Source organism: Kitasatospora sp. LaBMicrA B282, from assembly GCF_050325825.1.
Taxonomy (GTDB): Bacteria; Actinomycetota; Actinomycetes; order Streptomycetales; family Streptomycetaceae; genus Kitasatospora.
In genome coordinates this window covers 1-49,138 of sequence record NZ_JBNQTI010000048.1, presented here as the reverse complement: position 1 = coordinate 49,138, position 49,138 = coordinate 1, and the positions used below count along the sequence as shown (strand labels likewise).

Annotated in this window: 44 protein-coding genes and 1 pseudogene; 24 read left to right on the top strand and 21 right to left on the bottom strand. The window is 74.8% G+C overall.

Going from position 1 to position 49,138, the window contains the following annotated elements; translation table 11 throughout:
- Positions 1-42: 42 nt before the first annotated feature.
- From ACQRUO_RS16165 to ACQRUO_RS16145, 5 genes are all read right to left on the bottom strand, one after another.
- A complete protein-coding gene (locus tag ACQRUO_RS16165) occupies positions 43-981 on the bottom strand; it encodes a peptidase (protein WP_428316605.1) in 939 nt (312 codons plus the stop codon).
- Positions 982-983: 2 nt separating this feature from the next.
- Positions 984-2,309 carry a VWA domain-containing protein gene (locus tag ACQRUO_RS16160; protein WP_428316604.1) on the bottom strand — a complete coding sequence of 442 codons (1,326 nt, stop codon included), beginning with the start codon at positions 2,307-2,309 and terminating at the stop codon, positions 984-986.
- 197 nt (positions 2,310-2,506) lie between these two features.
- Positions 2,507-2,884 carry a WhiB family transcriptional regulator gene (locus ACQRUO_RS16155; RefSeq protein ID WP_428316603.1) on the bottom strand — a complete coding sequence of 126 codons (378 nt, stop codon included), beginning with the start codon at positions 2,882-2,884 and terminating at the stop codon, positions 2,507-2,509.
- A 149-nt stretch (positions 2,885-3,033) separates the two neighbouring features.
- Positions 3,034-3,666, bottom strand: coding sequence for a Rieske (2Fe-2S) protein (locus tag ACQRUO_RS16150; RefSeq protein ID WP_428316602.1), 633 nt, complete (start codon positions 3,664-3,666; stop codon positions 3,034-3,036).
- Between the two features lie 250 nt (positions 3,667-3,916).
- Positions 3,917-5,479, bottom strand: coding sequence for a hypothetical protein (locus ACQRUO_RS16145; protein WP_428316601.1), 1,563 nt, complete (start codon positions 5,477-5,479; stop codon positions 3,917-3,919).
- A gap of 388 nt (positions 5,480-5,867) precedes the next feature.
- Here ACQRUO_RS16145 and ACQRUO_RS16140 point away from each other — a divergent pair, with 388 nt between their 5' ends.
- The 7 genes from ACQRUO_RS16140 (at position 5,868) to ACQRUO_RS16110 (ending at position 14,014) form a co-directional block, all read left to right on the top strand.
- Positions 5,868-6,656 carry a ferric reductase-like transmembrane domain-containing protein gene (locus tag ACQRUO_RS16140; protein ID WP_428316600.1) on the top strand — a complete coding sequence of 263 codons (789 nt, stop codon included), beginning with the start codon at positions 5,868-5,870 and terminating at the stop codon, positions 6,654-6,656.
- Entirely contained in the window at positions 6,653-8,629 is a 1,977-nt protein-coding gene (locus ACQRUO_RS16135) for an FAD-dependent oxidoreductase (RefSeq protein ID WP_428316599.1), read from the top strand. Before ACQRUO_RS16140 ends, ACQRUO_RS16135 begins: the two co-directional genes overlap by 4 nt.
- On the top strand, positions 8,626-8,988 hold the full coding sequence (locus tag ACQRUO_RS16130) for a hypothetical protein (protein ID WP_428316598.1): 363 nt from the start codon (positions 8,626-8,628) through the stop codon (positions 8,986-8,988). Before ACQRUO_RS16135 ends, ACQRUO_RS16130 begins: the two co-directional genes overlap by 4 nt.
- The gene (locus ACQRUO_RS16125; RefSeq protein ID WP_428316606.1) at positions 8,985-9,650 is read left to right on the top strand and encodes an ATP-binding protein; all 666 of its coding nucleotides are present in this window, start codon (positions 8,985-8,987) and stop codon (positions 9,648-9,650) included. Before ACQRUO_RS16130 ends, ACQRUO_RS16125 begins: the two co-directional genes overlap by 4 nt.
- Before the next feature lie 187 nt (positions 9,651-9,837).
- The gene (locus ACQRUO_RS16120; RefSeq protein ID WP_428316597.1) at positions 9,838-10,566 is read left to right on the top strand and encodes a response regulator transcription factor; all 729 of its coding nucleotides are present in this window, start codon (positions 9,838-9,840) and stop codon (positions 10,564-10,566) included.
- Positions 10,563-12,062: a sensor histidine kinase gene (locus ACQRUO_RS16115; RefSeq protein WP_428316596.1), complete on the top strand. Its 1,500-nt coding sequence runs from the start codon at positions 10,563-10,565 to the stop codon at positions 12,060-12,062. The genes ACQRUO_RS16120 and ACQRUO_RS16115 overlap by 4 nt, the downstream gene beginning before the upstream one ends.
- A gap of 419 nt (positions 12,063-12,481) precedes the next feature.
- Complete coding sequence (locus ACQRUO_RS16110; protein ID WP_428316595.1) at positions 12,482-14,014, top strand: RNA polymerase sigma factor; 1,533 nt, start codon at positions 12,482-12,484, stop codon at positions 14,012-14,014.
- Here ACQRUO_RS16110 and ACQRUO_RS16105 read toward each other — a convergent pair.
- Positions 14,007-15,194 (bottom strand): CobW family GTP-binding protein, encoded by a 1,188-nt coding sequence (locus tag ACQRUO_RS16105; RefSeq protein WP_428316594.1) that lies wholly within the window; start codon positions 15,192-15,194, stop codon positions 14,007-14,009. The genes ACQRUO_RS16110 and ACQRUO_RS16105 overlap by 8 nt on opposite strands.
- Before the next feature lie 207 nt (positions 15,195-15,401).
- On the opposite strand from ACQRUO_RS16105, the gene ACQRUO_RS16100 reads away from it, so the two are divergent.
- The 6 genes from ACQRUO_RS16100 (at position 15,402) to ACQRUO_RS16075 (ending at position 20,196) form a co-directional block, all read left to right on the top strand.
- Positions 15,402-16,178, top strand: coding sequence for a hypothetical protein (locus tag ACQRUO_RS16100; RefSeq protein WP_428316593.1), 777 nt, complete (start codon positions 15,402-15,404; stop codon positions 16,176-16,178).
- 135 nt (positions 16,179-16,313) lie between these two features.
- Complete coding sequence (locus tag ACQRUO_RS16095) at positions 16,314-17,222, top strand: SPFH domain-containing protein (protein WP_428316592.1); 909 nt, start codon at positions 16,314-16,316, stop codon at positions 17,220-17,222.
- A gap of 8 nt (positions 17,223-17,230) precedes the next feature.
- Positions 17,231-17,536 carry a hypothetical protein gene (locus ACQRUO_RS16090; RefSeq protein ID WP_428316591.1) on the top strand — a complete coding sequence of 102 codons (306 nt, stop codon included), beginning with the start codon at positions 17,231-17,233 and terminating at the stop codon, positions 17,534-17,536.
- A 56-nt stretch (positions 17,537-17,592) separates the two neighbouring features.
- The gene (locus tag ACQRUO_RS16085) at positions 17,593-18,558 is read left to right on the top strand and encodes an ABC transporter ATP-binding protein (RefSeq protein WP_428316590.1); all 966 of its coding nucleotides are present in this window, start codon (positions 17,593-17,595) and stop codon (positions 18,556-18,558) included.
- Entirely contained in the window at positions 18,555-19,319 is a 765-nt protein-coding gene (locus tag ACQRUO_RS16080) for an ABC transporter permease (protein WP_428316589.1), read from the top strand. The genes ACQRUO_RS16085 and ACQRUO_RS16080 overlap by 4 nt, the downstream gene beginning before the upstream one ends.
- A 58-nt stretch (positions 19,320-19,377) precedes the next feature.
- Positions 19,378-20,196, top strand: coding sequence for a class I SAM-dependent methyltransferase (locus ACQRUO_RS16075; RefSeq protein WP_428316588.1), 819 nt, complete (start codon positions 19,378-19,380; stop codon positions 20,194-20,196).
- A gap of 22 nt (positions 20,197-20,218) precedes the next feature.
- Here ACQRUO_RS16075 and ACQRUO_RS16070 read toward each other — a convergent pair whose 3' ends face one another.
- The gene (locus ACQRUO_RS16070) at positions 20,219-21,139 is read right to left on the bottom strand and encodes a helix-turn-helix domain-containing protein (RefSeq protein WP_428316587.1); all 921 of its coding nucleotides are present in this window, start codon (positions 21,137-21,139) and stop codon (positions 20,219-20,221) included.
- A gap of 238 nt (positions 21,140-21,377) precedes the next feature.
- Here ACQRUO_RS16070 and ACQRUO_RS16065 point away from each other — a divergent pair, with 238 nt between their 5' ends.
- A complete protein-coding gene (locus ACQRUO_RS16065; RefSeq protein WP_428316586.1) occupies positions 21,378-22,370 on the top strand; it encodes an aldo/keto reductase in 993 nt (330 codons plus the stop codon).
- 17 nt (positions 22,371-22,387) lie between these two features.
- Here the strand turns inward: ACQRUO_RS16065 and ACQRUO_RS16060 are convergent, their stop codons facing one another.
- Entirely contained in the window at positions 22,388-23,260 is an 873-nt protein-coding gene (locus ACQRUO_RS16060) for a helix-turn-helix transcriptional regulator (RefSeq protein ID WP_428316585.1), read from the bottom strand.
- Between the two features lie 168 nt (positions 23,261-23,428).
- On the opposite strand from ACQRUO_RS16060, the gene ACQRUO_RS16055 reads away from it, so the two are divergent.
- The 3 genes from ACQRUO_RS16055 (at position 23,429) to ACQRUO_RS16045 (ending at position 27,427) form a co-directional block, all read left to right on the top strand.
- On the top strand, positions 23,429-24,052 hold the full coding sequence (locus ACQRUO_RS16055) for a YbhB/YbcL family Raf kinase inhibitor-like protein (RefSeq protein ID WP_428316584.1): 624 nt from the start codon (positions 23,429-23,431) through the stop codon (positions 24,050-24,052).
- 125 nt (positions 24,053-24,177) lie between these two features.
- Positions 24,178-24,381, top strand: a complete 204-nt coding sequence (locus ACQRUO_RS16050; protein ID WP_428316583.1) for a DUF6229 family protein — start codon at positions 24,178-24,180, stop codon at positions 24,379-24,381.
- 160 nt (positions 24,382-24,541) lie between these two features.
- Positions 24,542-27,427 carry a type 2 lanthipeptide synthetase LanM family protein gene (locus ACQRUO_RS16045; protein WP_428316582.1) on the top strand — a complete coding sequence of 962 codons (2,886 nt, stop codon included), beginning with the start codon at positions 24,542-24,544 and terminating at the stop codon, positions 27,425-27,427.
- Between the two features lie 65 nt (positions 27,428-27,492).
- On the opposite strand, the gene ACQRUO_RS16040 is transcribed toward ACQRUO_RS16045, so the two are convergent.
- Together ACQRUO_RS16040 and ACQRUO_RS16035 are read right to left on the bottom strand one after the other, a co-directional pair.
- Positions 27,493-28,176, bottom strand: coding sequence for a cyclase family protein (locus ACQRUO_RS16040; protein ID WP_428316581.1), 684 nt, complete (start codon positions 28,174-28,176; stop codon positions 27,493-27,495).
- 181 nt (positions 28,177-28,357) lie between these two features.
- Complete coding sequence (locus ACQRUO_RS16035; RefSeq protein ID WP_428316580.1) at positions 28,358-29,701, bottom strand: bifunctional folylpolyglutamate synthase/dihydrofolate synthase; 1,344 nt, start codon at positions 29,699-29,701, stop codon at positions 28,358-28,360.
- 187 nt (positions 29,702-29,888) lie between these two features.
- Between ACQRUO_RS16035 and ACQRUO_RS16030 the strand changes: the two genes are divergently transcribed.
- Positions 29,889-30,635 carry a tyrosine-protein phosphatase gene (locus tag ACQRUO_RS16030; RefSeq protein ID WP_428316579.1) on the top strand — a complete coding sequence of 249 codons (747 nt, stop codon included), beginning with the start codon at positions 29,889-29,891 and terminating at the stop codon, positions 30,633-30,635.
- Between the two features lie 46 nt (positions 30,636-30,681).
- On the opposite strand, the gene ACQRUO_RS16025 is transcribed toward ACQRUO_RS16030, so the two are convergent.
- Together ACQRUO_RS16025 and ACQRUO_RS16020 are read right to left on the bottom strand one after the other, a co-directional pair.
- A complete protein-coding gene (locus ACQRUO_RS16025) occupies positions 30,682-31,371 on the bottom strand; it encodes an LppU/SCO3897 family protein (protein ID WP_428316578.1) in 690 nt (229 codons plus the stop codon).
- Between the two features lie 92 nt (positions 31,372-31,463).
- Positions 31,464-32,789 carry a SulP family inorganic anion transporter gene (locus ACQRUO_RS16020; RefSeq protein ID WP_428316577.1) on the bottom strand — a complete coding sequence of 442 codons (1,326 nt, stop codon included), beginning with the start codon at positions 32,787-32,789 and terminating at the stop codon, positions 31,464-31,466.
- A gap of 230 nt (positions 32,790-33,019) precedes the next feature.
- Here ACQRUO_RS16020 and ACQRUO_RS16015 point away from each other — a divergent pair, with 230 nt between their 5' ends.
- From ACQRUO_RS16015 to ACQRUO_RS16005, 3 genes are all read left to right on the top strand, one after another.
- Positions 33,020-34,090: a chitinase gene (locus tag ACQRUO_RS16015; RefSeq protein ID WP_428316576.1), complete on the top strand. Its 1,071-nt coding sequence runs from the start codon at positions 33,020-33,022 to the stop codon at positions 34,088-34,090.
- 105 nt (positions 34,091-34,195) lie between these two features.
- A complete protein-coding gene (locus ACQRUO_RS16010; RefSeq protein ID WP_428316575.1) occupies positions 34,196-36,034 on the top strand; it encodes an N-acetylmuramoyl-L-alanine amidase in 1,839 nt (612 codons plus the stop codon).
- Between the two features lie 88 nt (positions 36,035-36,122).
- A complete protein-coding gene (locus ACQRUO_RS16005) occupies positions 36,123-36,446 on the top strand; it encodes a putative quinol monooxygenase (RefSeq protein ID WP_428316574.1) in 324 nt (107 codons plus the stop codon).
- 23 nt (positions 36,447-36,469) lie between these two features.
- Here the strand turns inward: ACQRUO_RS16005 and melC2 are convergent, their stop codons facing one another.
- Together melC2 and melC1 are read right to left on the bottom strand one after the other, a co-directional pair.
- The gene (gene melC2, locus ACQRUO_RS16000; protein ID WP_428316573.1) at positions 36,470-37,297 is read right to left on the bottom strand and encodes a tyrosinase MelC2; all 828 of its coding nucleotides are present in this window, start codon (positions 37,295-37,297) and stop codon (positions 36,470-36,472) included.
- Positions 37,298-37,335: 38 nt separating this feature from the next.
- A complete protein-coding gene (melC1, locus tag ACQRUO_RS15995) occupies positions 37,336-37,734 on the bottom strand; it encodes an apotyrosinase chaperone MelC1 (RefSeq protein ID WP_428316572.1) in 399 nt (132 codons plus the stop codon).
- Between the two features lie 513 nt (positions 37,735-38,247).
- Between melC1 and pth the strand changes: the two genes are divergently transcribed.
- The gene (pth, locus tag ACQRUO_RS15990) at positions 38,248-38,838 is read left to right on the top strand and encodes an aminoacyl-tRNA hydrolase (RefSeq protein WP_428316571.1); all 591 of its coding nucleotides are present in this window, start codon (positions 38,248-38,250) and stop codon (positions 38,836-38,838) included.
- Positions 38,839-38,885: 47 nt separating this feature from the next.
- On the opposite strand, the gene ACQRUO_RS15985 is transcribed toward pth, so the two are convergent.
- The 5 genes from ACQRUO_RS15985 to ACQRUO_RS15965 form a co-directional block, all read right to left on the bottom strand.
- Positions 38,886-39,968 (bottom strand): chitinase, encoded by a 1,083-nt coding sequence (locus ACQRUO_RS15985; protein WP_428316570.1) that lies wholly within the window; start codon positions 39,966-39,968, stop codon positions 38,886-38,888.
- Between the two features lie 99 nt (positions 39,969-40,067).
- Positions 40,068-41,225 carry a PP2C family protein-serine/threonine phosphatase gene (locus ACQRUO_RS15980; RefSeq protein ID WP_428316569.1) on the bottom strand — a complete coding sequence of 386 codons (1,158 nt, stop codon included), beginning with the start codon at positions 41,223-41,225 and terminating at the stop codon, positions 40,068-40,070.
- A 163-nt stretch (positions 41,226-41,388) separates the two neighbouring features.
- On the bottom strand, positions 41,389-41,862 hold the full coding sequence (locus ACQRUO_RS15975) for a HEAT repeat domain-containing protein (RefSeq protein WP_428316568.1): 474 nt from the start codon (positions 41,860-41,862) through the stop codon (positions 41,389-41,391).
- A 124-nt stretch (positions 41,863-41,986) separates the two neighbouring features.
- Complete coding sequence (fusA, locus tag ACQRUO_RS15970; RefSeq protein ID WP_428316567.1) at positions 41,987-44,083, bottom strand: elongation factor G; 2,097 nt, start codon at positions 44,081-44,083, stop codon at positions 41,987-41,989.
- 511 nt (positions 44,084-44,594) lie between these two features.
- A complete protein-coding gene (locus tag ACQRUO_RS15965; RefSeq protein ID WP_428316566.1) occupies positions 44,595-45,467 on the bottom strand; it encodes a helix-turn-helix transcriptional regulator in 873 nt (290 codons plus the stop codon).
- Positions 45,468-45,615: 148 nt separating this feature from the next.
- Between ACQRUO_RS15965 and ACQRUO_RS15960 the strand changes: the two genes are divergently transcribed.
- Complete coding sequence (locus ACQRUO_RS15960) at positions 45,616-46,395, top strand: NAD(P)H-dependent oxidoreductase (RefSeq protein WP_428316565.1); 780 nt, start codon at positions 45,616-45,618, stop codon at positions 46,393-46,395.
- A gap of 172 nt (positions 46,396-46,567) precedes the next feature.
- Here the strand turns inward: ACQRUO_RS15960 and ACQRUO_RS15955 are convergent, their stop codons facing one another.
- On the bottom strand, positions 46,568-47,782 hold the full coding sequence (locus tag ACQRUO_RS15955) for an RNA-guided endonuclease InsQ/TnpB family protein (protein ID WP_428316564.1): 1,215 nt from the start codon (positions 47,780-47,782) through the stop codon (positions 46,568-46,570).
- Positions 47,783-47,935: 153 nt separating this feature from the next.
- On the opposite strand from ACQRUO_RS15955, the gene ACQRUO_RS15950 reads away from it, so the two are divergent.
- Positions 47,936-48,694 carry a DUF4239 domain-containing protein gene (locus ACQRUO_RS15950; RefSeq protein ID WP_428316563.1) on the top strand — a complete coding sequence of 253 codons (759 nt, stop codon included), beginning with the start codon at positions 47,936-47,938 and terminating at the stop codon, positions 48,692-48,694.
- A gap of 31 nt (positions 48,695-48,725) precedes the next feature.
- Here ACQRUO_RS15950 and ACQRUO_RS15945 read toward each other — a convergent pair.
- Positions 48,726-49,138 (bottom strand): annotated as a pseudogene (locus ACQRUO_RS15945) (hypothetical protein); the annotation flags it as partial.

Genomic DNA, 49,138 nt, shown 5'->3' with positions numbered 1-49,138 from the left:
CGAGGGTCGGGGGCGGCGCCGGGCGCGGGAGGTGGCGGGGCGTCAGGAGCGGTAGGTCTCCTGCCGCGCTGCCGGGGCCGGGCCCTGGTGCGGGACCGGGGCCGGGCGGAAGAACCGCGCACCGCGCGGGTGGCGGGTGAAGCGGTAGCCGACCACCCCGGCCAGGGCGGCCAGGCCGCCGCCGCACAGGGTCCAGTACCAACGGGTGTTCCAGCCGGAGAACATCGTCGAGTACCAGTGGGTCACCGCCTTGACCGGCGCGGCCGCACGCAGCGTGCCCGGTTGCGGGGTGGCGCTGGGCGAGGCGGCGGGGGTCGGCACCGCGGCGCCGCCGGGGGCGGCGACGGCGCCCGCGTTCACCGGGGGCACCAGCGGCTCCCGCAGGCTGCCGCCCTCCGGCTGCGCGTCGTCCGCGCCGCCCTTGGTGGCGACGTGCACGGACACCTGGGTGGCGAGTCCGAGGTCCTGCTGCTGGACGTCGGGGGTCGACACCCGTGCGTAGTAGGTGCCGGGCAGCGGGTCGTCGGACCACGGCTCGGCCCAGCTGCGCACCTGCCGCAGGGTGCAGCTCATGGTGAGCGAGCCGGTGGTCTGGTCGCCGGTGGCGTCCTGCGGGCCGGCCGTGCAGGCCTGGAGGCGGCGCAGGCCGTCGTACAGGTCCAGCGACCAGGTCTGCGACCCGTGCCGGTCGGCGGCCGGCGGCAGCGCCACGGTCACCTGCACGGTGGCGGTCTGCCCCTCGGAGGCGGCGAAGGACCAGTAGAGGTAATCGCCGGTGGCGGCGGTGACGGCCGCGTCCTGGCCCGGTGCCAGGGTGGTGGCGGTCAGGAACGAGGTGCCGAAGTCGGTGGTCGTCGGCGCCGCGGCGCCCGCCGATGCGGACGCCGTCGGGGACGGGGCGTCGGCCGCGGCGGCGGGGGCGAGCAGCGTGGCCAGGCCCAGGGCGAGCGGGGCCGCGGTGAGGATCCGGATCAGTCGCATCGTCAGTTCTCCCGCCACACGGCGATCCGCCAGCGCGCCACCCAGCCGGACACCAGGCCGGTGACCAGACCCGCGCCGGTCAGCACCAGCAGCAGGATCCAGCCGCGGCCCAGGCCCATCGCCGGGCCGTCGGGGGCGGGCGAGGCCTTGGTCACGTCCACGGTCAGCTCCAGCGGCAGGCCGGGGTCGACCTGCACGGTCCCCTGCGGCGCGAAGGAGTTGCTGACGATCAGGCAGACGGCCTGGTCGGCGCCGGCGCCGCCGGTGCCCGTCGGGGAGGCGGAGGCGGAGGCGGGCGCCGACCAGCGCAGGCCGGTGGAGGCGACGTCGGTCCGGCCGCTGCCGGCGTCCGTGCCGCGCACCAGTTCCTGGCCGCTGGTGTCGGTGGCCTGCAGCAGCACGCCGTAGTCCCGGGCCACCGCCCGGTCGGGGGTGACGCTGACCGCGGCCCGCAGCTCCTGCCCGGACTTCACCGGGACCCGGTAGACGCGGTGCTCGGCGAACTTCTCCCGGTCGCTGTAGACGCCGGGCGTCAGCAGCGGGGCGTTGGCGCAGGTGTCGGTGCCGGTGACCTGTGCGGGGGTCTGACGGTAGGTCTGGTCCGACCGGTTGACCGACTGTTGCAGCCGCTGGGTGAGCTGCTCCTGGGAGCGGACGTCGGTGTAGGTGCCGCCGGTCGCGTTCGCGATGCACAGCAGCTGCTGGCGGACCTGGTCGTCGTGCGCCAGGCCGAGCGTGTCGACCACCAGGTGGGTGCCCTGGGCGGCCAGTTGGCGGGCCACGTCGCACGGGTCGGGCGGCGAGCAGTCGTCCTCGCCGTCGGTGACCAGCACCACCCGGTGGGTGGCCTGGTCGTTGCCCAGGTCCTGCGCGGCGCTCTGCAGCGCCAGGCCGATCGGCGTCCAGCCGAGCGGGCGCAGGGTGGCGACCGCCGTCTTGGCCTCCACCTTGTCGGTCTTGCCGACCGGGAAGAGCACCTCGGTGTCCTTGCAGCCGTCGGTCTTGTCGCTCACCGGGTACTTGGCGCCCAGCGTGCGGATGCCGAACTCGGCCTCCGGCGGCAGCGCGTCGATGACGTCGTCGATGGACTTCTGGGCGACCGAGATGCGGCTCTGCCCGTTGATGTCCGGGGTGCTCATCGAGCCGCTGACGTCGAGGATGAGGTCGACCTTCGGCGCAGGCGTGGTGGTGCTGCTGCCGGGGGTGGGCGTCCCGCCGGTCGGTTCGTCGGCCTGGGCCGGCAGGCCGCCCAGCAGGGTGGCGGCGGTGAGGGCCAGGACGGCCAGCAGGCCCGCTGCCCTGGTCGGTTGTCGTCGGATGATCTTCACGGCACTGCATCCTACGGACCCCGGGCGACCTGCGTCGCACGCCGCCTCCCGGGCGCCCGGGGCCGGCCGGTGGTTGCTGCGTGAACCGGCGCGGCGGCCCGGGGCGGGAGGCGGTGCGAGGGCGCGGGACAGCCGTCGGACGCAGGTCCACGGGGACCGTCGGGGTCGGTGCGCGGGCCCTCGCGATTCGCGTAGGATCAGCGGGCGGCTCCCCGTGGGGAGGTCCGCCGACTCTTCTGGTGCTCGGCGCCGCGCCGGAGTTCGGCGCGGCGCTCGTCCTCGGTCAGGCCCGCCCAGATCGCCTCCCCGGCCAGCGCCGGGTTGGCGAGCGCCCACCGCAGGCACTCGGCACGGGTGACGGGCCGACAGCCCCAACACAGGCGCTTGGCGGTGGCGGTCCGGGCCCGGGCGTCCGGGCCCTTGGGCCAGAAGACCTCCGGATTGACGTTGCCGCGGCGGCACGGTTCGTCGCCCCGCAGCTGCGGGTAGGCGACGTCGGGGTCGGCGGCGAGGACCCTGGGCAGGTTGGCGCTGAGCACCCGCGCGGCGGGCCGGCTGGGGCGAGGGATCGTCATGGGGCTGCCTTCCGGGGGAACGTGGGACGCGGTGCGGGGACTTGGGCCTGTCTTCACCCCGCAGGCGGGAGTTCGAAGACAGGTCCATGGGCCTGGGAGACGGCCCGACCGGCGCCGTGGGGGTAGCGCCGGTCGGGAGCGATGGGTGGTCAGGCGCCGGTGACCAGCGTGCCGTTCTGCACCTTGACCGGGACGGAGGCCAGCGCGGCGGTCGCCGGGCCCTTGGCCACCGAACCGTCCTCGATCTTGAACTCGCTGCCGTGGCAGGGGCACATGATCTTCCCGCCGGCCACCTGCGAGACGGTGCAGCCGCGGTGCGTGCAGACCGCGCTGAAGGCCTTGTACTGGCCGGCCGCCGCCTGCGTGACGACCACCTTGGCGTCGGCGAAGACGGTGCCGCCGCCGACCGGGACGTCGGCGGCCTTGCCGAGCACGGTGCCCGAGGCCGTCGAGCCGGCGGAGGCGGCACCGGAGGGGGTCATGCTCGCGCCGGGCGTGCCCATGCCGGTGCTGGGGGCGCCCATGCCCGCACTGGGCGTGCCCATGCCCGCGCCGGAGCCGGTCGGTGCGCCGGCCGCCGACGCGTCGGAGCCCATCGACCCGGAGGAGGAGCAGCCCGCCAGCACCAGGGCCGCCGCGCCGCCCGCGCCGCAGAGCACCACCCGCCGCGTGGTGGCGAGGGGCTGGGCGCCCGCGGACTGCGGGGCGGTGGCGCCGTCTTCGGTGGCGGCGGCGGTCTCGGTCGTTTCGGTGACTTCGGTGGCTTCGGTGGCTTCGGTCATGAGTGGCGACTCTCCATCGGAGGTTGGGGAACAGGGAGGCCACGGTGGGGACGCGGCGCGAGGAGCGCGGCACCTGCGGCGCCGGCGGACGGGTCGGGGCCGACCGGGCGCGGGAGGTGGCGGGGCCCGGGTGCGGCGCAGTGCCGACCGGGTGGGAACGAGCGTAGGCGGGAGCGGGCGGCCGGACCACCGGGAGCCGAGAACTTTCGCTTCCGCTAAGGATCGGCTCATGGTCCGTTGACCGGCCCGGCTACTGGGTGCAGCAGGGCGGCGGCGGGCTGCAGGTGGCGGGGGCGCTGGGGGTGGGCACGGGGCTGCCCGGCGCTGCGGTGGGGCTCGGGGTCGGCGCACCGGAGGGCGCGGGCGGCGCGGTGGCGGTGGGCGCGGCCGACGCGGTGGGCGCGTCGGAGGGGGTGGGCGACCCGCTCCCGCTGGGCACGGCGGACGGGCTCGGCGCGCCGGACGGGCCGGCCGACACGGTGTCGGTCGGCGCGGCGGTCGCGGTCGGCACGGCGGTCGCCGTCGGCGCGGCCGTCACCGTCGGCCCGGCCGAGGGAGTCGGCGACGGCGTCGGCAGCGAACCCGCCTGCGGGCAGCCCAGGTTGGTGAGCGAGGCGGCCAGGCGCTGGGTGAGGAAGTCGAACAGGTTCTGCCCGGCCTGCGGGGACGGAGCGGCGGCGGTGAGCGGCTGGTCCAGGGCGATCCGCCTGGCCCCCAGGGTGGCGAGGCCGGCGCAGTAGGCCTTCGGGTCCCCGTCGGCGGCCGCGCCGAGCCGGGGCTGGTCGACCCCGACCCGGTAGAGGTTGGTCTTGGTGCGGCTCTGCTTGCCGTTCTCCAGCACCATCGGGTCGCTCAGCGGCACCACCGCGACCGGTGCCGCCTGGTCCTTGGCCGCCTGCAGTTCGTTGAGGGCCAGCGCGGTGGCCTTGCTGCCGGGGTCGGCCAGGTCGGGGGCGGTCCACGGGGTGCAACCGAGCGCCGGGTCCTCGAAGTTGTCCAGCAGCAGGTTGTCGCTGCCGTTCAGCAGCGCGGTGGCGCCACGCGTGGTCCGGCTGCGGCCGAGCCGCCCGGCGTTCCGCCTGGTCTTCTGCGCGGTGCGCCCGTGGGCGTCGGCCAGGTACTCGGCGGTGACGTTGTCGCTCTGGTCCTGGTCGACCAGGCCGAAGTCCCGGGTGGTCAGGCAGGGTTGGCCGTCCTTGCCGGTGCCGAGCGGCGGCACGACGAGCTTCCCGGCCTGCTCGGCGGTGTTGGCGGCGGTGAAGAAGGCCGGCGCGTTGCAGTAGGCGAACTGGCCGAACGGCTGGCCGCCCTGGGTGCCGCCCACGCACTGCCCGGCCGCGGTGCGTCCTTTCAGGGCGAGCACGTTGCCGTTGAAACCGAACCAGATGCCGACCACCGCGCCCTGCGGCAGTGCGGGGAGGACGGGTGCGATCGCCGGCGCGGTGCCGTGGTCGACCACCAGCGGGTCGTAGACGGAGACCGTGCCGGTGGCCGGGTCGAGCACCGTGGCCTGGACGAAGGCCGACTGGTTGGCGTCCGCCTCGTGGCAGGGCCCCTGGGCCGGGTCGGTGGCGGTCAACTGGTAGGGGGTGGCCAGCCCTTGGGCGGTGAGCGGGTTGGCCGGCACGGTCAGCGTGCAGTTCGGGTTCGGCTGGGCCGGCGGGGCGGGTGGGGTGGTCGCGGCGAACGAGACCCCCAGCACGGCCGCGCCCGCGCTGAGCACGGCACCGAAACCGAGGCTGAGCGCGAGCACCCGGCGGCCACGACCGCGGGCCCGGCGCTGACGTGAACTCTGCTGCCTGTGAGACTGCATGCGAACTCTCCTGGAAGCGGGCGACGCCGACCTGGGCGGCCCTGGCGGAGCGACGGGGACGCCAGTGATCGTAGGAGCGCGCAGGGGCCGGAACGGGCGTCCGCGTGACGCCCTAAAGAGCGCATAAGGTTCCGCTCACCTGGCCCGATCGCGGGCCGCCCGACGGTAGGTCAGCGCAACCTTATGGATTGCTTAGCGGCTCTTGCGCACCCCGAACGCGACCCCGGGGCGACCCTACGATCGGCGCTGTCGGCCCTCCTCCGCCTGGGAGGGCCGACACTTCCCAGGCCCCGCCGCCCCACCCCGCGCAGCCGGACCGCGGCCGCGCACGTGGCCACGGTCCCGCGGGAGTCCACAGCCTCGCAAGACGTCACGGAGTCAGGAGCCCATGACCCTGCTTTCCGACGCAGTGCCCCCCGTCGTCGCCGGCACTCCGTCAGACCGCGTCCGGATCCGCCTGCGCCCGTCCGCCTTGGTGGCGGGTGTCGCAGCAGCAGCGGCGGCGGTCCTCGCCCTGGCGCTGGTCCTGCTCCTGGCCCGTCCGGCCGTGGCCGCGGCGCCGATCCCGGGCTCCCCGTTGGACGCCTACGACAAGGGGATCCCGTACGACATGGGCACGCACAAGATCGCCCGGCTCGCCGCGATGGTCGCCTACGTGCTGATGGTCGCCACGGTGGTGCTGGGCGTGGTGCTCCGCATGCGGTACTTCCAACGCTACGTCAACCGCCGGACGGTGTACGGCGCCCACATGACGCTCGCCCTCTCCGCACTGATCTTCGGAGCGGTGCACGGCCTCACCTTCTGCTACCAGCCGGTCTGGGACCTCAGGATCGCCAACCTGCTGCTCCCCTTCACCGGCGGACTGCAACGGCTGCCGGTCGGCTTCGGTATCCTCGGCACCGAACTCGCCGTCGCGGTGGGCTGCTCGGTGTGGCTGCAACAACGGATCGGCTACCGGCGCTGGTTGAAGTTCCACCAGTACGGCTACGCGGCCTTCGGGTTGATCTGGCTGCACATCTTCACCGTGCACCCGGAGCCGCGGCACGCCAACCTCGTCGCGGTCGGGATCGCGGGCGGCGCCCTGGGCTGCCTGCTCGCCTTCCTGATCCGCGCCCTCCCCTCCCCCTCGCGGTTGCGCCAGGGGACCTTCACGAACTCCGTGGACGGCATGCGATGACGACGATTCCGGGCGCCCGCTCGAACCAGGCGTGGTGGCCGCAGCAGGAGCTCCCGCCACAGTGGTGGACGCCGCCGGAGCTCCCGGCGGCTGCGCCGCAGCCCTCCTACCAGCCGCCCGCGCTGCTGCCGCTACCGCTGTGGGAGCAGCACGCCGCGCTCGCCGAGCCGCTGCTGCTCGCCCCGGCGCCCACCGGGTACGTGGCGCCCGCGCCGTACGTCGAGCCGGGGTACCAGTTCCCGGCTCTCCCGGAGGCCTGGAGCCAGCCCGCCACCACCGGTGCGTGGGTCGAACCCGCCCCGGTGGCGTGGGCGGAGCCGGCCCCGGTGGCGTGGGTCGAGCCCGCTCCCGAGGCGTCGACCCAGGCGTGGCCCGAGGTGTGGACCGACCCCGCCCCCGCCGAGCCCTGGGCCCCGCCGGAGGCCGCCGAGCCCCCGCCCGCCGCCGACGGACTGCCGCTGCCGGCCGACCGGCTGGTCCCCGAGGCGCAGCCGGTCAAGGTCAGCGTCGACAACAACCGCTGCCACATCTACGGCATCTGCCAGCAGGAGGCCCCCGAGGTCTTCCGCATCTCCGAGGGCGGCTCGCTGCACTACACCGGCGCCGTCCCGGCCCGGCTGGCCGCCCGGGCCCGCCAGGCGGTGCGCTGCTGCCCGATGCAGGCCATCGCGATCAGCGGCGGGGCCCCGCCCAGCGCCCGCCGCCACCGCCCGGCGGCGGTGCGGCCCGCGGACTACCGGCGGATCGTGGTGGCCGGCGGCGGACTGGCCGGCCTGAGCGCCGCCAGCCGGCTGCGCGAGCGCGGCTACGACGGCGAACTCGTGCTGATCGGCGAGGAGTTGCGCCGCCCGTACAGCCGGCCACCGCTGTCCAAGCAGTTCCTGGCCGGCGAGCTCGGCGCGGAGGACCTCACCTTCCGGGCCGACGACACGCTCGATGCCCACTGGCTGCTGGGCACCCAACTGCTCGGCCTGGACACCGAGCAGCGGACCGTGGAACTGCGCGGCGGCGAACGACTCCCCTACGACGGCCTGGTGATCGCCACCGGGGTCGACGCCCGGCGGCTGCCGAGCACGCCGGTGCTCAGCGACCGGGTCCGCACGGTCCGCACCCTGGCGGACGCCACGGCGATCCAGCAGGCCCTGCAGCAGGCCCGGGCTCACCACGTGGTGATCCTCGGCGGCGGCTTCGTCGGCTGCGAACTGGCCTGCACCGCGCGTGACCTCGGGATGGAGGTCACCCTGGTGGTGCACAGCGCGCCGCTGCTGCGCCGGGTGCTGGGCAGCCAGCTGGGCGAGGTGGTCGGCCGGCTCCAGGCCCGGGCCGGGGTGGACGTCCGGCTCAGCACCCGGATCGACGACTGGAGCGACACCGGCACCGGGCTGCGACTGCGGCTGGACGACGGCGAGGTGCTGGACGCGGACTTCGTGGTGCTGGGGCTGGGCAGCGTGCCGCGCACCGAGTGGCTGCGCGGCAGCGCGCTGGACGTCACCGACGGGGTGCTGTGCGACGCCGGCTGTCACGTCCTGGACCTGGCCGGCCGGCCGGTGCCGGGCGTCGTGGCCGCGGGCGACGTGGCCCGCTGGCCCAACGCCCGGTTCGACGCCACGCCGCGGCGGGTGGAGCACCTGATCCACGCGGTCGAGATGGGCCAGCACGCCGCCGACGCGCTGCTCGCGGGCCCCGAACGGGCCGAACCCTTCACCCCCGTCCCGCGGTTCTGGTCGGAGCAGCACGGCACCCGGCTGCAGGCCGTCGGGCTGCCGGCGCTGGGCGAGCGGATGGAGGTGGTCGAGGGTTCGCTGCGCACGGAGAGCTTCGTGGCCACCTACCACCGGGACACCGCGCAGGGCAGCCAACTGGTGGCCGCCGTGGCCTTCGACATGCCGAGCCAACTGCTGGACTACCGCGACGCCATCGGCCGCACCGGCCCGATGCCGCGCACCCTGACCTCGAGGAGGAGGCGCCGATGACCCGCCGCGCCGCACCCCGTCGCCGCCGGGCGGCCGCTCGACCCGGCGGCAGCGAACTGCACCGCCTGCTGAGCCTGCCGGCCCGCCGCAACCTGCGCTGGCCGGTGATCGCCGGCCTGGTGCTGGCCTCCGGCGGCCTGTACGCCCAGGTGCTGCTGACCGCGGCGCCGATGCCGCCCAGCCAGGCCCCGCTGCCCGCCGCCGGTAGCGGTACGGGCACCGCCGACGGCACGGCCGCCGGTACCACCTCCGGTGCGGCCGACAGCGCCGCCGGTACGACTTCCGGTACGGCCAACAGCGCCGCCGGGACCACCGACGGCACGGTCGACGGCGCCACCACCGGCGCAGGCCAGCCCTGACGTCCACCCGGTGCGGTCCCCGACCGCCACTTCCGCCGAAGGAGCTGATCATCCTGAGCGGTCCGTCACCGCGCCCCGCGCCGCGCCGCACCCAGCCGCCGGCGCGGGGCGCGACCCCCGCCACCGTCCCCGCCCGGACGACCTCGCCACCCACCCCGCCGCGGCCCGGCCGACTGCACCGCACCCTGCACAGCTGGACGGCGGCCGCGCCCAACCCCACCGCGCCGGCCCGGCACCGGTTACGCGCGCTGCTCACCGCACTGCAGGTGCCCGCGGACACGGCCGACGACGCCGTGGTGATGGCCGGCGAGCTGGTCGCCAACGCGCACCGGCACGCCCCGGGCGCCGGGCGGCTGCTCCTGCTGGTGACCGCGACCACGCTCCGGGTGGAGGTCCACGACGGCGACCCCCGGTTACCCGAGCCCGCCGAGGCCGACCACCCCGACCGCCTCGACACCTTCGACACCCTTGACGGCCTTGGCGGCCTCGACGACCTGCTGCTCACGCTGGCCGAGAACGGCCGGGGACTGCGGATCGTGCACGCACTCTCCGGCGGCCGCTGGGGCTCGCACCGGACGCCGCACGGAAAACAGGTCTGGTTCGCACTGCCGCGCCCGCCTTCACCGGGCCGCCGCAGGCCGCCGGAACACCCGGGCGGATGACGCCGTCGTGAGCATGCCGAATGGCGCGATCGTAGCAGCGTTTCCGGGCCGGAATCGCCACTCCCAGGTGGCGCACATGAATCCCTAAGATTCCGCTTAACTTCCCGCCCAGGTGGGCGGAGTGAAACGGAAACAGCAGGCCGGGAGCGCTCTCGACCCGCTCCGGAATTCGGCTACGGTGTGCGCCATGACGTCCGTCCTCGTCGTCGAAGACGACCCCATGATCCGCGCCTCGCTGATCCACGTGCTGACGAGCCACCAGCTCGTGGTGCGCAGCACGTCCGACGGCTTCGGCGCGCTGCGCGAGATCACCCGGTGGCAGCCGGACGCGGTCGTGCTCGACCTGGGACTGCCCGACATCGACGGCGCCGACGCGCTGCGGATGATCCGCGGCCTCTCCCAGGTTCCGGTCCTGGTGGCCACCGCCCGCGACGACGACGCGGAGATCATCAAGCTGCTCAACGCGGGCGCCGACGACTACTTGGTGAAACCTTTCTCCGGCGGCCAGCTGGTGGCCCGGCTCAGCGCCGTGCTGCGGCGCTGCGCGGCGCCCGGCGGCGCACCGGACGCGGGCGACCCCACGCGCGTCGGCGATCCGACCGGGGCCGGTCAGGGCCCGCTGGTGGTCGGCGAGTTGCGAATAGACGCGCTCGCCCGCACGGTCCACCTGGCCGGACGGGAGGTGGGCCTGACCCGCCGCGAGTTCGACCTGCTGACCTACCTGGCCCGCAACTGCGGCCGGGTCGTCTCCCGCCGCAAGATCCTGGCCGATGTGTGGCGCCAACCCTACGTGGACGAGCAGACCGTCGACGTGCACCTGTCCTGCCTGCGCCGCAAGCTGGGCGAACGCGCCTCGCGGCCGCGGTACCTGCACACCGTCCGGGGCGTGGGCGTGAAACTGGTGTCCCCCCAGTGAGGGCCACGCTCGCCACCGTCACCCTGGTGGTGACCTCGGTGGTCGCCGTCTCCTTCCTGGTCCCGCTCGCCCTGCTGCTGCGCACCCAGGTGCACACCCAGGCCACGCTGGCCGCCGAGCAGCGGGCGGTGACGGTGGTGCCGGCCCTGGCGGTCTCGAGCCAACCGGCCGACCTGGCCCGCGTGGTGGCCGGGGCGGGCGACGCGGGCCGGCTCTGCGTGCACCTGCCGGACGGACCGGCGGTGGGCACCGGGCACGCCTCGGCGCAGTTGCTCGCCCAGGTCGTGCAGGGCCGGACCGCGGTGGCCCGGAGCGTGCCGGGCGGCTGGGACTTCCTGCAACCCGTCCTGCTGGCGGCCGGTCAGGGGACGAGCAGCCAGGGGACGAGCGGCCAGGGGACGGCCGGTCAGGGGGTAGCCGCTCAGGGGATGACCGCTCAGGGGGCGGGCGACCGGGTGGCGGTGGTCGAGGCCTTCGTGCCGCAGTCCGAACTGGATCACGGGGTGACCCGGGCCTGGGCGGTGATGGCGCTGCTGGCAGTGGCCCTGGTGGGCGGCTCGGTGCTGCTGGCCGACCGGCTGGGCAACCGGGTGGTGCGGGCCGCGCGGCGCCTGTCGACGGCCTCGGCGGCGCTGGGCGGCGGCGACCTGGCGGTCCGGGTGGAGCCCACCGGGCCGCCGGAGCTCCAGGCAGCCGGCCGGGCGTTCAACACCATGGCCGACCGGGTGGCGCAACTGCTCGCGACCGAACGGGAGTTGGTCGCCGACCTGTCGCACCGGCTGCGCACCCCGCTGACCGCGCTCTCGCTGGCGGCCGAGCGGATCGGACCGGTGCCGGGCGCGCCGCGGCTGAGCGCGGCCATCCGCCACCTGGAGACCGAACTCGACGAGATCATCGTCGCCGCGCGCACCCCGCTGGCCACCCGGCCGGTGGGCCTGGACCGCGGCCCCGGCGCCCTCGACGCCACGCCGGACCGCACCGAGCGGGGCGCCGGCGGAACCTGCCAGGTGGCCGAACTGGCCCGGCACCGGGTCGGCTTCTGGTCGGTGCTGGCCGAACAGCAGGGCCGCGCCTGCACCTTCGAGGCGACCGACGAGCCCACGCCGGTGCGGCTGCCGGACGACCACCTCTCGGCCGCGGTGGACGCACTGGTGGGCAACGTGTTCCGGCACACCCCCGAGGGGACCGGTTTCGCGGTGAGCGTCCAACGCACCGCGCAGGCCGTCGTGCTGGTGGTCGAGGACGGCGGACGCGGGATCGCGGACCCGGACAGCGCGCTCTCCCGCGGGGTGAGCCAGGGCGGCTCCACCGGCCTGGGCCTGGACATCGCGCGCACCGCCGCGGAGTCCACCCGTGGTCACGTGCGGATCCGGCGCAGCGAGTTGGGCGGTGCCCGGGTGGAGGTCGCACTCGGTCTGGCCGCGGACTCGCGCCGGACCCTGGGCAGAGCGTGGCGTCATCGGCGGCGAAGAGCTGCGGAGTCCGCCGGTGGGTGAGGCGGGTGAGGCGGGTGAAGCAGGACGGTCGGCGAATTCGCCGCTCGAGCGCCACCCGGGATTTCCCGGGATTCTCCCCGACGATCCGACCGGCAATCGATAGTGACGAAATGTCTCACAGTCCGAATATCCATCGGTCGCGGACCGGCGGGAACTTGACGCGGGAACTCCCCCGCGGCCACCATCCTGCTACCAGCGGGTAGGAACTGGTCACGAGCAGCCCTGCCGAAGCTCGGCCGTGCATTGCGGGCGACCTTCGGGCTGCCCGACGGGCACGGCCGGTCGGGGAATTCCGGTCCGGTGCGGAAATCCTCCGACCCGGTACCGGCATTCCCCGACCGGCCGACCGGGGCCCGTTCCCGTGCTGGGTACCGCCCGTTCGACTGCGTGCCTTCCGAGGATGACGCAGAGGAGATGAGATGTCAGACCCGGTCACGGCCGCGACCACGGATGCCGAACTCGCCCGCCGCATCCGGACCGGTGACGGGCCGGAGCACGAGGCCGCCCACGAGGTCGCCCGCCGGCACCGCATCGCCGTACTGGGCTACGCCCGGCTCTGCTGCGCGCAGGAGGAGAGCGCCCAGGAGCTCACGGACGAGACCATCGCGCGGACCCTCGCAGCCATCCGGGCCGGCACCGGGCCGAGCCACGACTGGCGTCCGTACCTGCTCACCGAGGCCCGGCGGACCGCCACCGCGTGGGCCGACACCGCGCGCCGCGCCGAACTCGGCGCCGACTTCACCGCCTGGCTGGACGCCCTGCCCCGCGCCGCCACCGGTCGCTCCGCGACCCGGGCGGCGGCCGCCGCCGCCTCGGCGTCGACCCTGCTGCAGGCCTTCCTGGGCCTGCCGTCCTCGCGCCGGGCCGATCTGTGGCGCTACCTGGACGAGCCGCCGGCCGCCGACGCAGCGCTGCGCCGCCCGGCCGCGGCCGGCCTGCCGGACGCCGTGACCCGACAGAGCCTGCACACCGCCTACCTGCAGGACTACGCCGCCCGCGCCCCGCGCCGGTCCTGCCGCCACCTGCTGGGCGCGCTCGGCGAAGCCGTCCGGCGCGGCACCACGCACGAGGCCCGGGAGCTCGACCGCCACCTCGCCCGCTGCGCCGCCTGCCGGCGCGCCCGCGCCGACCTCACCGCCGTCCACACCTGGGACCGGCCCGCCCTGCGGCGCGCCCTGCTGCTCTGGACCGGGGAGGCGGACGCCGTCCCGGCGACGCTGCCGGTCCCCTCCGCGCTCTCCCGCGCCCGGGTCCGCGGTCCGCGCGAGGGCGCCCGGCCGGTCGACGGGCGGCGGCTGTTGGTCTGCACCGTGGTGGTGGGCGTGGGGGCGCTGGGGGCGCTGGTGGTGGCCGGCGTGATCGTGGCGGCCGTGGACGCGGCGGGCGTGCACGCGCCGCTGACCGGCACCCTCCTGATCCCGGCCTCCTTCACCCCCTCGCCGACGGTCGACGGCAGCTCGGCGAGCCCGCTACCGGGCACGGGTGGGCCGGCGGGACCGGCGGGACCGGAGAACCCGGACGGACCGTCACCCTCCTTCTCGCTCGCACCGGCCGTCTCCGCGACGGCACCCGCGCCGTCCCCGAGCCCGCCGGCCGGTGCGGCCAGCGACCCGACGCCCGACCCGACGAGCAACCCGACGGCCGCCGGCGCCCCCGACTCCCCGAGCCCCTCGGCCGCGTCCACCGGCCCGGTCGGCTCGGCCCTGGTCGAACCCGGCTCCGGGCTCTGCGTGGGCCTCACCGGCGATGGGTTGGTCGCGGTGCGGCTCCGGCAGTGCACCGGTGACGGGGCGTCGGGGTGGCAGCAGCTACCGGCCGAGCAGCCGTGGCGGCTCGGGGCGGAGCCGGCGGCCGGCTCGTTCCGCCTCTGGTTCCTGCCCGCGGCGCCGGCCGGCCGCTCCACCGCCCGCCTGCTCGGCCCGCAGCACCGCCTTCCCGCCCAGGTCAGGTGACGGGGTCGAGCAGTTCCTCGAAGGCGTCCGGCAGCGCCCTCCAGCCCGCCTCGCCGCCCGCGAGTTCGCCGTCGGTGAGCAGGCAGGAGTCGAGCAGTTCGACGATCGCGTCCGCGGCCAGGCCCGCTGCGGTGAAGGCGAGTTGCTGGATCCGGTCGCCGTGCAGCGGGTGCCAGTCGAGGGCGGCGGCGGCCCGACGGGTGGGCGGGTAGCCGTCCCAGGCGGCATCGGAGAGCGAGGCGAGCCACGGTCCGCAGTTCACCACCGTGAGGTGGGCCCCCGCGGCGTCCCAGGCGAACATCGACGTGGGACGGTTGGCCAGCCAGAACCGGCCGCGGCTGCGCTGGGCCACGGGGACCAGCAGCTCCAGCGCCGCGTGGAACCGGGCCGGGTGCAGCGGTCGTCGGCGCTCCCAGAGCAGGGTCGCCACCCCCGCCTCGTCGCGCTCCTGCGGCAGCAGCGCGACGGCCGGGTTGATCCGGTCCCGCGCCGCGGCGACGTCGAAGCCGCCGAGCGCGGCCCGGATCAGGGCGCCGGTGCCGAGCCGCACGACCCGGGCGGTGGGGTGGAGTTGGTGGAGCATGGCGAGCCCGACCCGCCGCTCGGGCCCGTCACCGTGCCGGCCGGCGCGCGGGACGGCCAGCACGACCGGGTACTCGATCTGATGGGCGAGCGCCACGGCCCGGGTGCGGGTGTCCCCGGCGGCGGTGTGCAGGCCGTGCTCAGCGAGGTCGTCCGGCACGGACAGGTCGCCGACCAGCCGCAGCGGGTCCACCGCCGTGACCACGCCGACGAGTTCGATCGCCTCGCCCATCCGCCGGCCACCGACCCTGCCACCGGCGATCAGCTCGACCGCCGGGTGCGGGTCGCTGCCGCCCCACAACTCGACGACGACCAGGCCGTGTTGCCCGGCATCGGCGACACGCAGCAGTTCGGGCAGCAGGTCCTCGCGCAGCGCGCAGCAGGCGCAGTCGTCGGTCAGCTCCACCTCGACCGGCGCGAACACCTGCCGCTGGTCGCGCACTCGGCGGTGCGCGAGGCCGCGCGAGGCGTCCCGCAGGTCGTGGTGGAGCACGAGGGCGTCGATGCAACCGTGCAGCAGCTCGTCGACGGCTCGACGGCGCTCCTCGCCGTGCAGGCCGACGACGACCACGACCGGCAGTTTGGGATGGTCGGTCATGCGGACATCACTCTCCCCCTCCGTTTGGCGAGCGTGCGCGGACAGCACGCCACCCGGCGGCCTGGTCGGCCACCGCTCCGCTCGGCGCTCAACGATACCTCAGATGAAAATGGATTTCATTTCACTCAAGCCATAGCGCCAGTCACTGTCGGGCCATTGCCGTACGTTCGTGCCGACCGCGTGCGCCGCCGCTGCCTGAGGAGACCCATGGCCGACACCATCAACTCGCTCGCCTCCCGCGTCCATGAACTGCTGGTGGCGAACCCGACCAATCCGGCGGCCTCGGCCGTCCCCGTCACCGCGGGCTTCCACGACGTCATCGCGCGCGCCACCGCGCTCGGCCCGGACGCGGCCTGGCTGATCGGCGCCGGGCACAGCGGGCTCGCCACCCTGGCCTTCCTGCACCGCCGGCTCGACCAGGCGCTCTTCCACCTCGACGCCGCCGTCACGGCCGGCTTCAACGACTGCGTCGCCCTCCACGCCGCCGCGCTCCGGCCGCTGCACGAGGACCCCCGCTTCCGCGCGATCTACCAGCGGATCCGCATCACCCTGGCCGACCTGGACGAACTCGTCTGGATACACCAGGAGATCCACCTCATGTCCCGGGACGCCGCGAGGGCCTCCACCGAGAACATCGGCCGCCACGACACCGGGTTCTCGCTGCTCCCCAAGGCCCTCATCCCGACCCGGGTGCCGAACACCCCCGGGGTCCTGATCGCCCGGATCGACCTCGCCGCCACCCAGACCGTGCTCCAACGCGCCGTCATGAAGGCGAGCATCAGCCGCGCCGCCGGCAACGCCGCCATCAGCGCCGTCTCCTACACCTGGAACGACGCCCGCGCCCGGCGGGACGCCTGGCGCGCCGACGACCTGGAGTCCCAGCGCCGCCAGGCCGCCGCTGCCCGCGCCTTCGTCGAGCGTCCTGGCGTCAGCACGCTGGTCATTCCCTGTCCGCCGCTCGGGTCACTCGTCTGTCCGTCCTGAGCTGGTGACCGACCTCAGCGTGGCCGCCCCGCCGCGCCGCCGGGCCACGCGCATGGGCGGGAACCGGACCGGGAATAAGTGATATCCCTATACTCGAAGGAGCGAACCCCGAGCCAGGGAAGCGAGGCGGGCCGGATGGACAGGGCGGCGGACGGAGCGGGGCGGGTGCCGGGTGGGCAGCCGCCGGTGGGGGTGGTCGGGCTGGTCGAGCGGGCGGCCCGGACGGCGCCCGGTGGGATCGCGCTGGCGGTGGCGCTGGCGCTGCTGGTCGCGGGCGCGGCGACGGTGGGGAACGTGCGCGGCCTGGGGGTGGCGCTGCTGGCACTGGGGGCGCTGACCCTGGCGGGGCTCACCGCGGTGGCTCCGGGGCAGGCCCGGGTGGTGTCGCTGTTCGGCCGCTACCTGGGGACGGTGCGCACCACCGGGCTGTGCTGGGTGAACCCGTTCACCAAGCGGCAGCGGGTGTCGACCCGGATCCGCAACCACGAGACCTCGGCGCTGAAGGTGAACGACGCCGACGGCAACCCGGTGGAGATGGCCGCGGTGGTGGTCTGGCAGGTGTCGGACACCGCCAAGGCCGTGTACGCGGTCGAGGACGTGGTGGCCTTCGTGGCCACCCAGACCGAGACCGCGGTGCGGCACGTCGCCGGCAGCTACCCGTACGACGCCCGGGGCGCGGAACGCCTGTCGCTGCGCGAGAACGCCGAGGAGATCACCTCGCGGCTGTCCGACGAGATCGCCGAGCGGGTGGCGGCGGCCGGGGTGTCGGTGGTCGAGTCCCGGATCACCCGGCTCTCCTACGCCCCGGAGATCGCCCAGGCGATGCTGCGCCGCCAGCAGGCGGACGCCGTGGTGGACGCCCGCAAGCGGCTGGTGGAGGGCGCGGTGGGCATGGTCCGGATGGCCCTGGAGCAGCTCGCCGCGGAGGAGCTGGTGGACCTGGACGAGGAGCGCAAGGCCGCCATGGTGAGCAACCTGCTGGTGGTGCTCTGCAGTGAGTCCGCGACCCAGCCGGTGGTCAACACCGGCACGCTGTACCAGTAGGCGCGGCCGTGGGGGAACGCAAGAACATCCTGCTGCGGCTCGATCCGGCGGTGCACGAGGCACTGACCCGGTGGGCCGGCGACGAGCTGCGCAGCACCACGGCCCAGATCGAACTGCTGCTGCGCCGCGCGCTGGCGGACGCCGGCCGGCTGCCGGGCAACGTCGGCAGCCTGCCGCGCCGCGGCCGCCCGCCCAAGCACCCGCGCCCGGCTGCGGAGGCGGCAGCTGCGGAGCCGGAGGCAGCGGGAGAGGCGGCAGCGGAGACGGACGCAGCGGGAGCGGCGGCGGACACCGACGCCCAACCGGAGGCGTGAGCGGACATCCGGCGGCCTCGTGGACCGCGGCGCAATAAAGTGCTATCACTTTATGTGTGAGCGGAAACAGCACCACACCCGCACAGCCCGCGATCCTGGTCGAGGGCCTGACCAAGCGGTTCGGCGAACGCACCGCCTTCGCCGACGTGAGCTTCGGCGTCGACTACGGCGAGGTCTTCGGCTTCCTGGGCCCCAACGGCGCCGGCAAGACCACCACCGTGCGCACCCTCGGCACCCTGGTGGCGCCCACCGCGGGACACGCGGCGGTCGCCGGGCTGCCGCTGCGCCCCGAGAACGCGGTGGAGATCCGGCGCCGGATCGCGGTCATGCCGGAGTCGCCGGGGCTCTACCTGCGGCTGAGCGTGGCCGAGAACCTCGCCTTCTTCGCCGGCCTGTACGAACTGCCCGACGCGTCCGAGCGGATCACCCGGGCGCTGCGCGCGGTGAACCTGCTGGACCGGGCCGACGACCCGTGCCGGGCCCTCTCCAAGGGCCTGCGCCAGCGGGTCGGCCTGGCCCGGGCGCTGCTCAGCGACCCCCAGGTGCTCTTCCTCGACGAGCCGACCTCCGGACTGGACCCGGTCGCCGCCCGCGACGTGCACGAGCTGATCGACGGCCTGCGCAACCGCGGGGTGACCATCTTCCTGACCACGCACCGGCTGGCCGAGGCCGAGCGGCTCTGCGACCGGGTCGGCATCATGAACACCACCCTGCGGATGATCGGCCGGCCCGACGAGCTGCGCGAACAGCTCTTCGCCAAGAGCCTGGAGATCCGCACCCGGGACCCGCTCGCCGACCCCGACCGCGTCTTCGGCGCCCTGCCCGGCCTCGAGGGCTGGCACCGCGGCGCCGACGGCGCCTACCTGCTGGCCGTGGCGGACCCCGACCTCGCCGCACCCGCCGTCACCCGCGCCCTGGTCGCCGCCGGTGCGGACCTGCTCTCGCTCAGCCCCTCCCGCCACTCGCTGGAGGACGTCTACCTGCAACTGATCGACACGGACGTGGAGGCGCAAGCGCGATGAGCAGCAACCCCACCGGAACCACCGCGACGAGCCTCAGCCCGGTCCGGATCCGCGCCATCGTCCGCAAGGAGCTGCGCGACTACCGCCGCAACCGGTTCGTCGCCTCGACCATGGCGATCATGCCGCTGATCTTCGTGGTGCTGCCGATCACGGAGATCTTCACCCTGCCCGGCTCGGCCCCGGCCGCCCGGATCGACAGGCTGGTCGGGCTGGCCATGCTCTACCTGACCCTGATCCCCGCGCTGGTGCCGGCCGTGGTGGCCGCGTACTCGGTCGTCGGCGAACGCGAACAGGGCACCCTGGAGCCGGTGTTGACCACACCGGTGCGGCGCGAGGAGTTCCTGCTCGGCAAGGCGCTCGCCGCCCTGGTGCCCACCCTGCTGATCTCGTACGTGATGTTCGGGATCTACCTCGGCGCGGTCGGCCTGTTCGCCCACCCGAACGTCTCCCAGGACATCTTCAAGGCCTCCCGCATCCTCCCCCAGCTGCTGTTCACCCCGCTGCTGGCCGGCTGGTCGATCTGGGCGGGCATCGCGATCTCCGCCCGCAGCACCGACGTCCGGGTCGCCCAGCAGCTCGGCACCCTGGTCAGCCTGCCGCCGCTCGCGGTGACCTCGTTGATGAGCTTCGGCGTCATCAAGCCCACCCTCACGCTCGCCCTGGGCCTGGCCGCCGCGCTGCTGGCGATCGACCTGCTGGCCTGGCGGTTGGTCGCGGTGCTCTTCGACCGCGAACGGCTGATCACCGGCGCCAAGGCCTGACCCGCACTCAGGCCACGGCCCGGGCCGCGCCCACCGCCTACCCTGGACGGACCAGGGCGTGTCCGGACCGAGCGAGTGGGTGAGCAGCGTGGACCTGACCGACGCGTACAGCACCGGCATCCTGAGCAAGGACATCCCCACCGAGCTCAGCCGGCTGCACGCCCTGGAGCGGCTGCTGGACCCGCCGGTGCGGGAGGTGCTGGCGGCCCTGCCGCTGCCCGCGGAGGCGCACTGCCTGGACATGGGCGCCGGCGCCGGCTCGATCGCCTACTGGCTGGCCGGGCACCGTCCGGCCGGCCGGGTCACCGCGGCCGACCTCGACCCGCGCTTCCTCGACCCCGACCGGGCCGGCAACCTGGACGTCGCCCGGGTCGACCTGACCCGCACGGAGTTCCCGCCGGCTGCCTTCGACCTGGTCCACACCCGGGCCCTGCTGGCCCACCTGCCCGGCCGCGACGAGCTGCTGCACCGCTCGGTCCGCTGGCTGCGCCCCGGCGGGCACCTGGTGGTCGGCGAGCTCTACCTGCTGCCGCTGGAGCAGACCGACCCGGTGCTGCGCCCCGGACTGGCGGTGCTCCAGGAGCTGTTCACCGCGCAGGGCACCGATGTGCACTGGGCGCGGCGGATCCCGGCGGTGCTCAAGTCGGGCGGCCTGCGGGACATCCAGGTGCGGCTGACCCCGCTCACCCTGGGGCTCGGGCAGCCGGCCGACGAGTTCTGGCAGCGGTCGCTGCGCCAGTACCTGCCGATCCTGCGCGAGCGCGGGCTGCGCACCGCGGACGAACTGGCGCAGCTGGAGCGGATGCTGGAGGACCGGGAGGCCACCGACCTGTGCTGGTTCTTCGTCACGGCGTGGGGGCGGCGCCCGCTGAGCTGAGCACCCCCGGCAACAACGCCGGTCAACCGGCCGCGGCGAGCAGCGTCTCGGCCGCCGCGGTGCGGGCGTAGAGCACCGAGCGGCCGACCCGGTGCGCGCTGACCAGGCCCGCCGCGCGCAGCGCCGTCAGCTGCTGGGAGACGCCGGGGGCCGAGCAGCCGGTGCGCCGGGCCAGCTCGGTGGTCGAGGCCGGGGTCGCCAGCTCCGCCAGCAGCAGCGTCCGGCCGCGGCCGAGCACGGCGGCGAGGGCCGCGGTCGGGGCGACGGGTCGCGGCTCCCACAGGGCGCCCAGACCGCGTGCGGCGTAGGCGATCTGCAGCGGTTCCGCGGGCAGTGCCCGGGTGAGCAGCTGGGCGGCGAACGCCGAGGGGATCAGCAGCAGACCGGTGCCGGCCTCGGCCCGGGGCAGCGAGCGGGTCCGGCCCTCCAGGCGCAGCGTGTTGGCGTCCCACCGCACCGTGGCGTGCAGGTCGTTGAAGACCTCGCGCACCCCGTGCTCGGCCACCTGCCGGGCCCGGTGGAAGACGTCGGCCTCCAGCACGGCGCGGATCCGGGCCCAGTACGGCGCCAGCGCCAGCTCCCAGTAGGTCTCGACCTCCTTGACCAGCCGGGGCAGGTGGGCCGCCGGGTCGGCGCGCAGCGCCCGCAGCCGGGGGCCGAGCCGGCCCTGCTCCGCCTCGACCCGGTCCAGGTCCCGGCGGACCAGCTCGGCCGGCACGGTCAGCAGCGCGGCGAACTCGGCCGCCGGAGTGGGCGCCGGCCCGACGGGGAGCGGGTTGACGAGGTCGGGGACGAAGCCGGCGGGCGGCACCGTCTCGGCCAGCCAGCCCCGGTCCAGCCCGGCCGCCGCGACCCGCGGGCGCACCTGCTCCAGCCAGCTGCGGTGGACCGGCGACGGCCGGCCGGAGCGGAGCAGCCGGAAGCTGGTGCCGACCTCCCACATCGGGGAGACGGCGAACCGGGTCTGGGCCAGGTCGTCGGCCGAGAAGGTCAGCTCGGAGCGGATGGTCCCTCCCGGAACGCGTGGACGGTCGGGGGCGGTCCCGGCCGGGCGGGGATGCAGCCGATCGACGATACAGCCCGGTCGAGGATGCAGCCCAGTCAAGGATGCAGCCCGGTCAAGGATTAAGGCCCCCCTTAATCAATGGCCGTCAGGGTAGCCCACCGAGATCATCCTCGGCATGCAGACCACCACCACGGACCGGCCGACCACCCACCCGACCGGCAGCACCGACCAGCGGCCCGCGGCGGCCGCCGGCAGCTGGCGGCTCGGCGACCTGACGGTCAACCGGATCGGCCTGGGCACCATGCGGCTGCCGCAGACCGGCGCCGCCTTCGACCACCTCGCCCCGCCCACCGACCGGGACCGCGACCAGGCCGTGGCGGTGCTGCGCCGGGCCGTCGAGCTGGGCGTGAACCACCTGGACACCGCGTCCTTCTACTTCTCCCCGCGCCGCTCGGCCAACGAGCTGATCAACCGCGCCCTCGCGCCCTACCCGGCGGACCTGGTGATCGCCACCAAGGTCGGCCCGTCCCGCCATCCCGACGGCTCCTGGCGCCCGCACGCCGGCCCGCACGAGCTGCGGGCGCTGGTCGAGGAGAACCTGCGCCAGCTCGGCCGCGACCACCTCGACCTGGTGAACCTGCGGATCGTCGGCACCGACTCGATCGCCGAGCGGTTCGCGGCGCTGGCCGAGCTGCGCACGGCGGGGCTGATCCGGCACCTGGGCCTGTCCAACGTGCACCCGCACCAGCTGGCCGAGGCGCTGCCGATCGCCCCGGTGGTCTGCGTGCAGAACCAGTACGGCATCGGCGTCGCCCCCGAGCACGACGGGTTCGTCCGGGACTGCGGGGCGCAGGGGATCGCCTTCGTGCCGTTCTACGCGATCGCGGCCCAGGGTCGGACCCGCGGCGCGGCCGGGGCGGAGCACCCCGAGCTCGTCGCCGTCGCCCGCCGGCACGGGGTGAGCTGCGCCCAGCTGCGGATCGCCTGGACCCTGCACCGCGGCCCGCACGTGCTGGCGATCCCCGGCACCGGCGACCCGGCGCACCTGGCGGAGAACGTCGCCGCCGGCGCCCTGCGGCTGTCGCCGGCCGAGCTCGCCGTCCTGGCGGAGGTGCACCAGCGGGGTGCCGCTGCCGAGGCGCCGAGCGAGGCGTCTGCGGGCGGCTGAGGTCGGCTGAGGTTTGCTCAGACCGCGATCGCGTGCACCGCCGCACCGCCCAGCCGGTCCGCCCGGGCGGTGATCAGCCGGCGCAGCCCCTGCTCGGTGGCCGGGTCGGCGGGGGTGACCACCATCAGGCGCTGGTCCGAGCCGTCCAGGGTGGCGAGCACGTCGTAGCGCACGCTCAGTTCGCCGACCAGCTGGTGGCGCACCCGCTTCTCGCCGTGGGCCCGCTCCTGCACCGTGTGGTCGTCCCACCAGCTGGCGAACTCGGCGCTGTGCTGCCGCAGTTCGTCGATCAGCGCGCCCAGCGGGCGGTCCGTGCGGTGGCGCGCCCGGTTGGCCCGCAGGTTGCCGACGATCTCCCGGGCCACCCGGGTCCAGTCGAGCTGCACCTCGCGGATGCCGGGGGTGCGGAAGAGCAGCCGGGCCACGTTGCCCGCGAGGCCGGTGCCGAACTCCTCGCCGAACAGCGCGGCGGCCGCGGCGTTGTGGGCCAGCACGTCGAGCCGGAAGTCCAGCACGTAGGCGGGCAGCAGCGGCAGCCCGTCCAGCAGGAGCTGCAACGACCGGCCGACCGGCGCCGGCAGGTGCGCGGCCACCGGGGCCTCGCCGCGGGCGATCAGGTGCAGGTGCGCGCGTTCGGCGGGCGACAGGCGCAGCGCCTGGGCCAGCGCGTCGAGCACCGCCGTGCCGGGGGTGCCGACCCGGCCCTGTTCGAGCCGGATGTACCAGTCGATGCTCACCGCGGCCAGCTGCGCCACCTCCTGGCGGCGCAGCCCGGGCGTGCGGCGCCGACCGGCGCCCGGCAGGCCGACCTCCTCGGGCTGCAGCCGGGCGCGCATCGCGCGCAGGAACTCCGCGAGATCGGTGTGGCGCTGTCCTGGTCGGTTCCCCATGCCGACCATGATCGGCAGCGCCGCGGGGCGGTGTCCAGCGCGCAGCCTGGCATCCCGCGTACCAGGATCCGGGGAGCCTTCCCGCCCGCCCGCCGTCCCGGAATGGTGATCCGCACACCCCGTCACCGGGTGCCGGCCACGCCCGGCACCGACGATCAGGAGGATCCCGTGCAGAAGTCCACCCGCACCGCCACCGCCCTGGGCGCCGCCGCGATCAGCGTGCTGGCGCTGGGCACCTCGGCCGCCACCGCCCACGGCGGCGGTCGCCCCGGCCGTCCGAGCTACGGCTACACCGCGGTCCGCAAGGGCGTTCCCGGCACCGCCGTGCGTTTCACGGTGACCAGCCCGCAGGTCCACGACGGCGGACGGTTCCCGGCCGACGCCTGGGCGGACGCGTTCGGCTGCTCCGGCGGCAACCAGCAGGTGCAGCTGGCCTGGCAGGGCGCTCCGGCGGCCACCCGCAGCTACGCGGTCACCATGTTCGACCCGGACGCGCCCACCGGTGCCGGCTTCTGGCACTGGCTGACCTGGGACATCCCGGCCGGCACCGACACCCTGGGCGGCACCCTGCCGGCCGGCGCGGTGGCCGGGACCGACGACGCCGGCGTGACCGGCTACCTGGGCCCCTGCCCGCCCGCCGGCGACCCGGCCCACCACTACCAGATCACCGTGTACGCGCTGGACGTGCCGAGCCTGGGCCTGCCCGCCGCCACACCCGCCACGGTGACGGCGTTCAGCATGAGCAGCCACATCATCGGCTACGCCCGGATGACGGTCACCGCGCAGCGCTGACCTCACGAATGACTACAACTGGCGTGAAGATGGCTGAAAATGACGCCAGCCAAGATGGATGAGCCGTTCTACCGTGGACACCCGATCTCCACCAAGCACCACACAAACGAAGGGAGTTGAGGGAGATGCCGAAGCTCGCCGAACGTCCCGCGGACGCCGTGGTCGAGGCCTGGCTCCGCGGCGCCGAGGGTGCCGACGGTTTCGCCAACCCGGCCGGCCCGCTCTACGTGGGCGGTTCCGCCGCGGAGGCCGCGCTGACCGATGCCAGCCGCGCCGTGTTCACCCACTGCAGTTCGTGCAGCGGTTCGACCGTCTACGCCTGTTGCTGAGGCCGTCCGCTCGAGCAGCTGACCTCGAGCGGCCGCCCGGGAGCAACGGCACCGGTCGAGGCTGACCGAAGGGCGGCGGCCCGTCCTCGGGGGCGGGCCGCCGCCCCCCGGCAGGTCGAACCGCCCCACCACCGAGCGCAGCCGAGAGGACGAGGTGCCCATGCAGCAGGAGCAGGCCGGGCCGGCCGCCCCGCGGGAGGACTGGTTCGCCGAGCCGACGCACGCGCTGGCGGCCCCGCTCTTCGCCGACCTGGAGAGCCGGGTCGCGCGGTGCACCGAACTGGCGCCCGCCGAACGGGGACTCGCCGCCGCCGCGCTCCGCGCCGACCTGTCGCGCTTCCTGCAACTGCGGCTGAACCGGGTCTTCCTGCTGGAGCTGAACGCCGCGGCCCGGGCCGGCGAGCTGACGGGCAGCGACCCCGAGCAGCGCTGGCGCAGCTTCGTCCGGCGCGCCACCGAGCCCGACTACCTGACCGGGCTGCCCCGCCGCTACCCCGTGCTGCCCGACCGGATCCGGGTGGCCGGGCAGCAGAAGATCGCCGCCGGGCTCGCCCTGCTGCACCGGCTCGGCCGCGACCGTGACGCGCTCGGCGCGCTGCTCGGCCGCCCGCCCGGTCCGCTGCGCGCCCTCGGCCTCGGCGCCGGCGACCAGCACCGCGGCGGCCACGCGGTGGCCCGGGTGGACTTCGAGGGCGGCACGGTGCTCTACAAGCCGCGCTCGCTGCGGGTGGACGCGGCCCTGGGCGGCTTCCTGGACCGGGTGCTGCCCGCCGGCCTGCCGGCGCCGATCCGCGTCCCGCCGGTGCTGCTGCGCACCGACGAGCACGGCGCCGGGTACGGGTGGGCCGCCCACGTGGCGCACCAGCACTGCCGCGGCACCGCCGAACTCGCCCTGTTCTACCGCAACCTGGGCCACTGGCTGGCCGTCATGCGGGTGCTCGGCGGCACCGACCTGCACGCCGAGAACCTGCTGGCGAGCGGCCCGGTACCGGTGGTGGTGGACGCCGAGACCATGTTCACCCCCGACCTGCCCGCCGCGCCCAGCGGGGTCGGCGAGGCGGTCGACCTGGCGGCCCGGATGGTGCGCGCCACCGTGCTGCGCACCGGCATCCTGCCGCTGCGCCTCGACGGCTACGTGCTGGCCGGCGTCGACCTGTCGGCCGCCGGCGGGCTGCCCGGGCAGCAGCCGCGGATCCCGACCCCGGTGATCGCCGACGGCGGCCGCGACACCGCGCGCCTGGAACTCGGCAGCACCGAGCTGCCACCCGCCCGCAACCACCCGAGCCCCGACCCGGCGCTGGCCGAGCACCGGCCGCAGGTGCTGGGCGGCTTCCAGGACCTCACCCGTCACCTGCAGGCGCTCGACGGCAAGGGCGAACTACGCGCCGCGCTGGCGGAGTTCGCCGACTGCGAGATCCGCTTCGTGCGCCGCCCCACCCAGTCCTACGTGGAGGTGGGCTGGATGCTCTGGCACCCGGCCTCGCTGCACGACGCCCCCGCCGCCCTGGCCCGGGCCCGCGACATCCTGACCCGCAACGCGCAGGCCAACCCGGCCGCCCCCGGGGAGCCCGAGCTGATCGAGCAGGAGATCGCCGACCTGCTGCGCGGAGACGTGCCGCTGTTCACCGCCCGGGTCGGCCCGGCCACCCTGGACGCGGCGCTGGCCGACTGGCGCACCGCCGAGTTCGAGCTGGAGGGCGAGGTGATCCGCGGCGCCCTGGTCGGCGCCTACCTCAACGAGCGGGCCGCGCTCGACGTGCGGGGGCCGGAGCACCAACCGCATCCGGCCACCGCCGCGCACGCCGGCCGGCTCGCCGAGCGCCGGCGCCGGCTGGCCACCGCGGCGGTCCGCCGGATCTGTGCCGCAGCGGTGCACGGCGCGGACGGCACGGTCACCTGGATCAGCCCCGCACTCACCGAACTCGGCTGGGTGATCCGCCCGTTGCCGGCCGACCTGTACAGCGGGCAGGGCGGCGTCGCGCTGGCCCTGGCCCAGTACCGGCAGGCGGTGCGGGCCGGCCTGGTCGAACCGGTGGCCGAGCTGGAACCGGTGCTGCGCGGCGCGCTGCGGGTGCTGGCCGGCACCGAGGACCTGTCGCCGGTCCGCCAGCTCGGCGGCTTCACCGGGCTGGCCTCGCAGCTGTGGACCTGGTCGGCGCTGCACGAACTGCTCGGCGAGGACTGGCTGCTGGCCCGCGCCCAGGCCCGCGCCGAGCTGCTGACCGCCGAGCGGATCGCCGCCGACCGCGACCTGGACGTGCTCGGCGGCGCGGCCGGCACCGTCGTCCCGCTGCTCGCGCTGGCCGCCGGCACCGGCCGGGAACGCCACCTGGCCACCGCCGCCGAGGCGGGCCGGCACCTGGAGCGCACCGCGCTGCTGGACGAGCGCGGCGCGCGCTGGTCCACCCCGCTCTTCCCGGCCGGGATCGGCGGCTTCGCGCACGGCGCCACCGGCGTGGGCTGGGCGCTGACCCGGCTGGCCCTCAGCCCGGCCGGCACCCCGGCCGAGCGCGATCGCTGGCGGCAACTGGCCCGGCACGCCTTCGACTTCGAGCACGCCCTGTACGACCCGCAGGCCCGCGCCTGGGCCGACCTGCGGCCGACCAGCGGCATCGACTTCGCCACCGCCTGGTGCCACGGCAGCACCGGCATCGGCCTGGCCGCCGCCGACCTCTACCGCCGCACCGGCGATCCGACCCACCTGGCCACCGCCCGCCGGGCCGGACCGGCGAGCCTGCGCGCGGGATACGGGTGGAGCCACACGCTCTGCCACGGCGACCTCGGCCTGTGCGAACTGCTCACCGCGGTCCGGGACTGCGAGCCCGAGCAGGCGCTCAGCCGGGGCCCGGCGGCCGCGCGGGCGGCCCGGGCCGAGGCCGAACTGCTCAGCGGCATCGAGGAGCACGGCGTGATCGGCGGCCTGGCCCGGGAGGCGTTCACCCCCGGGCTGCTGCCCGGCCTGTCCGGCGTGGTCCACGCACTGCTGCGGATGGAGCCCGGGCTGCGCCTGGCCTCCCCGCTGCTGCTCGGCCGGGCCGGGGAGTGAGCCGCCACCCGCCGGGCGGCGGCTCAGCTGCCCTCGAACCGGGCGCAACCACCCTCGCGTCGGGCTCAGCCGGCGTCGAGCAGCGCGTAGGCGCGGACCGGGAAGGTGCCCATCCGCGCCACCGCGACGGGCGCGGCGTGGAACGCGAAGCCCGCGTCGGGCAGCTGCTCCAGGCCGCGCAGGTGCTCCACGATCGGGATGTCGGCGGCCAGCAACCCGGTGTGCGCCGGGCGGGTGAGGTCGTCCGAGTCGTCGATGTTCAGCGAGTCGATGCCGACCAGCGCCGCACCCTGCTCCACCAGCCGGCGCACCGCGCCCTCGGTCAGGAAGGGGTGGTCGGCTCCGTACTCGGCGGTCCCGAAGTGCGCGTCCCAGCCGGTGTGCACCAGCACCGCGCGGCCCGCCACCGCCAGCCCGGCGAACGCCTCCGGCCCGATCCCGCGCGCCGCGCCGCGGGCCGCGGTGGCCCGGACCACCAGGCCGGGCAGGTCGACCAGCCGGGCGAGGTCGAAGTGCGCCAGGTCGGTGCCGCCTTCGAAGCGGTGGTACGGCACGTCGAGGTAGGTGCCGGTGTTCGCGACCATGCTGATCCGGTCGATCTGGAACTCGGTGCCGGGGGCGTAGCGGGCACGGGAGTCGGCCCGGGAGAGGTGGTCGACGATGTCCGGGCCGGGTACCCCGGGCAGGGTCGTCATGCCCTGCCGCACCACGTGCCCGAGTTCGACGACGGCGCGCCTGCCGATGCTCATCCTGGTCCTCCCGTTCGCGTTGCCGATCGGTCGGGGGCGGCGGCCGCCCCCGACGCGGGCACTCTAGGGCCTGTCGGGTCATCGGGCAGCTGCCGGTCCGATATCCGGACCGGCAGCCGAGGCACCGTCAGCCGGCCCGCGGGCGGCACCGATGGCGGGCCCGCAGGGGCCGGCGGTCCGGTCAGCCCGGCGGCAGACCGAGCGCGGTGCGGCTCTCGCCCACCAGCCGCAGCGAGCCGAGCACCACGATCAGGCCGCCGTGGCCCACCAGTTCGGCCGCGCGGCGCAGCGCGGCACCGGTGTCCGGGGCGGTGACGGCGGCCGCGCGCCGGCCCGGGGGCAGGTCCCGGTGCAGCGCCGCCGGATCGGCGGCGTCGGTCGCGCCGGTGCGGGTGAGGACCACCGGCCACTGCTCGGGCAGCGGGTCGAGCATCCCGGGCACGTCCTTGCCGCGCATCGCGGCGAAGACCACGGCGGTGGGACGGGCGTCCGGGGCCGGCCCGGTGCCGGCCAGCCGCGCGATCTCCGGTGCCACCGTGGCCATGCCCTGCGGGTTGGTGGCCCCGTCCAGCAGCACCCGGCCGCGCCAGTCGTCCAGCCGGGCGTCGGCGAGCAGTTCGAGCCGGCCCGGCCAGCGGGTGGCGGCCAGCGCGGGGCGCAGCGGCTCGTCCGCCGGAACCCGGCCGTGGCCGCGCTCGGCCAGCGCGGCCACCGCGCCGAGCGCGAGCGCCAGGTTGTGGTGCTGGTGGGCGCCGGGCAGCGGGCAGGGCAGCCCGCGGTGCTCGCCGAGCGGGGTCCGGACGTCGAGCAGGCCAGCGCCGCCGGCCTCGGCGGGGCGGGTGGTGTAGTGGATCTCCCGGTCCAGTTGCCAGACCGTCAGGCCGGTCCGCCCGGCCAGCACCCGGTCGACGGCCTCCTGCGCCTCCGGGTGCAGCCGTCCGAGCAGCACGTGCTCGCCGTCGCGCACCGCGCCGGCCTTGGCCTCGGCGATCCGGGCCAGCGAGTCGCCGAGCAGGTCGGTGTGGTCCAGCCCGACGCCGGTGATCACCTTCACGTCGAGGTCCAGGAACCGCACGGCCGCCCCGCGCCCGCCGATGCTCGCCTCGGCCACCACCCGGCTCACGCCGGCCCGCCGGAAGTGCACGGCCGCGACCAGCGCGCACATCGCGGAGGCGGACACCGGCAGCCCGTGCTGCTCGATCGCCTCGCGCACCTCGGTGTAGGCCGCGGTGTACTCGGCCCGGCTGACCGGCCGACCGTCGACCCGGATCCGCTCGCGCGGCTCCTGCAGGTGGGGGCTCGGAATGCTGCCCACCCGTGCCCCGGTCGCGGACAGGGCCGCGACCGCGAAGGCCGTGGTCGAGCCCTTGCCGTTGGTCCCCACCACCATCGCCCCGCGCAGCCCGTGCTCCGGCCCACCGAGCGCCGCCAGCAGTGCGGGCAGGTTGCGGCGGATCGCGAAGCGCTCCGCAGGCGGGATCCGGTACAGCCCGGCGAGGTGGTCCGCGCACTCCTGATAGTCCATGACGCGTCATGGTGTCACCCATCGCCACGGCCGGTGGCGGTACTGCCCGAACGGGTGAGGAGGGGCCCGCGTCGGTGGCCGGTACGCTATACGTCTAGACATCTAGATGTCTCGGCTTCCAGATGTCCCCGCCCAGGACCGGGGCCCGCTCCGCCCCCGTCCGCCCGACTCGCCCCGAAGGCCCGCCGTGTCCCTGCTCAACTTCCGTGACCCCGCCCCGACCGTGGACCCCTCGGGCACCCGACTGCGCCCGGGCACCCTGTTCCGCTCGGCCCAGCCCTTCCCGGCCGCCGACCAGGCGACCGTGGCGCTGCTGCGCGAGTCGGGCATCCGCACCGTGGTCGACCTGCGGGACCCCTCCGAGCAGTTGCCCGAGGACTGGGCGGCCGTGCTGGCCGCCGGGGTCGGCGTGGTCGCGGCACCGCTCAACCCGGCCGCGCCCGCCGTGTTCGACCGGCTCACCGCGATGCGGACCGACGCCGACCTCGGCACCTTCTACCTGGCCCTGGCCGAGGCCTCCCCGGCGGCGATCGCCGCGGCGGTGCGGGCCGCGGCCCACGACGGCCCGGTGCTGCTGCACTGCGCGGCCGGCAAGGACCGCACCGGCCTGCTGACCGCCCTGCTGCTCGACCTGCTCGGCGTGGCGCACGAGCGGATCGCCACCGACTACGCGGACACCGCCACCGCGCTGCCCGCGGTCTTCGCCGCCCTGGCCACCCGCCCGCACGCCGCCGCGCTGAACCGCGACCCCGCCGACGCCCCGGGCGGCTTCACCATCCCCGCCCCGCTGCTGCAGGCCCCGCCCGCGGCGATCCGCACCTTCCTCGACGGCATCGCCCGGCAGCACGGCGGCAGTGCGGCCTTCCTGCTGGCCTGCGGCGCCGGCCCGGCCGACCTGGCGGCCTTCCGGGCCAGGGCCACCCCGGCGGACTGAGCCGGATGAGTCACCCCGATCGGCCGGGCCCGGCCTTGACGACGACTCAGTGGGCGTAGGAGCCCAGGCCCACCACGCAGTAGAGCACCTCGGAGGAGTCGTTGCCGTTGACCGTGGTCGTCTCGGAGAAGGCGTACTGGGTCTGCGGGTTGCTCTGGCACTTGGTCATGTCGGTGTCGCCGACGAAGGAGTCGATCACCTTGTAGTGCGCGGCCGCCGAGGAGCAGGAGACCGCGTTCACCCCGGACACCTGCTGGGCGGTGCTGGAGTCGGGCAGGGTGCCGGACAGGCAGCTGCCGATCACAATGATCGCGTCGCCCGACCCACCGCCGGAGGACGAGGAGCCGGACGAGGAGCCGTGGCTGGTCCTGCTCACCGCGAAGGCGATGCACAGGCCGACCGCCACGGCTATCACGGCCAGTTGCGCCCCCAGCTTGTTGCCGGAGCGGCGGCCCTGACCCACGCCCGCCTGCTTCGACGGCGCCGGGTTGCTCACGATGACGGCCCGGATGCCCTCGCCGGTCAGCACCGGCGCCTTGTCGAGGATGCTGGACGCCACCATCACCCGGACCAGGAACGGCCCGTCCGGACCGTCCACCTGCAGCACGGTCCCGCCGCGCACGGGCGGGAAGAGCACCGTGACGGTGCGCTCGCCGCCACCGGGCACCCGGACGTCCCTGGTGGTGCCCGAGGCGGCCTCGGCCGGGGAGAACAGCGTGGTCGTTTCCAAGGGCATGGCGAATCTCCGTGGGTGCGTGGGTGGCTGGTGCTGCGCGCCGCCGGCGGACGGGACGGTCTGCGGGCGGGACAGTCTGCGGGCGGGACAATCTAGCGTCCCGCGCCACCGGTCGACCGCACGCGGGTCACCGCCTCCCGCATCCGCCCAGGCCACCACCCGGACCCCGTCGCCCCGCGCGGTCCGGCCGCGCGCCACCGCCCGCCCAGCCGCAGGGCCAGGCCGGTCCCGGCTCCCACCAGCAGCGCGTACGGCAACGCGACCTGGGTGGCCGTCAGGAAGGTGGCACCCAGCACCGCCCGTTCCGCGGGGCCCCGCCGCCAGGCCGCCCGGATCTCGTCCCGGCGACCGGTGATCAGCCGGACGCCGATCACCACCAGCAGGGCGCCGATCACCGGCAGCGGGATCAGCGCGATCGTGCCGCCGAGCCCGCCGAGCAGCAGCGCCAGCGCCAGCCCGGAGACCACGCCGGCCCAGCGGGTGCGCGCGCCGGCACCGACCGCCACCGCCGTGCGGGAGAGCGAGCCGCCCGCGGGCAGGGCGTGGCAGAACGCCCCGACCGCGTTGGCGGCCGCCTGGGCCAGCATGTCCCACCAGCGCCCCCGCCCGGTCGACTCCGCCGCTGCCGGCCCCGGCTCCACGCCCACCGCCTGGGCCAGCGCCACCAACGCCACCGAGCAGGCCCCGCCCACCAGCTGCGGCATCACCCGCCACGCGGGGGCGGTGAGCCCGGGCAGGCCGTGCGGCAGGCCGCCCAGCGAACCGGCCAGCGGCACGGCCACCCCCGCCAGGTGCACCACCACCGCACCGGCCAGCAGCGCGATCAGCACCGCCAGCGGCCGCAACCGCCGCACGGCGTGGGCCAGCGCCCAGACCAGTACGGTCAGCCCGGCCACCGCGGTCGCCGGCCCGGACCAGGCCCCGGGGTGGGCCAGCCAGACCGCCAACCGCACCAGCCGGTTGTGGTGGTGGGCCCGGAAGCCGGTGGCCTCGGCGACCGAACCGGCGACGATCTGCACCGCGATGCCGGCCGAGAAGGCGGTCATCGCCCCCGCGGAGAGGGTGCGCAGCAGCAGGTCCAACCGGAGCACCGCGAACGCCGCCATCGCGAGCGCGACCAGCAGGGTCAGCGCGGCCACGTTGCCGGGGTCCGCCGGATCCAGCCGGGCGTGGGCCAGCGCACCGCGCGAGGTCAGGGCGATCGCGCTGGTCAGCGTGGTGATCATCAGCGGGGTCCGGACCAGCAGCGAGCCCAGCACCGCCGGCCACACCCCGGTGCAGAGTCCGGCGCCGGGCGCGAAGCCGCCCATCGCCGCGTAGGCCATCCCCTCCGGCACGCTGAACAGCGCGACCACCAGGCCGGCCGCCCCGTCGGCACCCACCGCCGACCCGACCCGCCGCCACCGCGGAACCACCACCACGCACCTCCCGGCGCCCCGCGCGCCACGCGCGGACCGACGGCCCACCATCCCCCGCTCCCCCGGGCGCCGCCGCTGCCCCGGCCCGCCGACACCCGCCGGTTCGTCGATTCGAGCGAACCCGCCGAACACAACGGCGCGCCTCCCGACCCGCCGATCGGACCGACGTCCGGATCCGCCCGGCGCTGCCTGCGCCGCCCCGTCGTGCGGTGCTCCTATGCTGCCGAGGCATGCGATGCCGCCGCCCGGCCGCCCGCCGCGGCCCGCCCCCGCGCCCGCCCCTGGCGCTGCTGCTCGCCGCCACGGCCCTCGTCGCGTTCTGCGCGACCCCGGCCGCCGGCCACCCCCCGGCCACCACCGCCCTGCCGCTGCCCTCGCCGCCGCCGGGGCCCGATCCGTTCCCGGCCAGGTTCAGCGCGCCCTACGTGGAGAGCTGGGGCCCGCCCGACGTGCTGCAGGCAGCCCGGCAGGCGACCGGGCTGGCGTACTTCACCATCGGCTTCGTGGTCGACGACGGCAGCTGCGCCCCCGAGTTCGGCGGCGACGTCCCGCTCACCGCGCCCGCCTGGACGGCCGCCATCGCCGAGCTGCGGGCGCACGGCGGCGACGTCATCGCCTCGCTCGGCGGCGGGGGCGGCCGGGAGCCGGCGCTGTCCTGCCGCTCGTCGGACGCCCTCACCGCCGCCTACCGCCGCGTGGTCGACACCCTGGGCCTGCGGCGGCTGGACTTCGACGTCGAGGGCAAGGCCCTGCAGGACTCCCGGAGCATCGACCTGCGCAACGCGGCGCTCGCCGAGCTCCAGCACGAGTACGCCGCGCTCGGCCGGCCGCTGGCCGTGCAGTACACGCTGCCCTCGAACCCCTGGGGCCTGTCCGACGACGGCCTGCGGCTGCTGCGGAACGCCCGCGCGCACGGCGTCGCGGTCGACCTGGTCAACGCCATGACCATGGACTACGGGCCGGACCTGGCGATGGGCGACGCCGCGGTCCGGGCCGCCGGCGACCTGGAGCAGCAACTGGCCGTGATCTGGCCGGAGCGGACCGACGCGCAGCTCTGGGCGATGACGGGCAACACCCCGATGATCGGGACCAACGACGCGGTCAACGAGGTCTTCACCGAGCAGGACGCCCGGCAACTGGCGGCGTTCGCCGACGAGAAGGGGATCCGGCTGCTCTCGTACTGGTCGCTGGGCCGCGACCACCCGTGCGCCACCGGCGAGAAGTCGCCGACCACCTGCACGGGCGTGTCCCAGCAGCCGTGGGCGTTCACCCGGATCCTCGGCCGGCAGCAGCCGTCCTGATCGACCGTCAGGGCGTCACCCGCCCCCGCCACCCGTGCGGGTGAGCGCCGGCGGCCGCCCGCGTGGCCCGGTGCCGCGCGGCGTGCCGAGCGCTAGAACGGTGGGATGCCTCGTACCCCGACCGCCCTCACGCTGACCGCCGCGCTCGGCCTGGGCCTGGCCGCCCCCGCCCTCGCCGTGCCGCCGGCACCCGATCGCGCCACCCTGTTGCAGCGGCAGTTCACCGCGGCGGCCGCCGAGTTCGGGGTGCCGGAGCGCCTGCTGCTCGCGCTCTCCTACCAGGAGACCCGCTGGGAGTCGCACGGGGGCGAGCCGAGCACCACCGGCAACTACGGCGTCCTGGGCCTCACCGAGGCGAGCGTCCCGGACGTGCACTCGCTGGACGACGCGGCCGGCCTGATCCACCGGGCGCCGGCGGAGCTGCGGGCGGACAGCGCGGCGAACCTGCGCGGCGGGGCGGCCCTGCTGACGGAGTACCAGCGGGCCGCCGGGGCACCGGTCTCCACCGATCCGAGCGACTGGTACCCGGCCGTGGTCGCCTTCGGCCGGGCCGGTGCGAGCGACCCGGGGGCCGAGGCGGCCGGCCGGGTCTTCGCCGACCGGGTGTTCCGCACGCTGCGGCTCGGTGCCGCCCGCACCACGCCCGAGGGGCAGCGGGTGGTGCTGCCCGCCGACCCCGGGCTGCGGGTGCCCGCGCCGGCCGCCCGGTCCCACGGCGCCCCGAGCCCGGACTGGGCGGCGGAGTGCCCGAGCGACCTGGGCTGTGACGTGACGCCGGCCGCCTACGCGCTGACCGACCCCAAGGACCCGACCTCGTTCGGCAACTACAGCAAGGCCGCCCGGCCGCAGGACGGCCAGCGGATCGAGTACATCGTGATCCACGACACCGAGTCCGACTACCAGGGCGCGATCGCCTCCTTCCAGAACCCGAACGAGCAGGCCACCGCGCACTACCTGGTCCGGTCCCGCGACGGCCACGTCACCCAGCTCGTGCGCACCGCGGACGTCGCCTGGCACGCCGGCAACAAGACGGTCAACATGCACAGCATCGGCATCGAGCACGAGGGCTACGCCTTCCCGAAGAGCCAACCGACCTGGTACTCCGAGCAGTTGTACGAGTCCTCGGCGGAGCTGGTGCGCTACCTGGCGGACCGGTTCGAGGTGCCGCTGGACCGCCAGCACATCATCGGCCACGACGACGTCCCGGGACCCACCCAGCACGAGGTGGCGAGCATGCACTGGGACCCGGGCACCTTCTGGGACTGGGCGCACTACCTGGAGCTGCTCGGCGCCCCGCTGGACCCGGGCACCGACCAACCGCCGGTCCCCGGCGGCACGGTCACCATCGCGCCGCCCTTCGACGGCAGCAACGAGCCGCCGGTGAACGACATGGCGGCGCGCCCGGAGAACTTCGTCTACCTGCGCACCGCCCCGGCCGCCGACGCACCGCTGATCGCCGGTGCCGGCCAGGACGCCTCGGACTGGCACGACAAGGCGGTGACCGGCGCCCGCTACGTGGTCGCCGAGGAGCGCGACGACTGGACGGCGATCTGGTACGGCGGCCAGAAGTGCTGGTTCTTCAACCCCGGCGGGCACACCGCCCGCACCGACCGCGACCCGGGGCTGCTGCTGACGCCCCGTCCGGGACTCGTCTCGATCCCGGTGTACGGCCGCGCCTACCCCGAGGCCGCCGCGTACCGGCCCTACCCGGGGATCGCCAACCCGCCGGCCGTGGTCGCCCTGGACGCCACCATCGCGGCCGGGCAGGCCTACCCGGCCGCGGCGACCACGCCGGAGCCGGGCCAGTTCTACTACGACCAGAACATCAACGGCGACGCGCCCGACGACCGCACCCTGGTGGTCGGCAAGGAGACCTACTACCCGATCCGGTTCAACCACCGGCTGGCCTTCGTCAAGGCCTCCGACGTGCAACAAGCCGGCTGACCTGCAAGAAGCCGGCTGACGTGCAACAGGTCGGCCGACGGGCCGCGGGTCCGCCGGCCGGCCCGGGTGCCGGGGTTAGACTCGGCCAATGATCTTCATCGTGGTCAAGTTCCCGGTCCGGCCCGAGCACACCGACAGCTGGCTCTCCCGGGTCGAGGAGTTCACCCGGGCGACCCGGGCCGAGCCGGGCAACCTCTGGTTCGAGTGGTCGCGCAGCGTCGAGGAACCCGACACCTTCGTCCTGGTCGAGGCGTTCCAGGACGGCGCCGGCGAGGCGCACGTGAACTCGGACCACTTCCGGGCCGCGATGGAGACCATGCGGCCGCTGGTCCAGCGGGCCCCGCAGGTGGTGAGCACCACCATCGAGGGCGCCACCGGCTGGAGCAGGCTGGGCGAGCTGGGCCTGGACTGACCCGGCCCGCCCGGCCAGGTCCGTCAGTACGCGCTGTCGTAGGTGTAGTAGCGGGTGTGGTCGAGCAGATCGGCCGGGGTGACGTCGTTCCACGGCTTCATCGGCTGGTGCAGCGCGACCACGTCCTGGGTCGGGTCGGTGGGCAGGTAGCCCTGGTCGGGGTGGCGGGCCTGCCAGCCGGCCCAGAGCCGGTCGATGAAGCAGTGGTGCAGCCAGAAGACCGGGTCGTTGGGCGACATGCCGCTGCTCATCTGGCCGCCGATCCAGACGTGCACCCGGTTGTGCAGGTTGGGGCCGACCCAGCCCTCCACGTTGTTGCGGAAGCCGTCGGAGGTGCTGTTGAAGGGGGCGGCGTCGTAGGGGGTCAGGCCCAGCACCGTGTCGACGTCGGCCTTGCTGGGCAGGTCACCGCCGGCGGCGCCGAGCGCCCGGGCCAGGTAGGTGCGGCTGTCCGGCGCCACGGTGAGGGTCCAGTTGCCGGTGGCGAAGGCGAACGGTCCGGTGGTCACCTGGCCGTCGCTGCTGCGGCCGTCGCCGCCCAGCAGGTCCGGGCCCCAGAGCGAGGCGTCCGGGGTGCGGTCCGCGGTCCAGTCCCAGTAGGGCAGGGTCACGGAGGCGTCGACCGCCTGCAGCGCCTGTTCGAACTGGAGCAGGAAGCGGCGGTGCCAGGGCAGGAAGGACGGCGAGCGGTGGCCGGTCCGTTCGCTGGTGTCGGTGTCGCTCATGATGAACGAGTTGTGGGTGCTGACGAAGGTGTCGTAGCCGCCCTGCTGCTTGAGCGTCAGCAGGGCGTTGACGAAGGCGCGCTTCTCGCTCGCGGTCAGGGTCGCCTGGTTCTTGCGGACTGCCATGGTCGGGTACTCCTGGGTGGTCGGGTCGGCGGGCGGGCTCAGGCGGCGGCGAGCGGGGTCAGCTGGGCGCCGTACAGGGCGTTGACCGCGGCCCGGGCGATGGCGCGGGGTGTGCGGAAGGTCTGGTAGTGGTTGATCACGCTGATCCAGGTGCCGTCCGCGTTGCGCATCAGGTGCAGCTCGCGGCCGTCGATCAGCACCATGTAGCCGGCGCCGTGCCGGCCACCGCCGGCCATCGGCATCCCCTGGATCCGACGGCCCCGGAAGACCTCGTCGAAGGTGTCCTCGGCCCCCGGGTCGGCGGCGGCCGCGGGCCGGGCGCCCGGCCCGGTCAGGCTCAGCACGGCGGCACCGGCCGCGGCGGTGACCGCGACGGCGGCCCCCTGCAGCATCCGGCGGCGGGTGAGGTCGGTGGTGGTGGGTGTGGAGTCGGACATGGCTGTGCCCCCCGGCAGATGAAAGGAAGATGAACGCGAGGTCCTCGGATCCGGACCGCCGGCACCGCATGGCGTGCCGCCAACTGGCCTGCCCCCCAGGCCCTTTGAACCCCCGTAGGCGAATCTGAGAGATGTTCGGTCCGCCTGTGCTCATTCCTATCAGGCAGACGCAAAATCTCGACATATGTGTTCGCTCGGCGATGTCCGAGTGCCGGATTCCGGACAATCGGTGACGCCTGGTCGATCACCTGTACGACGTGAGAGCTTCGGCCGCGAGCCGTTTCCACCCGACCGTCCCGAAAATCCTTCGTTCACGGAGCCATTTCGCCGCAAGCCGTGCGGTCTTGACGCGTCCCTTGTGACCGGCCTTACACCGGGAGGATGGCGTGATGCCATGGCCTCCGGCGCGGCGGGGGGCGAGTGAGCCGCCCGGTTCGGATACGGCAGGATGAGCCCGGCCGGTCGAACGAGGGCGGGCAAAGCACGGGTATGGGAGTGGTGAAGGTGAGTCGGATGGCGGCCGAGGGCTGCTGGGTGGTCGCGGGGCTGGGAAATCCGGGGCCCTGGTTCGCGGGGACCCGGCACAACGCCGGCTACCTGTTGGTCGACCGGCTCGCCGAGCGGCACGGGGCCCGGTTCCGGCTGCGCGGGCTGCGCAACCGGGTGGCGGAGATCGAGCTGGCCGGGCGCCGGGTGGTGCTGGTGAAGCCGCGGTGGTGGTCGATCAACCTGTCGGGCGGACCGGTCGCCGGGGCGCTGCGGGCGCACCAGGTGCCGGCCGAGCGGCTGGTGGTGGTGCAGGACGACCTGGACTTCGCCTTCGGCGAGCTGCGGCTCAAACGCGGCGGCGGCCCGGGCGGGCACAACGGCGTCCGCTCGGTCGGCGAGGTGCTGGGGACCCGGGACTTCACCCGACTGCGGGTCGGGATCGGCCGACCGCCCAAGGGGCAGACGGTCGGCCGGTTCGTGCTCGGCAGGTTCTCGACGGAGGAGCAGGCGACGCTGCCCGCGCTGCTGGACCGTGGCGCCGACGCCGTCGAGGCGCTGGTCCTGCGCGGCCTCAACCGGGCGCAGAGCGAACTGCACTCGGCGGCGCTTACCTGACGGTCAGTCGACCGTGCGAGTTCCGTGACGTTCCGTCATCGGCGGCCTCAACGGCCCTGCAACGCCTTGACGTTGTCGCCGAAGGTCCAGCCCTGGGAGCCGTCCCAGTTGATCGACCAGTCCATCAGGCCCTTCAGTCGCCCCTGGTAGCCGTTCCACGCCTGGGCGACCTGATCCGTCGTCAGATATCCGCCCCCGGCGCCGGGCTGGGCCGGCAGTCCGGGCACCTGCTCGTCGTAGGGCACCCGGATCGTGGTGCCCTGCACGGTCAGGCCCTGGTCGAGGCAGTCGGTCTGGGCGGTGAAGCCCTGCACGGTGCCGGCCTCGTAGGAGTCGCCCGAGCAGCCGTACATGCTGCCGTTGTAGTACTGCATGTCGAGCCACCACAGCTGCCCGTCGTCCGCGTACTTCTTGACGATCGGCAGGTAGGCGCCCCAGATGGAGCCGTAGGTCACGCTGCCGCCGGTGACGTAGGCGGTCTCCGGCGCCATGGTCAGGCCGAAGCCGGGCGGCATCTGGGCCAGCACCCCGTCGATGATCCGCTCCAGGTTGGCCTGCGAGGTGGACAGCTGGGTGATGTCGCCGCTTCCCACCAGACCGGTCTCGATATCGATGTCGATCCCGTCGAAGTCGTTCGCCTTGAGGATCGGCACCAGGGTCTGCACCACCCGGTCGGCGACGGCGCCGGAGCTGAGGTCGATGCCCGCGTTCGCGCCACCGAGCGAGAGCAGCACCGTCTCGCCGGCCGCCTTCGCCTGGCAGATCTCGGCCGGGGTGGGCACCTGCACGCCGGTGTCCATGCCGTTCTGCCACTCCACCGTGCCGTCGGAGTCGATCACCGGGAAGGCGGCGTCGAGCACGTTGTAGCCGTTGGCCTGGATCCGGCCGTCGGTGATCGGGATCCAGCCCAGGCCCGGGTGGACGCCGTTGGCGGCGCCGTCCCAGTTCTCCCAGTACCCCTGGAGCACGCTGCCGGCGGGCTTCGGGGAGAGCGGGCAGCCGGCGTCGGCGGGGGCGCTCGCGGCCGCGCGGGTGCCGGCGGCTGCGGCCGGCAGCGGCAGGGCGGCGGTCAGGGCGAGGGCGGCGGCGCCGGACAGGGCGGCGAGCAGGCGTGCGGGACGGCCGGACATACGGGTTCCCTCGGGGCGTGGGGGGCGTGGGGGGCGTGGGGGCGCTCGTACCGTGCTGTCCGAGGATCGTAGGAGCGGGCCGCCGAGGCGTCAATAGGTCTAAACCACTGGCCGGTTGGCGGAGTCGGCCGCCCCGCCTCGCTGTACGGGCCGCTCCGGTGCCCGCCGGGTGACGGCCAGCAGCGCCATGTCGTCGTCCCGCGGGCCGCCGGTCCACCGCTCCACGTCCGCGACCACCGCCGCCAGCAGTGCGCCCGGGCCACCCTCCCGGGCCGGGCCGCGGTACCAGAGCGCAGGCAACCGCGGCTCCGGGTCGTAGAAGACGCCGGCCCGGTTGCGTGCCTCGGTCACCCCGTCGGTGATCAGCAGCAGGGTGTCACCCGGGCCGAACGGCCAGCTGTCCGGGGTCGGGCGCGGCACGCCCAGCCCGCCCATGCCCAGCGGCAGCCCGGGGTCGCTGGCATCCAGCCGGCGCGGTCCGGGGCCGGCGGCGGGCAGCAGGTAGGGCGCCGGGTGACCGCAGTCCAGCAGCCGCAGCACCTCGCCGTCGGGCGCGAACTCGCCGAGCAGCGCGGTGATGAACCCCTCCAGTCGCAGCTCCTCCTCGCTGCCGGCGACCTCGCGGGCCAGCGTGTGCTCGACCGCGTCGGCCAGCGCCACCAGGTCCGGGGCCCGCTCGGCCGCCTCCCGGAAGGCACCGAGCAGCACCGAGACGGCCGTCACCGCCCGCAGGCCCTTCCCGCGGACGTCCGCGATCAGCAGCCGCACGCCGTACGGCGAGTCCTGCACCGCGTAGGCGTCCCCGCCGATCAGCGCCTCCGCGTGCGCCGCGTGGTAACTGGTGGCCACCGCCAGCGGCCCCACCTCGGCCGGCGGAGCGGGCAGCACCGCCAGCTGGGCCGCCCGGGCCACCGACCGCACGGTGCGCAGCCGCCGTCCGTGCCGGGCGATGACCCGGTTCACCCAGAGGCCGATCAGGGCGGCGAAGACCGTGTTGGCCAGTTCCAGGTAGCCGGCCTCGTGGCCGAAGGAGCCGTCGTGCACGGTGAGCAGCAGCACTCCGGTGATCACGGCGAGGCCGACGGCCAGCACCTCGGCGACGGAGAGCAGCGCACCCGCGGTGACGGCGGCGGCGGCGAGCATCGGGTCGCCGTAGTAGTCGGCGGGCGTCAGGTAGTCCCAGACCAGTCCGCCGGCGATCAGCACCCAGGGAACCAGCCGCAGGTAGCGGGGTGGGCGGACGGGCTGGGACACCATGGCGGACCTCGGATCCCATGCGGGGGCGGTGGCGCGGGTACCGGACGAGGTGGTTCCGATTTTATCGGCGGCGCGGGGCCGGCGGCGGTCGAGCGGGCCCCGGCCCCCCGGTCCCGGCCCTCGCCGCCAGGCCCGGCCCCGGCCCGGGCCCCGGCCGCTGGGGCTACGCCGTCCCGGACCGCCCGCGCTCCCGGCACCGGCGCAGTTCGGCCAGCGCGTCCGCGGCGGCACCGCGCACCTCGGGGTGGGGGTGCTCCAGGAACCGCTCGACGGTCGGCAGCGCCGCCTGGTCGTACGTGAAGCCGAGGACGACCAGCACGTAGCTCAGCAGCTCCGGCTCGAAGCCGTCCACGCCGACGGCGAGCGGCTGCACCAGCCGGTAGGGCAGCCGGTAGTAGGTGGCGGCCGTGCAGACGGCGTGCAGGGCCGACTCCAGCTCCCACCCGCCCTCGTCGTCGCAGAGCGCGACCTGCACGAGGCGCTCGACCACCCGCTCGGCGTCCTGCTGCGCCAGGCTGCGCCGCTCCAGGACGTCGCCGATCGCGTCGAGGCAGAAGTGGCGGGCGGGCGAGGCCGGGTCGTCGAACCGCTGCCAGGCCGATGCGATCATCGCCGTCACAGCCTGGTACCCGTCCACGGGCCGAGCATAGGAGACGGTCGCCGGTCGAGCTCCGGGATTTCCCGGACGCCCCTGATGGCCCCACCCCGCGCGGGGTGGGGCCACCGGGGCACCTGGGCAGCCGGGCTACCGGGCTACCGGGCTACCGAGAGCCGGTTCCCGCCGGTGCCGGGGCGTAGCCCGCCGGGCGGGCGGTGAAGGTGCCCCGGCCCTGGGTGCGGCTGCGCAGCGCGCCCGCGTAGCCGAACAGCTCGGCCAGCGGCACAGTCGCCGTCACCTCGGCGGTGCCGGCCCGCCCGGTCTGCCCGGAGATCCGGCCGCGCCGGGCCGCCAGGTCGCCGAGCACCCCGCCGACCGCCTCCTCCGGCACGGTGACGGCGACCTCGGCCACCGGCTCCAGCAGGATCACCGCGGCGGTCCGCAGCGCCTCCCGGAGCGCGAACCGGCCCGCGGTGCGGAAGGCCAGCTCCGAGGAGTCCTTCGGGTGGGTCATCCCGTCGGTCAGGGTGACCCGCACGCCGGTCACCCGGTGCCCGCCGAGCGGACCCTCGACCAGCGCGTCCCGGCAGCCGGCCGCGACCGCCCGGACGAACTCCTGCGGCACCCGGCCGCCGGTCACGGTGGACCGGAAGTCCAGCTCCACCGCCCCGGTCCAGCCGACCTCGGCGGCCCCCGGCAGCGGAGCCACGTCGATCACCAGGTGGGCGAACTGCCCGGCCCCGCCGTCCTGCTTGGCGTGCCGGTACACCAGCCCGGACACCGCGCGGGACGGCGTCTCCCGGTGGGCCACCTGCGGCCGGCCGACCGAGACCGCCAGCCCGTGGTCGCGGCGGATCTTCTCCGCCGAGACCTCCAGGTGCAGCTCGCCCATGCCGGAGAGCACGGTCTGCCCGGTCTCCGGGTCGGTGCGCACCTGCAGCGAGGGGTCCTCCTCGACCAGCCGGGCCAGCGCCACCGCCAGCCGCTCGGTGTCGGTGGCCCGCACCGCCTCCACCGCCACCGAGACCACCGGTTCCGCCACCGTGGGCGGCTCCAGCAGCAGCGGGGCGCCGGGCGCGCTGAGCGTGGCACCGGCCCGGGCGGCCTTCGGCCCCACCAGCGCGACGATGTCCCCGGCCACCGCCCGGTCCAGCTCGAAGTGCCGGTCGGCCTGCACCCGCAGGATCCGGGCCACCCGCTCGGTGCGCCCGGCCGCCACGTCCAGCAGGCCCTCCCCCTTGCGCAGCGTGCCCGAGTAGACCCGCACGAAGGTGAGCCGCCCGGTGGCGGCCGCGTGCACCTTGAAGACCAGCCCGGCGAACGGCTCGGCGGGGTCGGCCGCCCGCTCCGGCACCGTGCCGTCCGGGTCCGCCGCGCCGCGCACCGGCGGCACGTCGAGCGGGGACGGCAGGTAGGCGACCGCCGCGTCCAGCAGCGGTTCGATCCCGCGGTTGCGGTAGGCGGAGCCGCAGAGCACCACCACGCCCGCCCCGCTGCGGGTGATCTCGCGCAGCGCCGCGACCAGGGTGGCCTCGGTGAGCTCGCCGGTGGCGCAGTACTCCTCCAGGGCCGCCGGGTCGAGCTCCGCCACGCTCTCCACCAGCAGCCGGCGACGGGCCAGCGCCGCCTCCCGCAGCTGGTCGGGGACCTCCCCTTCGCGCAGCTCGAGCCGCCCGTCGGCCCAGACCAGCGACCGCATCCGGACCAGGTCCACCACGCCGGTGAAACCGTCCTCGGCACCGATCGGCAGTTGCACCACCAGCGGCACGGTGTGCAGCCGGGTCCGGATGGAGTCGACCGCCGCGTCGAGGTCGGCGCCGGCGCGGTCCAGCTTGTTGACGAAGGCCAGCCGCGGCACGCCGTACCGGTCGGCCTGGCGCCACACCGACTCGCTCTGCGGCTCCACCCCGGCCACCGCGTCGAAGACCGCGACGGCGCCGTCCAGCACCCGCAGCGAGCGTTCGACCTCGTCGGCGAAGTCGACGTGCCCCGGCGTGTCGATCAGGTTGATCCGGTGCCCCGCCCAGTCGCAGCTGACCGCGGCGGCGAAGATGGTGATCCCGCGTTCGCGTTCCTGCGGGTCGAAGTCGGTGACGGTGGTGCCGTCGTGGACCTCGCCGCGCTTGTGGGTGCCGCCGGTCAGGAAGAGGATCCGCTCGGTGACGGTGGTCTTGCCGGCGTCCACGTGCGCGAGGATGCCGAGGTTGCGCACGGCGGTCAGGGGGGCGAGCTGGGCGGTGGTCGGAAGCTGGGTACGCATGGCCGTCTGGGCCTTTCGGGGTGTCCGGCGGCGCCGGGTCGATCGTCGACTGGGCGCGCGATTTCCCCGGGCGGGCCCTGCCCCGGCAGCCGGCGGTCGGCCGCCCGGCCCGGGGCACGCCGGTGGGGCGTGCCGGGGCGGGACGGGCGACGGTCGGCGGCTGCAGCCGGTGGGGTCAGGCGGTCGCCAGGGGCGTCCGGTGCCGGCCGCGCAGCGGGCACCGGAGCAGGGAAGACACCAGGATCACCTCGGACCGGGAGGTGGGGAGGACGACGACAGCGGTACGGTCACGCATGGCCGGTCTCCCCCTTCTGGTCACGGTTCTCGGCAGGCGCACCGGCAACTACGGCGGCCGGCACGCGATCTGAGGCGAGCTTAGGCAGGGCGGCGCGGCGGGGGAAGCGAATTTCCCGGGCATCCGGGTGGACCCGGTGTGCCACTGGACCCGGTGTCCCGATGGACCGGGCAGCGGGTGTCCTGCCCAAGGGGTCCCCTAACCGGCCCGGGCCGGTCAGTCGCGGACCCGGGCCTGCACCGTGGACTGCACCGCAGGACGTGCCGCGGGACGGGCCGCGCCGCCGTCCGCACCCAGGCCGGCGAGCAGGCGCAGCCCGTCCTCGGCGGGGCTGCCGGGGGCCGCGGAGAGCACCACCAGCTCCCTGCCCGACTCGTCGGGCAGCGCGAAGTTCTCCTGGTGCAGTTCCAGCGCTCCGACCAGCGGGTGCCGGTACACCTTGCGTCCATGGGTGCGGGCCCGCACGTCCGCGCGGGCCCAGAGGCGGCGGAAGCGTTCGCTGCCCATCGCCAACTCGCCGATCAGCGAGGCCAGTCGGGGGTCGTCGGGGTACTTGCCGGCGGACAGGCGCAGGTGCCCGACCACGTCGAGGGTGCACTTCTCCCACTCCGCGTAAAGACCGTCCTCGGTCTCCCCGAGGAAGATGTGCCGGGCGGTGTTCAGGCCCGGCAGCGGCCGGCCGTAGAGGAGACCGGCGAGGCGGTTCCCGGCGAGCACGTCCAGGCGGTGGTCCACGATCAGCGCGGGTGCACCGACGACCAGGTCGAGCAGGCGCAGCAGTTCCGGCCGGATCCGGCCGCCGGGCGCCTTCACCGGGCGGCGGCACTGCCGGCCGAGCCGGTAGAGGTGCCCGCGTTCGGTCTCGTCGAGGCCGAGGACGCGGGCGAGCGCGTCGATGACCTGCTCGGAGGGCTGGGTCGCGCGGCCCTGCTCCAGGCGTACGTAGTAGTCGACGCTGACGCCGGACAGGTGCGCGACCTCTTCGCGGCGCAACCCCTCGACCCGGCGGCGGCTGTCGACGGGGATGCCGACGGCCGCCGGGTCGACCCGGGAGCGACGGGTCCGGAGGAAGCCCGCAAGATCGTCCATGCCCCCAGTATGACCTCGGACGACGCCCGCGAAGGTGGCCCTGCCGGTACCAGGAAGTCCGGTCCGACGGAAGTCGCGCCCCTGAACGCCGGGCAGCGCGGCACCGAGGATCGAGGCAGTCGAAGGCACCCGATCCGAAGGAACTCCCGTGAAGACACTGATCGTCCACGCCCACCCGGAGCCGAAGTCGCTCAACAGCTCGCTGAAGGACCTCGCGGTGTCCACGCTGGAGGGCGCCGGGCACCAGGTGCGGGTGAGCGACCTGTACGCGATGAACTGGAAGGCGGTCGTGGACGCCGCGGACTACGGCCCCGACGCCTCGAGTCCGCTGCGGGTCGCCCGGGACTCGGGCCGGGCCTTCGAGGCCGGCACGCTCACCCCCGACGTCCGCGCCGAGCAGCAGAAGCTGCTCTGGGCCGACACGGTCATCCTCCAGTTCCCGCTGTGGTGGTACGCGATGCCCGCGATCCTCAAGGGCTGGGTGGACCGGGTGTTCACCCACCACTTCGGGTACGGCGTCGGCGAGCACAGCGACACCAGGTACGGCGAGCGCTACGGCGAGGGCACCCTGGCGGGCCGGCGGGCCCTGCTGTCGGTAACCGCCGGCGGCCCGGCGGCGCACTACGCCGCTCGCGGGATCAACGGCCCGATCGACGACCTGCTGTTCCCGATCCACCACGGGATCCTCTACTACCCGGGGCTCGAGGTGCTGCCGCCGTTCGTGCTGTACGGCACCGACAGGATGACCGAGGACGACTACCCGGCCGTCGCCGAGGCCTGGCAGCAGCGGCTGCTCACCCTGGAGTCGACCGAGCCGATCGCGTTCCGGCGGCAGAACTTCGGTGACTACGAGATTCCGTCGCTGCACCTGAAGGAGGGTCTGGAGCCCGCGGGCCGCACGGGCTTCGGGCTGCACCTGCTCGGCTGACCGGCAGGGCTTAGCGGACGGCCCGACCGACGGCGGCCGACCGGACGGGCTGTCCGCTGTTCGGGGGAAAGGGGCGGGGCGGCTGCGACCCGCCGGGTGTCGAGGGCCGGGAGCCGAGCGGGACCAGGTGTTGACTTTCTCCACCTCCTGAAGGAAGGGGTTACCCTCAGCCTCACGGCTGAGCCGCTGCGCGTGCGCGCTGCGGTGGGACGACTTCCTGCTTCACCGACGACCGCCCGCCCGGAGTGCTCCGTTGAGGTCTTACACCGTCTCCACAGGCCGACACCGCCAGTCCGGCGGCCAGGATGTTGCGTGCCGCATTCACGTCCCGATCGTGGGTCGCGCCGCAGTCGCACGTCCACTCGCGGATGTTGAGGGGCAGCTTGGCGCGGATGGCTCCGCAGGCCGAGCACAGCTTGGAACTAGGGAACCACCGGTCGATGGTGATCAGCTCGCGGCCGTACCAGGCACATTTGTATTCCAGCATGGACCGCAGCTCGCTCCAGCTCGCGTCGCTGACCGCGCGGGCCAGCTTCTTGTTCTTGAGCAGGTTGCGGACCGTCAGATCCTCGATCACGACCGTTTGATTTTCACGGACGAGTCGGGTGGTGAGCTTGTGCAGGAAGTCCCTGCGCCGGTCGGCGATCCTCACGTGAACGCGAGCAATCTTTCTACGGGCCTTCTCCCGGTTGTTGCTGCCCTCGGCCTTGCGGGCGTGTTCCCGCTGGGCCTTGGCCAGGCGTTCGCGGTCGGCACGCTCGTACTTCGGGTTGGCGATCTTCTCCCCGGTGGAGAGCGCCACCAGACTGGTGATCCCGGCGTCGAGGCCCACCGCCGCATGCACAGGTGCAGGCATGACCGGCCGGTCCTCGCACAACAGGGAGACGAACCAGCGGCCCGCGCCATCCTGCGACACGGTCACCGTGGACGGCACCTGCCCCTCGGGCAACGGGCGCGACCACCGAATATCCAGCGGCTGCGCCATCTTCGCCAAGGTCAGCCTGCCGTCCCGGTACCGGAACGCACTGGCGGTGTACTCGGCGGACTTACGGGACTTCTTCTTCGACTTGAACGTCGGATACTTGGCCCGCTTGGTCCAGAAGCTGGTGAACGCCCCTTGCAGGTGCCGCAGGGCCTGCTGCAACGGCACGCACGAGACCTCGGAGAGGAACGCCAGCTCCTCGGTCTTCTTCCACTCCGTCAGCATCGCCGAAGTTGCGTTGTAGTTCACCCGCTCCTGACGCATCGTCCACGCTTCGGACCGGGCGGCCAGCGCCTTGTTGTACACGAGCCGCACACACCCGAACGTGCGCGACAGCTCAGCCGCCTGCGCATCCGTCGGATAGAAGCGGAACTTGAAAGACCGCTTCACGTGAGTGGTCGTCATGCTCACAAACTAGAGAAATCTGATGTCCCACATCAAATCTGCGGGTCAGAGCGCTGCGGTCCGCCTGACGGCGAAACACAGCCCCCTGCCCTGCTTCGCGGGAGAGCCGTTTCCTCCCCCGGCTGAAGCCGGGGGTATCCACGGAGGTGTCCGATGAGCGAATGGCTCGCACTGGTCGTCGCCATGCTGGCCGCCTGCATGGTGGTCATCCTGGTCGCGATCCTCCGGCAGCGGCGCAAGGCCGACGACAGCTCCGAGACGCCCGACGTCATCGAGTACATGAGCATGATGATCGGCGTGATCTACGCCGTGGTGCTCGGCCTGGCGATCGCCGCCAGCTGGGAGTCGCGCTCGGCCGCGAAGGAGGCGGTGCGGGTGGAGGCCCAGTCGCTGCACGAGGCCGGGGCGCGGGCGGCGGTGTACCCGGCCGCGGTCCAGGACCGGCTGCTCGGCGACATCGACACCTACGTGACCTACGTGGTGCACGACGAATGGCCGCTGATGGAACGCCACCGGCCGCTCCCCGCCACCGGCGAGCAGATGCTGACCCAGGTCCGGCTGGACGTCACCCCCACCTCCCCGACCGACCTCGCCGCGGCCACCACCGCCGAGCCCGTACTGGACGCCGTCGCCACCGCCGACGACGCCCGCAGCACCCGGAACTCGATCGCCACCAGCGAGATGCCGCTCGTGGTCTGGATCGGCCTGTGCACCGGCGCGCTGATCACGGTCGTGCTGATCTTCATGCTGCAGATCCGCAGCACCTTCCGCGAACTTCTGCTGGCCGGGCTGTTCAGCGCCTTGGTGGCGTTCCTGCTCTTCGTGGTCTGGGACTTCCAGTCGCCGTTCGGCCACAGCTTCGGGATCACGGCGACGACGTTCGTCCAGCTCTTCCCGGTCGCCGGGCACTGAGTCGACTGCCCGTCAGTCATCTGCCCGTCAGTCATCGGCTCAGCTTGCGACCCCTCGCGATCCGGCGGTCCGAGCGCGACCGGGGGTGGAGGAAGACGGCGGCCACCACGGCGGGCACCGTGATCAGCAGGAGGTAGCTCAGCGGCGAGATGTGGTGTGCCGCCAGGCCGCGGTGCCGGGCGAGCGGGCGGGTGAGGGCGGGCGTGGGGGGCGGTGTGGGGGGCGGCGTGGGGGCCGGGGTGAGGGTGGGGGATGCGGCGGGGATGGGCGTGGGGTGCGGAGTGGGGGCCGGGCTGACGGCGGGAGCGGGCGGCTGGACGGGTGGGGGCGGCGGGGCGAGGGCCGGCGCGGGTGCACCGTTGCCCGCCGCGGGCAGCGTGAAGTTCTGGCCCAGCAGGTTCGAGCCGACCACCGTGCCGTCGTGCCGCAGCAGCGAGCCGTTCG

Coding starts and splice junctions, on each gene's coding strand:
- ACQRUO_RS16165 (WP_428316605.1), bottom strand. CDS start 981: ATGCGACTGATCCGGATCCTCACCGCGGCCCCGCTCGCCCTGGGCCTG.
- ACQRUO_RS16155 (WP_428316603.1), bottom strand. CDS start 2,884: ATGACGATCCCTCGCCCCAGCCGGCCCGCCGCGCGGGTGCTCAGCGCC.
- ACQRUO_RS16150 (WP_428316602.1), bottom strand. CDS start 3,666: ATGACCGAAGCCACCGAAGCCACCGAAGTCACCGAAACGACCGAGACC.
- ACQRUO_RS16145 (WP_428316601.1), bottom strand. CDS start 5,479: ATGCAGTCTCACAGGCAGCAGAGTTCACGTCAGCGCCGGGCCCGCGGT.
- ACQRUO_RS16140 (WP_428316600.1), top strand. CDS start 5,868: ATGACCCTGCTTTCCGACGCAGTGCCCCCCGTCGTCGCCGGCACTCCG.
- ACQRUO_RS16135 (WP_428316599.1), top strand. CDS start 6,653: ATGACGACGATTCCGGGCGCCCGCTCGAACCAGGCGTGGTGGCCGCAG.
- ACQRUO_RS16130 (WP_428316598.1), top strand. CDS start 8,626: ATGACCCGCCGCGCCGCACCCCGTCGCCGCCGGGCGGCCGCTCGACCC.
- ACQRUO_RS16120 (WP_428316597.1), top strand. CDS start 9,838: ATGACGTCCGTCCTCGTCGTCGAAGACGACCCCATGATCCGCGCCTCG.
- ACQRUO_RS16110 (WP_428316595.1), top strand. CDS start 12,482: ATGTCAGACCCGGTCACGGCCGCGACCACGGATGCCGAACTCGCCCGC.
- ACQRUO_RS16105 (WP_428316594.1), bottom strand. CDS start 15,194: ATGACCGACCATCCCAAACTGCCGGTCGTGGTCGTCGTCGGCCTGCAC.
- ACQRUO_RS16100 (WP_428316593.1), top strand. CDS start 15,402: ATGGCCGACACCATCAACTCGCTCGCCTCCCGCGTCCATGAACTGCTG.
- ACQRUO_RS16095 (WP_428316592.1), top strand. CDS start 16,314: ATGGACAGGGCGGCGGACGGAGCGGGGCGGGTGCCGGGTGGGCAGCCG.
- ACQRUO_RS16080 (WP_428316589.1), top strand. CDS start 18,555: ATGAGCAGCAACCCCACCGGAACCACCGCGACGAGCCTCAGCCCGGTC.
- ACQRUO_RS16070 (WP_428316587.1), bottom strand. CDS start 21,139: ATGTGGGAGGTCGGCACCAGCTTCCGGCTGCTCCGCTCCGGCCGGCCG.
- ACQRUO_RS16065 (WP_428316586.1), top strand. CDS start 21,378: ATGCAGACCACCACCACGGACCGGCCGACCACCCACCCGACCGGCAGC.
- ACQRUO_RS16060 (WP_428316585.1), bottom strand. CDS start 23,260: ATGGGGAACCGACCAGGACAGCGCCACACCGATCTCGCGGAGTTCCTG.
- ACQRUO_RS16050 (WP_428316583.1), top strand. CDS start 24,178: ATGCCGAAGCTCGCCGAACGTCCCGCGGACGCCGTGGTCGAGGCCTGG.
- ACQRUO_RS16045 (WP_428316582.1), top strand. CDS start 24,542: ATGCAGCAGGAGCAGGCCGGGCCGGCCGCCCCGCGGGAGGACTGGTTC.
- ACQRUO_RS16040 (WP_428316581.1), bottom strand. CDS start 28,176: ATGAGCATCGGCAGGCGCGCCGTCGTCGAACTCGGGCACGTGGTGCGG.
- ACQRUO_RS16035 (WP_428316580.1), bottom strand. CDS start 29,701: ATGGACTATCAGGAGTGCGCGGACCACCTCGCCGGGCTGTACCGGATC.
- ACQRUO_RS16025 (WP_428316578.1), bottom strand. CDS start 31,371: ATGCCCTTGGAAACGACCACGCTGTTCTCCCCGGCCGAGGCCGCCTCG.
- ACQRUO_RS16015 (WP_428316576.1), top strand. CDS start 33,020: ATGCGATGCCGCCGCCCGGCCGCCCGCCGCGGCCCGCCCCCGCGCCCG.
- ACQRUO_RS16010 (WP_428316575.1), top strand. CDS start 34,196: ATGCCTCGTACCCCGACCGCCCTCACGCTGACCGCCGCGCTCGGCCTG.
- ACQRUO_RS16005 (WP_428316574.1), top strand. CDS start 36,123: ATGATCTTCATCGTGGTCAAGTTCCCGGTCCGGCCCGAGCACACCGAC.
- melC2 (WP_428316573.1), bottom strand. CDS start 37,297: ATGGCAGTCCGCAAGAACCAGGCGACCCTGACCGCGAGCGAGAAGCGC.
- melC1 (WP_428316572.1), bottom strand. CDS start 37,734: ATGTCCGACTCCACACCCACCACCACCGACCTCACCCGCCGCCGGATG.
- pth (WP_428316571.1), top strand. CDS start 38,248: ATGGCGGCCGAGGGCTGCTGGGTGGTCGCGGGGCTGGGAAATCCGGGG.
- ACQRUO_RS15985 (WP_428316570.1), bottom strand. CDS start 39,968: ATGTCCGGCCGTCCCGCACGCCTGCTCGCCGCCCTGTCCGGCGCCGCC.
- ACQRUO_RS15980 (WP_428316569.1), bottom strand. CDS start 41,225: ATGGTGTCCCAGCCCGTCCGCCCACCCCGCTACCTGCGGCTGGTTCCC.
- fusA (WP_428316567.1), bottom strand. CDS start 44,083: ATGCGTACCCAGCTTCCGACCACCGCCCAGCTCGCCCCCCTGACCGCC.
- ACQRUO_RS15965 (WP_428316566.1), bottom strand. CDS start 45,467: ATGGACGATCTTGCGGGCTTCCTCCGGACCCGTCGCTCCCGGGTCGAC.
- ACQRUO_RS15955 (WP_428316564.1), bottom strand. CDS start 47,782: ATGACGACCACTCACGTGAAGCGGTCTTTCAAGTTCCGCTTCTATCCG.
- ACQRUO_RS15950 (WP_428316563.1), top strand. CDS start 47,936: ATGAGCGAATGGCTCGCACTGGTCGTCGCCATGCTGGCCGCCTGCATG.